The organism is Pseudoalteromonas sp. ABV4_021 (genome assembly GCF_056159365.1).
This window is the reverse complement of sequence record NZ_JBSWVB010000001.1, coordinates 142,672-200,342: the sequence shown is the minus strand read 5'-3', so window position 1 is coordinate 200,342 and position 57,671 is coordinate 142,672. Positions and strand designations below refer to the sequence as shown.

Sequence of the window (57,671 nt, the reverse complement as noted above, 5' to 3'; positions counted from 1 at the left end):
ACTGGCAAGGCGCATCATAACAGCCGTGACACACTACACAACGGCTTTCTAATACGGGTTTTACCGCACTCTGATAAAATTGCCCATCACTGCTGTGATGAGCAACTATTCGTTGTTTTACTTCAGGTTTGCCATATTTGTTATGCCAGTTATTGACCGCCAAAGCGGTACAGCCAGAAACTACAATTATGAAAAATAAAACAACGAACTTTTTCATTTACTCAACATCCTCGTCATCAAGTCCTAAATCGAATTCAGGGGCAAATTCCAACCATGGCGAAATAAACTGTTGCTCGTTTTCGCTGCAAACCATCACCGCTAATTGCGGGCCTTTTCTAAGGTGTAATTGCACTGATTCAATATTTATCACTGCACGCTGCCAATCGACTGTTACGTCGTTAAATACGTAATCTGTTAGAAATACCGTATGTGTTTCTTCATCGGTAATTTTTTGGCACATTTCAGCCATTACCATTTCGGTAAGTGCCACTGAAACAAAAAATGCAGGTTCTGCATCTTGCGTAATAGGCATATCAGGCGCCAAAAAAAACACTGGAATGTCTATATTTTCGGTCGCTAGCGTATCATCTGCCATATTGTTCTCGTATTAAATTTGGGTAATTGCCGATATGATAGCAAAATAGTTGAATTTTTTGGCGCTTTTAGCCATTGTGTTGACAATTTAGAGACATTTCTCAAGGAAATTTAATGACCAGTGTAATTGATAACTTCTTCTCAACTATTGGTATTTTGTTACTTATACTCGCGCTATTAGCGGTGTTTGTTATTGTGATATTTAATACACTCGTTAAGTATCGCAATTACGTGATTAACGCTTTTGCACAAATTGATGTGCAGCTACACCGACGTCATGACTTAATCCCAAATTTAGTCAACACCTGCCAAGCTTACTTAAAACATGAAAGCAGTACGCTAGAGCAAGTCACCAAAGCACGAAATGCCGCGTTAAGTTGTTTAGAACAGGCCAAAAAAGCCCCTAACAATGGCGCACTAATTAAGCAACTAGCTAACGCTGAAAACACCTTAACGCAGGCCCTTTCAGGTTTACAGATTACTATTGAGGATTATCCTGAATTAAAAGCCAACGAAACGGTAAAAGATTTACATGAAGAGCTGGTTTCAACAGAAAATAAAATAGCCTTTGCGCGCCAAGCTTATAACGATGAAGTTATGCTATATAACACCTACAAACAAAGCTTTCCAAACAACTTAGTCGCAGCTAAATTTGGCCACAAAAATGATGCCAGCGTGTTAGAGCTAGAAAAAACCAGCATACGACAAGCACCCTCTGTACAACTTTAATTAATGAAAAACTTTTTTCAGCAACAAGCTGCAAACCGGCGTGCCAGCGCTATGCTGGTGTGCTTGTTTTGTATTGCAGTTGGCCTAATTGTGTTGCTTGCACAATGGTTTTTTGGCCTTATTTTCGATGCCCGAATAGCCAGCAATCTAAACCTTATTTTGTATCAAGGTTGGGATGTGTTTCGTGCACAAAATCCATATCAATGGCATATTCCATCAGCTCTCATTACTGCAATACTTATTTTTACTACGGGCATTTATAAATACCGCCAACTGCGTACGGGTGGCAGCAAAATTGCTGAGCAATTAGGTGCAACACGTATACAGCCCAACACCTTTCATCCGTTAGAAAAGCAATTACTCAATGTAGTTGAAGAAATGGCAATTGCGGCACGTACCACTGTACCTCGCGTTTACCTACAATTGCATCATAGCCAAGTAAACGCATTTGCGGCGGGTCATAACAGCCATAATGCGGTAATTACGGTAACCAGGGGTGCACTTGAAAAACTAACCCGTGACGAACTGCAAGCGGTTGTCGCCCATGAATTTAGTCATATTGTTAATGGTGATATAAAACTGAATAACCGATTAGTTGCAGCTACCTTTGCTATTAGTTTTATCGGTTTAGCAGGTGAGTGGATACTCGAACGTGCCGCCGCTGCAGGGCGTGGTAACGCTAAAGGCTCTGGTGGCTTGGAGTTGGTAATTGCACTTATGCTTATTTGTTACGGCTATATTGGCACATTAATGGCCGATTTTATTAAAGCTGCAATTTGCCGTCGCCGCGAATATCTGGCTGATGCCAGCGCCTGCCAGTTTAATCGTAATCCAGCAGCGCTCGCAGATGCGCTGAAAGTAGCCGCAGGACTTCGAAAGCCCCATCGCAATGCTCACTTTCATCAATACAGCCATTTATTTTTTAATCAAATAAGAACCCCTTGGGTAAGTTCATTTTCGACTCATCCGCCAATTGTTAAACGAATTGCTAAGCTAGACCCAAGTTGGCAACCGCCAAGTGCTGGTTTTCGTGAAAGGCCGAGTGTTGCGAACTACCAAGCAATGCAATTAAGCGCAACACGCGAGCTTTTAACTGAAAACAGCACGCCTATAATCAATCAAACCATCACTGCCGATACCAGTCATTTATCAGCCAAACTATCGCATTTAGTACACGACCCTTACGCGTGTTTTACACTTATTCCTCTTTTATTAATTAGTGACGAGTTTGAGTTACGAAGTTTACAACTAAATTGCTTATATGCATCACACTACGTTGATGCATATACCCTTGATTGCGCCGAAAGCGAACTTGCTAAACTATCTGAAAACGAACGCTTTCAACTTATCGAGTTAGCATCGCCAAGTATTACCAGCCTAGGGGAAAAACAAAAACACGACTTCACTGAGTTGTGCTGGCAAATTGTTAAGCAAAAAAATCCAGCGCCTAAAACGAATACCAAGCAACGCAATCAATATTTAATTACTTGGTTGTATTTAGAAATTATCTTAATGCAAGTCACTAAAGCGAAACGTCCCCTTCCCGTTACCACTCGTAATAGCAAAAAACTGATTCTCGCATGGCGGTACTTTGTGAGTTTAATTGCAGCGATTGGTCACGAATCTGAACATGAGCAACATCAAGCGTTTAAAGCAACATGTCAGCAGTTTAATATGAAAGGGTTAGAGGTAATTGAGTTTAATCTGTTTAATATTGAGCACGCACATCAGTTTTTTGCTGTACTCACTCGTTTACCACTGAAAAATCGCAATGCGTTTTTGCAAGCTATCGAGTTTACAGCTAAGTGGGATAATCAATTGACCGAGGCGGAGCAAACCATGCTTTACAGCTTTGCGCTGTTACTTGATTTACCCAGCCCTGTAGAGCGTTAAATTACCAAGGCAACACTTCGCCATTCGAGTGCCAAAAAGTGCCTGTGTTATTTAAATTTAGCTCATCAATGCGCGTAATTAAACGACTAGCAGCAAGCTCTGGGGAAATATCGCCAGCAAACCCTACCATTGCGGTTTGTACAAAACCTGGGTGTAAAATTGCTAGGCTAATATCACGCGATGCAAGTTCAATCGCCATACTTTTACTCGCGGCATTAAGCGCGGCTTTTGACATGCGATAACCAATATATGCGCCTGAGCCATTATCTTCAATTGACCCCATACGGCTTGTGATCATTGCCACTTTGCTGCCAGCACGCAAGTTTGATTGCAGTGCATGTGTCACGCGGACTGGCGCAACCGCATTAATATTAATTTGCTGCTCTAGGTTCGAAAAATCCATATTGCTTAGGCTTTCATTATGAAACACCCCCGCATTATTTATTAGAATATCAATTGCTTGATCACCAAGTTGCGTTTTAAGTTTGGCAATATCATCTGCATTTGCAACATCAATTCCCTCAATAACGTTTGCGCCACTTGCATTAAGTTTTTCACTTGCGGTGCGTACTACAGCAGTCACATTAAAACCTTGTGCAATATATTGCTCAACAAACGCAAGCCCAATACCACGGTTTGCGCCCGTAATAACCACGTGTTGTGTCATAATTTTTCCCAATAAAAAAGATACCAATAGACATTGGTATCTTTTAGATAAAATACAAGCCCTTGATAAACAGGTTGCTACATTTCAATCACAGATAAAAATCCGCCTTGTGGGTCGTTGATCACACTAAAACGACCAACATTGGGCACGTCGGTTGCAGGTACGCATACGGTACCACCCAGCTCCTCTACTTTTGCTAAGGTTTCATCACAATTGGTTACTTGGAAGTAAGTCATCCAGTGTGCTGGCATATCGCCCCACTCTTCATTCATTTCCAACATGCCGGCAATTTCTTCATCACCTAACGTAAAAATGGTGTATGGCATGCCATCCATATCTTCAACTTTGTATTGCCAGCCAAACACAGATGAATAAAACTGTCGACTTGCCTCTGCGTCTTTTGATGCAAGCTCGTTCCAACATACACTGCGCGCTTCGTTTTTGATTTGTGAACCGCAATGCTGATTACCTTGCCATATCGCAAACATTGCTCCGTTCGGTTCAAAGAACATCGCCATGCGCCCTGCATCCATAACATCATGGGGACCAGCAATTACACGTGCACCTGCTTGCTTAGCTTTCTCAACGGTTTCATCAACATTATCTACCGCAATATAATTGAGCCAATGACTTGGGACTTTCTGCTCTAAACGCTCTGCTTCCATTTGGTACATGGCACCAATATCTTTGCCGTTAAGTTGCAGCATGGTGTAATACAAATCATCACCTATCGGCTGATCATCATGTTGCCAGTCAAATAGTTGAGTATAAAATGCCTTCGCTGACGTCCAATCGCGAGAGCATAATTCCGTCCAGCAAAATGTGCCTGCTTGGTGCTTTGTGTAACTTGCCATGTCTTTTTCCTTATTGTTTGTGAGCACTGTATTAAAGTTAACCAATATATTCTAAAAAGCAATAAAAAAGCGAGGCTATTACTAACCTCGCTTTTACTCTAACCATTTAATTTTGTAGTTAAATTTTAAACCACTTTATTGCATTATCGAGCTCATCAGCTTGATGTGAAACCTGATTTGAGGCTTCAGAGTTAGCCAGTGAGCTATTTGCTAGTTCATCTGCATAGTCGCTGATTTGTACAATATTTTGGTTTATTTCTTGTGCCACAGTAGATTGCTGCTCAACCGCCACCGCAATGGTTGACGTCATCTCTGAGACTTCCTGAATATCGGCAATAATTTCGGCGAACGCTTTACCCGCTTTATCCGTTTGCTCAGCCGTTTCTAAACCTTGCGATTTACACAATTCAATACTGTCTACAATGTTCGCAGTGCTTGATTGCAAGTCGGTAATGATCTGCGTAATTTCTTGCGTTGATTCTTGGGTTTTCACCGCAAGAGAGCGAACTTCATCAGCAACAACCGCGAAACCTCGACCTTGCTCACCCGCACGCGCAGCTTCAATCGCTGCATTTAACGCAAGTAGGTTAGTTTGCTCAGCGATACCGCGAATAACTTCCATCACAGCATTAATTGCATTGCTCTTTTCACGCAGTAAATTAACCTGCTCAGCAGATTCAACCAACTGATTACTCAATAAAGTCATTTGATCAACGGTTGTTTCGATTTGCTTCTGTCCAATCGTCGCATTTTGTGAAACTGTATCCACGCGGTTTGAGGTCGTTTCAGCATTTATGGCAATATCATGCGCAACAGCACCCATTTCAGTCACTGCACTTGCTACTGTTTCAACTTCCGATTTTTGTTGAACCAGTTGTTGACCACTCGATTCCACAACTTGCGCAACACGAGTCGATTCAGTATTTACAATTTCAACCGAGTGATGAATGGTTTGTAGTACGGATAAAAACTTCGCCATCAATTCATTCACACTATCGGCCAACATCGCCAATTCATCATTACCGTGTTTGCGAACCTTAATCGACAAGTCACCCGAATGCGCAATGCGGTCAATATCGTTAATAACACTATCAATTGACGTTGTAACAGAGCGTGTGATGGTAAATAAAAAGCCAACTAATGCGAATGCCAAAATTAAACTCAATGCAATTTGCTGCACTTTAGCATCAGCGTAGATATCTTCTTGAATAGCTTCTAACTCAACCCCTAGCGCTTCAAGTGATATTTTTAGCTTATCTTCGGTTTCTGCAACTTGACTCTTTAGGCCTGTTGTTTGGTTAAAGCCAATTGCAAGATAACGCTCAGACGCTTTTAAAAAGGCATTTTGATACTGCTTTAATAAGCTGATTAAGTTTCTATCATTGCTGATAAGTAGCAACTTTTCTAACTCAGCAACCGTACTGTTAATACGCGCAATGTATTTTTTGTCGCCTCGCATTATGAAGTCTTTTTCACTACGGCGAAGTTGCAGCACTAACACGCTGATGTCTAGGCGATTCGTCGCTTTTGCTTGTTCTTCTAATTTATGAACGGCGCCGCGCAGTTCTTTGCGCAGACCCGCATTTTGGTTGTAACCATACTCAATATACAGTTCATCTAAATTTACAAAATCACGTTCTAGCGACGACAACATTTCTTTTGTATCAGCAAGCGCACGTGGAGTTACATCAAATTCAGATAGTTTTTGTTGTAATTTAGTTAAGGCAGAATCAGCCTCACCAACTTGATTTACTAATTCTTGACGGAAACCTGACGCGGGCTTCTCCAAGAACTTAACTTCAATACGCAATGTATCTGCGACAGCGCGCTCAGCAGCAATTAAATCTTCTGTAGCATCCACTAATACTTGCTTCTTCCCTGCAATATAAACATTTAATAACGTGAGAGCAGCCATTGAAACTACCGCGATTCCAGAAAGGATTTGCAACTTAGTTTTAATTTTTATGGCTTGAAACATTTTTACCTCTAAACTTCAGTGACGGTGGGGGAAATTGTATAAGGCTTGATTAAACAATTTATTGTTCTAACGCATATATGTTGTCGACTAAAAACAGCATAGCTTTAGAATATTTGTAACATTTATTTAATCGAGGCCATTTAATACCCAAATTAGACACAACACAACCCGTTTTTAAAAAACTTATTTCTGAATCAAACACCTATGTTGCAAATGCAACAAACATCAATAATTTTAACTAATGCTAAATTGTTATTTTACGAGCTTCATCACAATGAGCGTTATTAACCTCATCTCAACGCTCTTTTGTTATGCTAAATGAATGTTATGCTAGAGCCTGTTGATTTTTGCTGTGCTATGCGCACATGTGCTTTTTTAAGGCGTTACGAAAGATCACCTCATGACTTAATTTACAGCTCCCCCTGGGCTACCAAATAGAAATATGGAATTACACGATGAAATATAAATTTGCTTTAGCTGCACTCATTAGCAGCTTATTACCTGCTTCAGCACTTGCAGCGAGCAGCGCAAAAAATCTCGGCCCAGCGGTAGTTAAACCTGCACCACAAGTTAGCATTGCTAGCCACGACGCTTTTTTCGATAAATTACGCGCTCATTGCGGTAAGGCATACCAAGGGAAAGTAACGGTTGATAACCAAGACAACGGTTCTTTCAGCGGTAAAAAATTAGTAATGCATGTGCGTAAATGCAGTGACACTGAACTACAAATTCCATTTCATGTTGGTGACGATGCATCACGCACATGGATTATTACCAAAACTGGTTCAGGTTTAAGTTTGAAGCACGACCACCGCATGAGTAACGGTGAGTACGATGTATCAACCATGTATGGCGGCCATACAGTTGATGGTGGCTGGCCACACGCACAATCTTTCCCTGCCGATCAATACTCAAAAGAGTTATTTGTAAAACAAGGAATTCCACAATCAAATGGAAATACATGGCAAATTTTCATTTACCCAGAGACATATACCTATCGCTTAGTACGTGAAGGGCGCGAGTTTAGAGTAGACTTTGATTTAACTAACCCCATTACACCACCTGCTGCACCATGGGGCTATCAAGATTAACAGCTATATCCACTCTGTTGATTATGTAATCGGAAATAACGCGGGATGATGAAAAGCTAACAAAATAGAATTCCCGCATGTAGTTAATCTACATCGAAAATTTTAACGTTGTTAGCATATTCTTTATTTCACTTGCATGATTAGTTACAGGTTAACTCAGCAACTAATGGGCCTGGATTTGCTCTAGGCTCTGTTGGGAATTTTTCAAACGGTTGAATTCCCGACACAAACTTAAGATTAAATTTATCGCTTTTACACAGCGCTGCGCTGTGGCGCAACATAAATACAGATTGTTTAGCAAACTCTTGATAACTGCCTTCTCGAATAGACAGCTTGTATTTGTTATCAGCCAACTGTGTTTGGCGATAATGCACTTTATGGTCAAAATCATACAGCGCTTGCACTTTTCCTTGGCCTTTTGCATGTAATGCCAATGATGCAAACAATACAGCTAATCCAACTAAAACCCTTGTCATACCGTCTCCTTTAATCGTATTCCTGAACTCAAAAACACATTACGTTTTAATTTACGCACTACTGATCATGCTGGTTCGCAATGAATCCCAAATTAATTGACACACAAAGGGCAATATCAAAAAGCATTAGATAAGCGTGCTTACACACATTTTATTAAAACTTATCAGTAAGTTATGAATATTTTTTAACTATGAGTTCAAGTTATCAACTTACGAATTCACTATACCAACTTCCAAATTATCAAACCACTCTAGAAACTCTTGAACTGCTTCTCCTTTGAAGATCCGCCCGTGTTGTGGCGCCATCATGACTATATCAAGTTCGCGTACACGTGCAATCCAGTTCTTTTTCGCGCTATTTGATGGCATCCAGCGTTGGTGAAAGTAACGCATTTTATCGGCGTGTTTGGCAAAGTCTTCAACAAACATGGGAGCATCTGGCTCTTCAAGCGCAGCGCCAATATCACCGCTCATCAGGATTTTGGCTTCAGCATCATAAACATGAAAATTACCCGAGGAATGTAAAAAATGGGCTGGAATAAAACGAAACGTCACACCATCTAAGCGCAACTCTTGCCCTTCATCGGGGATCGACTTGTATTCAATATTATCCATACCAAAGTGGCGAATAAACCCTTCCCACAGCCAAGGCGCGTATAGCTTGGCATTTGGAATAGTTTTATCCCATAAACCGAGTGATGAAATGATATCTGGGTCTTGATGTGATGCAAATAAGGTAGTCACTTTTTCGAGTTCAGTATGACTTAATATGCCAGCTAACATTGCAGAAAATAACTCTATGCCACCGGGGTCTAACAACATGGTTTGCTGGTTAGTCACAATCATATATTGGTTGGTATCAATTATTTTTTCTGATTTTCCCTGATCCCGGCCAAACACAATCCATTTATGATGTTTACCTTGGTACAAATCGGTCGATTTCATTTAAATACCCTTTCTAACTCATCGAGTGTGCTGAGGTTAGTTTCTATAGCGCCTTTAATACGCATTGCAGCGGAGCTGATATAGTCTGAAACAGATTCCAAACTGGCACAAAACTCACCCGCTTGTGATGCTTCTACGCGGGACGTCACCGCGATGTATTCGGCTGCGCGCATTTGTTGTTCTATCTCTTCAAATTGCCACTGTAAGTTTTGCAATTCATGTTTAAGCGCTGTCATGGCATCTTTCACTTGGCCTGCCGCCTTGTGATGTAATGCGCGACTTTTCGGATGATCAAACAATGAAAGGCTATTAGCGAGATGCTGCTCAAATTGACTAGCGCGCAAATGCTGTAACGCGAGCCGAAACAACTGACTGGCGTGTAAGTTAATATGTTCTGTTGTTTGAATGGTGCGCCCGGAAAACTCGTTGATAAAATTGGTGATCGATTTGAAGCCTAAAGCAGCCTCTCCCGCCCTAATTGCGACAACTCTGGCGTTTTTGGAGGTAAGCGATAAGCTTTTTGCTTCAGTCAAAATCACTTCTAGCTGTGCCACAATTGTCGCCACAGTTACAAAGCACTTTATTTCCGGATGTTTTTTGATTCTATCCATAGAGATATTTAACGCTCAAGTAAGTACTTTCAAATATAGGAAATAAAAAAGAATTTTGCTGAGAAAAATGTAAATTTAGATTTATTACAGGCATAAAAAAGGCTCACAGGGATGTGAGCCGAAAGTGCATCATCAACAACTAATGCTTCAGGGAAATATCTAAACAAGAAATCTCTTTCTTGTTTTCAATAGACACAGCCGTTTTGAGGAAGTTCAAAAAAATTTAAATTAATTTTATAAAATGATCTGTGTTACTCAGTAACAAAGCTAAATATCAATACTGAAAAGATGATAATCACACCGTATACATACTGATATGGCTTTAACTTTTCGTTTAGAAAAACGCTTCCTACAATCATTGCAGTCACAATGCCAATCGCACGTTTTACCGCCTCAACAATACTCGCATCTAAATATCTGAGCGCACTAAATTGCAGTAATACTGCAGCTGCAAAACCACATAAGCCAATCGCCCAATGGGTTTTACTTCCCTTTGGCGGCAGCGCTCTTTTTCGCCTAACAATAAGCGAACAAAAAAGCACTACGATCATAATCAAGTTAACCCACAATGCATGAAAACTCACCGATGTATGTGGTAATACAAATTGATCGATGCAAATACAGGCCGCCCAAGAAAATGCTGCGAGTAACATAAATCCAGCGCCCGGCTCTGTAATCGCAAAACCTTCACCAAGCAACCGATATGTGGCGTATGCGCAAATACCAATAATCGTATAAGCCTGCCAGGTAAGAATATTTGAAAAAAAGACTGCATTAAGTAGCGCTGCAATCAAAGGGGTCAGCGCGAGCATGGGCAGCAAAATAGAAAAACGGCCACGCCCAAGCGCCGAAATAAAGGACACCGCACCAAGCGCTGCCAACAGACCACTTAGACTGGCAAACACATAATAAACGATTACTTGAGGCAACTCCGAGTAACCAGTGGCCAGCCAAAAAGCCAAGTAAACAGGTAACGTGAACAAGCTAAAAACAAAACTCACCAGTAAAGGACTATTATTTTCAACCAGACGTTTTCGACAAAAATCAAATAGTACCCACGCCAAACTTGCCAACAACAAAAGCAACCAAGACAAAGTAATCTCCTTGTAGATGGATCTTTTTTAGCAACAATACGTATAAGCATATTATGTTGTTCAAAATAAGCTACTTATGAATCTACCTGTATTTCCATTGCCAATATTTTTGCTGCCCGACGGCGTAACCCGACTACGTATTTTTGAGCCTCGTTATCTCAAAATGGTGTCGATTGCCTGCCAACAAAATGGCTTTGTGTTGTGTTTGTACGATCATCAAGCTGAGCTTAACGTGCCTAAACTCGGCGCCTGGGTCGATATTATTAACTTCTACCAAGAAGGCGAATTGCTGCATATTGATATCAAAGCGAAAAGCCTTGTGACCATCCAAAATGTAACCATGGATCAAGACAACTTGCGTTTCGCTGATTGCAGCGAAGTACCTCACTGGCCGCAGCAAAGCGAACAACAACACCATTCAGTGCTCGCTGCTAAGCTACATCATGTGTTTGAAGAATTTCCTGAGCAGGGGTCTTTATATCCTGAACCAAAGTTTGACGATATTAACTGGGTTTGTGCGCGGTTTTTAGAAATTTTGCCGCTGTCTTTCGAGAAAAAACAACTTTTTACTAACGCAGATAGTTTTACTCAAGCCGATGATTTTTTAAAAACTATTATTTTAGGTCAAGAAAACTGATCGCTTTTGTGTTCACTGCGTATTGTCTACTATGATTTTATTGTCAGAGCGCTATGATGATATCAACAACAACCAATAATCACCGATCTTCGATGAAGCAAAACGCAACTTTAGATGGGCAGGAAATTGACAGCAAAACGCTATCTAGCTGGCTAAATGACATAGCCGAGAAGCGTGACAAACAAGCATTTGCGCGCCTATTTAAATGGTTTTCACCAAAAATTTTAGGGTTTGGCAGAAAGCAATTTAACAACCCAGCCATGGCTTCAGAGTTACTGCAAGAAACTATGACTAACGTTTGGCGTAAAGCTCACCTGTACAACCAAGAGAAAGGTGCTGCGACAACGTGGGTATACACAGTTATGCGTAATATTAGTTTTGATATGTTGCGCAAAGTTCAAGCTAATCACGAAGACACACTAAGCGATGATATTTGGCCATTAGCAGAAGCGCAAAATTCAGATGAGCACGTGTTTGCCGACCACTTAATGGATAAGCAAATTTCACAGTATTTAAATCGTCTTCCTGATAACCAGAGACAAATCATTCAAGGCGTATATTTTCAAGATTTATCGCAAGAGCAATTAGCAAAGAATCTAAGCATTCCGTTAGGGACCGTTAAATCGCGACTGCGTTTAGCCCTAACAAAATTGAGACAGCACATAGGAGCAGACAATGATTAAGCACCACCCACAACTTTCACTGCTCAAAACCTATTGTGCCGGTGAATTACCAGCCTCAATTTCTGTTGTTATCGCCGCACATATTGAATTGTGCCCTCATTGCCAACAGCAAGTTGAAGCAATCACTGCTGAGGCAGCAAAAGGCGCATTTACGTACACTAGTAACGACACTAACAACAGTGATTATCTGTCAGATATCGATTTAGATGCTTTAATCAACGATATTACGCTTGATGACAGTTTTGATGACGTCGTTGCAGCGCAACCGATTGAGTTATCACTGAAAGAAAATAGCTATTACTTGCCTCAAGTGTTGAAAAATTTAGAACTAAGCAGCTGGGCTAACTTAGGTAAATTATCGCGTTCGCGCATTGGGTTAGAAGACGCCAATTTGCACACCAGCTTGTTGCACATCGACCGTGGCGGCTCAGTGCCTGAACATACTCACAATGGCTTTGAGATTACACTATTATTAGATGGTAGCTTTAAAGACGATATGGGTGAGTATCATAAAGGCGACTTTATTTGGTTAGACGGAAAACATACACATAATCCAATTACAGAACACGGTTGCCTGTGCTTAACTGTTTCAAGTGATTCGCTGCACTTTACGCAAGGTTTAAGCAAGTTACTTAATCCAATCGGTAAATTTATTTACTAGGAGGGACCATGGTTACAGATAAGGATAAAATTATACTTGGCATTAGCGCCTGCTTAACGGGTGACCAAGTACGCTTTGACAAAAGCCATAAAAAATCTGATTTTTGCGTTAACCAGCTAGGAAAGTTTGTCGAGTATCAAAAATTTTGTCCTGAGGTCGCGGTTGGTTTACCTGTTCCGCGCCCTACTATTAGGCAAATTAAGCGCGACGATATGATCCATGTTTCACGTCCCGATGGCAGCATGGACGTTACGCTAAAAATGAACGAATACGCTGAAAGATCCGCGAGTAAAATGTCTCATTTAAGTGGTTTTGTGTTTATGAAAGGCAGCCCAAGTTGCGGTATGGAACGTGTCAAAGTTTACTATGAGCACGGCAAAGGTTGTGAACACGATGGCGTTGGTTTATTTGCTAAGCAAGTAATGGCACTTAACCCAAATCTACCCTGTGAAGAAAATGGCCGCCTTAACGACCCGCACCTACGCGAAAATTTTGTACTGCGCGTGTTTACCTACAAAAAATGGCAAAACCTTGTCGCATCGGGGCTTACGATACACAAGTTGACGACGTTTCATGGTCAACAAAAGTATTTAGTTATGAGCCATAATGTAGCAGCGTATAAAGCTCTCGGCAGATTGCTTGGTGAAGAAAACGATTTACCAGTGGAACAATTAGCCGATAAATACATTACGATGTTAATGCAGGCTCTTAAAAAGCCCGCATCCCGAAAAAATCACACGAATACCTTGCAACACCTTCAAGGTTATTTTAAAAAGCATCTAACTAAGCAGAATAAACAAGAACTTAGTGAAAATATTATCGCTTATCACGATGGTTTAGTGCCGTTAATGGTGCCACTCACTTTGATCAACCATCATTTGCAAACTTACCCAAATGATTATTTGGCAAATCAAGCTTATTTAGACCCTTACCCAAAGGATTTAAGGCTCAGATACGGATTATAAATGAGTACTCTTTACTGGATTAGACGGGATTTTCGTTTAGACGATAATCCCGCTTTATTTTATGCGCTACAACAAAATTGCCAGCATGCAGTTTTTATTACTGCCTATGAAACTTGGCAAAGCCACAATCATTCAGGCATTCAAATTGACTTTATTGAGCGTCATTTAAATTGGTTTAGCGACCAGCTTACCAAGCTCGGAATTAAAGTGAGCTTTATTGAATGCGATACGTTTGAGCAACAAATTGCGCAACTATCAGAGTTTTGCCAAGAAAATGACATTACTTCGGTAGTAGCTAATAGCGAACCGGAATTACGCGAAAAAATACGTGACAACAAAGTTGCGCAGCAACTGGAGCTAACGCTATACGATGCTGACACCATTTTGCCTTATGGCGCAGTGCTTAATAAACAAAATGAAATGTTCAAAGTTTTTACGCCATACAAAAAAGCATGGGTAAAAACGCTGCAGAAGCATGGCTTTAACCAAAATTATCTTGCAGCAATTAAACAAAGTGAAGAAAGCCCTAATCAAGCCAGTAACATTACATTTAATTATGCTAAGCAAGATTCAAGTAAATGGCCTTTGGCACACGAGTTTATGCAACACGTTTTACCTCGCTTTTTAAATGATAAAGTTATCGACTACGCGCGCGATCGGGATTTCCCAGCGATTAAAGGTACAAGTGGTATTTCACCTTACTTAACCATTGGCGCAATTAGCCCTAAAAGGGTTTTATACGATCTATTATCTTATTGTCCGCACGTCCTTGAAGATGTAAAAGCGCCTATTTTTACTTGGCTAAACGAGCTAATTTGGCGTGAGTTTTATCGCAACTTGCTGCTGTCATTTCCAAATCTAAACAAATTGCACGACTTTCAAGGCAAATTTAAAGGCTTCGACTGGCCGAATGATCACGCTAAATTTACCGCTTGGTGCGAAGCAAAAACCGGATTTCCGATCGTTGATGCCGCTATGCGCCAACTTAAGCAAACTGGTTGGATGCATAACCGCCTGCGTATGATTGTAGCAAGCTTTTTAACCAAGCATTTATTGATTGATTGGCGCTTAGGTGAAGCGTTTTTTATGCAACACCTTATTGACGGCGACCTTGCCGCCAACAGTGGTGGCTGGCAATGGGCTGCAGGCACCGGCTGCGATGCACAACCCTATTTCAGAATTTTTAACCCAATAACGCAAAGTGAAAAGTTTGATCCTGATGGCAGCTTTATTCGTAAGTATTTACCAGAACTAGAGAATGTACCTCTTAAGTATATTCATCAACCACAAACCTATTTAAATTCGGTTGGCAATCACAGCTACTGGCCACAACTGGTAGATTTAAAAGAAGCCCGCTTGCAGGCACTTGATTATTATCAGAAAGAGTTAAATAACGATGAGTAACACACAGTATATTGATGACTTTTTAACTATGTACAACAAGTTGGACCGCGCCAACTTGTCGCTACTGGCTAATATTTATCATCAAGATGTTGTGTTTATTGACCCACTGCACCGCATTGATGGCCTATCTGCACTTACCAAGTATTTTTCTAACCTATATGAAAACTTAGACGCTGGGCGTTTTGAAATGAAAAAGGTACTGCAACAAGATAATGCCGTTAGCCTCTACTGGACCATGTACTTCTCGCATAGCAAAATTAAAGCAGGCAAAGAAGTGTCATTTGACGGCAACAGTTACCTCGAGTACCAAGACGGTAAAGTCATTTTTCACCGAGATTATTTCAACGCTGCCGATATGCTTTATCAACATATCCCTGTGCTTGGCGGGTTAATAAATTTAGTTAAAAAGCGTGCCATCGCATGAATACGGTATTAATTACAGGTGCCTCATCAGGCATTGGTGAATCACTCGCTAAATACTACGCAGCTCAAGGCTTTACTGTGTACGCGTGCGGACGCAACCAAGAAAAACTCGATAAGCTTACAACTGAATTTAACAGCATCATACCACTGGTTTTTGACCTAAATGACAAGCAAGCAATATCTAGCGCGTTAGATAAAAGCATCACACTCGACCAAATCATATTAAACGCGGGTACCTGTGAATACATAGATAACGCAAAACAATTCGATGGTGATTTATTTGCCCGTGTGATCAACACCAACCTTATTTCTGTTGGTTATTGTTTAGAGGCGTGGCTACCCCAGTTAAATACGGGCGGGCAACTTGGTTTAATGAGTTCAAGTGCTGTTTATGTGCCGCTTACCCGCTCACAGGCCTACGGTGCGTCAAAAGCTGGCGTAAGCTATTTAGCGAAAACTCTAAGCATTGACTTGGCACGCCACAATATTGGAGTCAGTACAATTCACCCAGGCTTTGTTGCGACACCTTTAACCGATAAAAATGATTTCCCGATGCCAAGCCGCATTACCAGTGAACAAGCAGCGCAGGCAATCTATCGAGGTATGAAAAACAAACACTACGATATTCATTTCCCCAAACGCTTTACCTTAATACTTAAAACATTCGCACTGTTACCGTTTTTTATCTGGCGCAAACTTGCTATTAGGATGACAAAATAATGAAAAGAATAGCCATTATTGGCAGTGGTATCTCAGGCTTAACCTGCGCTTATTTATTATCGAAGAAGTACGATATCACCCTATTTGAAAAAAACGACTACATTGGCGGACACACAGCCACTGTTGATATTGAACATAATGGTGAAAAGCACGCAATTGATACGGGCTTTATTGTTTGTAATAACAAAACATACCCCAACTTCTTAAAGCTATTATCGCAAATTGGGGTTGCTTACAAAGATACCGAAATGAGCTTTAGCGTGCACAATGTGCAAAGCCAAATGGAATACAATGGCCACGGCCTCAATTCATTATTTGCGCAGCGTTCAAATATTTTTAAACCTCGCTTTTGGTTGCTAATCAAAGATATTCTACGTTTCAATAAACTCTGTAAGCAGCTACATCAAACCGATATAGATCCAGCGCTCACGCTCGGCGACTTTTTAGACCAACACGCCTTTAGCGATTTCTTTTGCCAGCATTATATTTTGCCTATGGGCGCGGCTATTTGGTCTACCAGCTTACAAGAAATGCGAGACTTCGAGTTGAAATTCTTTGTTCGCTTTTTTTATAACCACGGCTTATTAAATATCAGCGATAGACCGCAATGGCATGTTATAAAAGGCGGCTCGCGAGAATACATTAAGCCATTAACGCGCCGCTTCGCCGATAAAATTCGCCTCAACTGCGATATTAAGCAAGTTACGCGCAGCAATACCGGTATTTCTTTAGAATTTGCAGACGGTACAACTCAACTATTCGATGACGTGGTATTTGCCTGTCATTCCGATCAAGCATTAAAACTACTAGGCGATGCAAGCGAGCAAGAACAAGTAATACTCGGTAATATTCCTTACAGCAAGAATGAAGTGGTACTGCACACCGACATAAACATGCTGCCAAAACGCCAGCTTGCGTGGGCCAGCTGGAATTATCGTTTAGACAGTAATAACCCAAGACCCGCTGCAGTAACCTATAATATGAACATATTACAGGGACTTAAAACGGACACTACTTACTGTGTTACGCTCAATCAAACTGAACAAATTGATAAAAGCAAAATTTTACGCAGCTTTGTTTACCATCACCCAGTGTTTAATAAACAAAGTATGGCGGCACAGCAGCAACGAGACACAATCTGCGGCACTAATCACACACACTTTTGCGGTGCGTACTGGTATAACGGCTTTCATGAAGATGGTGTTCGCAGCGCGCTCGACGTGTGTAAACGCTTTGATTGCGAACTATAACTATGAATAGCGGCATATACTGTGGACAAGTAAGGCATAGACGCTTTTCACCTAAGCAACATTCCTTTAGTTATAGCATGTATATGCTGGCACTTGATTTAGACGAGCTAGACTTAGTCGCCCAAAATAGCCGTTTGTTTAGCCTTAAAAAATTCGCGCCAATTAGCTTTTTTCAAGACGATTATATTAAAGGTGAACCGGGCAACTTAAAGCAACGTATTGCCAGTAAAGTTACACAGTTAGGTGGTAACTGGGATGGCACAAAAGTAACCTTTATGGGGCAATGCCGAAATTTCGGTATCTATTTTAGCCCTGCAAATTTTTTCTTTTGTTACGACCAAGATAATGTTTGTACAACCATGTTAGTTGAAGTTTCGAATACGCCTTGGCTAGAGCGTCACTACTATGTAGTGGATATTTCTAAACAACAACGCATGGATAAAACATTTCATGTGTCGCCGTTTATGGATTTAGATATGCAATATGTATGGCGTGTAAAAGCGCCACAAGAAAAAGTACTTATTCATATCGAAAACCATAAATCAGAGAAAGTGTTTGACGCCACAGTAGCATTATCACGCTGCGAATTTTCGCGCAAAAATATGCTTAAAACATGGCTTAGTACACCAGCAATGACATTAAAAGTCGTCGCTGGCATTTACTGGCAAGCACTTAAGCTTTTTGCCAAACGCATCCCATTTATTGCGCACCCAAACGCGAGAGGATAATTATGGAGCAGCAAAGTACCAGCTCAACCAATCTAACGCAGGAAAACGAGTTATCGTGGTTTACATCACGCTGTCGCTCACTTGTTTTAAACGCACTGAATCAAATTGAAAATGCCGGCGTAGAAATTGAAGAAAACGGTCAGATTACGTTTCTAGGAAACCAAGACAGTGAACTACGAGGCAAGTTAATAGTGCTTGATCCAAGCCTATATATCGACTTTATTAAAGGCGGTAGCATTGCAGCAGCAGAAGGCTACCTCAACAAGAAGTGGACATCACCCAACTTAACCGAGTTAATTCGTGTTTTTGCCCGCAGCAGCAGTACGCTCGACCAAGTAGAAGCTAAAAAATCGCTGTTAACTAAAATTAAAAACTTTTTGTTTCACTGGGGCAATGCCAATACACAATCTGGCTCAAAGAAAAACATTCTCGCCCATTATGATTTAGGTAACGAGCTCTACACCCGCTTTTTAGATAGCACGATGATGTACTCAAGCGCCATCTATTCAAATGAAGCGACTGACTTACATTCAGCACAACTTAATAAATTAAAAACCATTTGTGACAAGCTTAAACTCTCTGAAAGTGACCATTTAATTGAAATCGGTACCGGCTGGGGCGGATTAGCTATTTTTGCTGCTAAGAATTATGGCTGTAAAGTTACTACAACCACAATTTCTGACGCGCAATACGAGTACGCCGTCGAAAAAGTAAAAGCCGAAGGGTTAGAAGATAAAATCACATTACTGAAAAAAGATTACCGCTTACTGGAAGGTAAATACGACAAGCTGGTTTCAATCGAAATGATTGAAGCAGTTGGTCATAAGTTTATGGCGGAGTTTTTTGCTAAATGCAACAGCCTACTGAAAGACTCAGGCCTAATGCTGATTCAAGCAATTACCATTTTAGATGCCCGTTACGAACACTACCGCAATAACGTTGATTTTATTCAGCGCTACATTTTTCCGGGCGGCTGTTTACCGTCTAATGCGGTAATGAATCAGCACATTGCCGAACAAACTAATATGATGATCGATAACGTGGAAGACATTGGCTTACATTATGCGCGAACACTTTACGATTGGCGCATGAAATTTGACAACGCCTGGTCAGAGTTAACTCAATTTGGTTTTGATGAGCAATTTAAGCGTCTGTGGCATTTCTACTTATGTTATTGCGAAGGCGCATTCATTGAGCGTGTGATCAGCACCCACCAGCTCGTTATGCGTAAGCCTCATTATCGCGATGATCATGACCAACAAATTTTGGCTTACTAACCTTGTTTTATTTCAGCTAGCTTGGTTTTGCTGTGCGCTACTCACAGCAAATGCCAGCTGGCTGACTCCATTAATCGTTGCCCTTCACTTTGCTTTATCGCCAACAAAACGAAGCGACGTAAAGCTATTACCCTTTGCCCTATTTGGTTGTGTGATTGATTACATACTCTTTCAACTAAATGTGATTAGTTTTGCCGCCGAGCACTTCCCACTTTGGCTGCTATGCCTCTGGATTATGTTTGTACTTTCAATTAATCATTCATTAAGTTGGTTAGGTAATTGTAAGCTATGGCTAGTTGCCATCATTGGCGCTTTTGGCGGTGCACTGAGTTACCTTGGTGCACTTAATTTTTCTGCCATCACCACACCTTTAAGCCAACTATCACTCTTTACTGTGTATGCAATTATTTGGGCACTGCTACTACCCGCATTGATCGTTTTTAAACAAAGGCTCGTAGAATCTAAACACAACTAACTGGATGTTAGCCATGTTTAAAACATTACTATTTGCGACCTTTTTATTCGCCCCAAGCCTGTTTGCGATACAAACAAACCAACTCACTAAATACGGTGAAGGTGAGATGAAAGTGCTATTTTGGCACTTATACAAAGCCGAGCTATTTGGCAGTAAAACGCGTTACTCATTTGACGACGCTAAACTCGCGCTGAAAATCACCTATTACCGAGATATAGACAAAGAGGACTTAATAGAAGCAACAGCTGACCAGTGGCAACACATTGGCGTAACTCATCAAAATATACCCAAGTGGCTAGATCAACTCGCTACTATTTGGCCTAACATTAAAGAGAATGACATGCTGATTGTGACGCGCAATGAAGACAACAGCGCAAGCTTTTTCAATCATCAAGGGCTTTTAGGCACAGTTAACGATCCAGACTTTGGCGATGCCTTCTTAAATATTTGGTTATCGGAAAAAACCACTCGCCCAAAGTTGCGGGCAAAACTTGTTGGAGATAAAAAATGAAATACTTGCTAATTGTGGCACTAACCATATTAATTTCAGCATGTTCAAGCCCAGATATTAACGATTACACAAGCACATCTCCCAAACTTAAATTAGAGCAATTCTTTAACGGTAAATTAACGGCTCACGGTGTAGTGCTTGATCGCTCGGGTGGATTAACACGACGCTTTAGTGTTGATCTACTAGGTACTTGGCAAGACGATAAAGGCAAACTCGAAGAATGGTTTGTCTATGATGACGGGGAAAAACAAACACGCACTTGGTATCTAGAAAACCTAGGCGACGGCAATTACAAAGGCACCGCCAATGATGTGGTAGGTACTGCGATGGGCACGGCTAAAGGCTCTGCACTTTATTGGCGTTATCAGCTAGTAATTGACTATCAAGGCAAACCGCTCGAAGTCACGCTAGACGATTGGATGTTTTTGATTAATGAAAAACGTCTAATCAACCGAACCGAAATTATTAAGTTTGGTATCAAAGTAGGTGAAGTCATTCTTACTATCGAAAAAGAGTAGTAAGTAGGTGTTAGATGCTTCAGCCCAAGCTAAAGCATCTACAAACTCACACATCAAAACAAGTTTAAGCAGCCTGCTCGCTGTGCTTCTGACTTAAATCGACCACTTTCAAGCTGGTTTGAATATCAGACCAATGCAACAACTCAATTCGGCCTGATTCGTCCTCAACCAACACAGTGCAATTTTCTATCCAATCACCGTCATTACAATACAAAATGCCATCAATCTTTTTGATATCAGGTTGATGAATATGACCGCAAATAATGCCATCAACACCTTGCTTTTTTGCTTCGTGCACAGCGGCTTTTTCAAATGCAGCGATTGCTTGTCGCGCTTTATGAATTCGGTTTTTAATCCACGACGCAAGCGACCAATAATGACTGCCGAATAAGTGCCGCACACGATTGTGCCAACGATTTAAAAACAGTAAAAAGTCATATGCGCTATCGCCAATAATACTGATCAGTTTGCTATAACGTGTTGCAGAATCAAAGTCATCGCCATGCACAAGCAAAAAACGCTTACCAGTTTTGGCTGTGTGAATAAAACTGCGATGCACTTCAACATTCATAAATGCTTCGCCAACATAAGCGCGAAAGGTTTCATCATGGTTGCCGGGAATATAAATAACGCGTGTGCCAGAGTTAGCTTTGTTGCGAATACACTCTAGCACTTGATAATGGCTTGATTGCCAGTAAAATTGTCGCTTCATCGACCATAAATCAATGATATCGCCAACTAAATAAAGCACATCGCATTCTGTATTGGTGAGAAAATCCAGTAAGAATTCAGCCTTACAGTCTTTGTAACCCAAATGCACATCTGAGATCCAAATACAGGAATAATATTGCTTAGCCATATTCGCGCTTCCTTATGTGTAATAAGTCTTACGCTAAAAACATCCGATGACAAATTAGCGGCACTTATAAGAAAGCTTTATGACAACAATTCAATTCGCCGAGGCTTTTCGTTTTTTTCTAAAAGGCATATTTTGAAACAACAGCATCATTCCTGAAATACAAAACAATACTGCAACAGCGGCAAAACTAATTAATAATGGATTATTAAAATTTTCACGCTCGTCATAATCCATTATGTGCAGCATCCAAAAGAAATCAAAAATACGCCAAATAGTGCTACGTACAGTAATTACCTGACCCGAATTAGCTTGTATATACAATGTAGTGTTAACATTATCCACAAAGTCTACACGCCAAATGTTGTTTCTGTAACCGACCTCTCTCGGTCCCTCTTTTAACAGTGATGCGGTCGCGTCTATGTTTTGGCTATCAGCCACGTAATGGGCTTTTGCCTGCCTGATAATTTGCTGTTTGTTAGGTGGCTCGAGTTTCTCTCCTGTTTTGCCATGCAAGTAAACTCGCTCTTTATGGCCGACTAATTCAATTACAGGCGTCTCTAAGAAGTGTATGAAATTGACATTTTTCAATCCTATTTTGTATTGCTTAAAATTATCAAAATCACTTGTATATACATCTTGCGAGAAAGGGTTTTCTAACTGCCGTTTGGCAAGGTGTTTTCCGTGTACATATTCCAGTGGAATCGCACTCATAACTAAACCACCCAATAACCATGCGAATACTTGTAACGCGAGTAAATAACCTAACCATTTGTGGCACTTACGCGCCCATTTAAACCACGATTTTTTCATTATTATTCTCTTTATTGGGTTTTACAGTATGGAATATGATCTTTGCGAAACTAGAGATAAAAGCCAATCTAATGTAAAGTTAGCGATTAAGCAATTACAGAGAAAACATCAATGTCAGATATTCAGTTTCTTAATGTCGACCTAGAAATCGAGTCAAAACAAGATATTGCCCAACTAGTTTCAGACTTGGGTAAGTCGGCTATGGTACTTCACTACGACAAAGATGAAACTCGTCAGTTAGCACGCATAGAAGCTAACGCTGACGTAACCTCTCCTGACAGCGCAATTAATCACTTATGTGAATTGATTGAGTCCTGCTCTCGCAACGCTTTAAAGCAATGGCTTAGCTGTACAAAACGCACGTTCGATATTGGCTTTCAAAGCGGTAAAAATCCAAAGTGTTTTAACCAAGCACTACATGCCGATACCTTGCTTAGAATTTCAGCCATAGGCGCGGGCATTGAAATCACACTTTATCCGGTTGAGTAACTCGTTCACAAACACCACCCGCGAGATTGATCACAGTGAATTACAACCTACTCACTGTGATTAAAACCACTAAAAGTAATCACTTTCACTTACCTTTATTGAATATTATCCAATCGAAATACCGCAACGTGCCGCAACTAATTTCAAGCACAACAATCAATTAACGCATCGGCTCTCAAAAAAAATTATAAATAACACGTCATACATTCCTTTTTGGAATAACAAAGCACTTTCTATTATTTTTTTCTTTGCCATGACATCGTTATATTTCACCATCAGAGAAGCTTAAAAAGGTGTGTTGTTACTAGATGTATAACAAGCACCGTTAAGAAACGTATAAACCATTTGGTGGTCGAGGAAAAAATTCCATGTTGTTAAGTCAACTTTCTGCGCAAGCGAGTCCGCTTACGCCAGAGCAAGTACAGAAGTTACAAGCGCTTACTGCTGAACTGAACCCAATTCAACAAGCTTGGGTGAGTGGTTACTTAGCAGCAAATGCCAATACAGCAGCATTATCAGGTCAGGTTGCGGGCGCAGCACCACAAGCTGGTGAAGCTGCGGCATTAACCATTCTTTATGGTTCACAAACAGGTAATGCCAAAGGCGTTGCTAACCAGCTAAAAGCGGCTGCAGAGGCGAAAGGCCTAGCAGTGAAACTGGTGAACATGGCTGACTATAAACCTGCCCAACTTAAAAAAGAAAAGTTTATTGCTGTTGCTGTTTCTACTTATGGTGAGGGTGAGCCGCCAGAAGACGCTGAAAACCTACATGCGTTCTTAGCATCGAAAAAAGCACCTAAGCTAGATGGTGTTAAAGTTGCCGTTATCGGCCTAGGCGATTCAAGCTATGAATTCTTCTGCCAGACAGCGATTGATTTTGAAGAGCGCTTTAAAGCACTCGGCGCAGAAACTGTAGTTGCGCGTGCTGATTTAGATGTTGATTATGAAGACCAAGCTACTGCTTGGATCGGTGGTGCGGTTGATGCATTCGAGCCTGAGCTAAAAGCACAATCGCAAGGTTCAGCACAGGTTATTCCAATGGCTGGCTTTGGTGCAGCACCAGCGCAAAGCCAATACACTAAGCAAAACCCATTTGCGGCTGAGCTAAGTGTGGTACAAAAAATTACTGGTCGAGACTCAACAAAAGACGTACGTCACATTGAGATCTCACTAGAAGGCTCTGACATCACGTATCTTCCAGGTGATTCATTAGGTGTTTACTTCTTAAATGACGAAGCACTGGTTGATGAAACGCTAGCACTATTAAATATTGATGGCGCGACTGAAATCACGTTAGGTGAAGAAACATTATCAATTCGCACAGCGTTAATTGAAAAACTAGAGCTAACTCAGTCTTACCCTGGTTTTGTTGAAAAGTACGCACAAGCGACAAACAACGCTGAGCTATTAAAGCTCGTTGAAGATAAAGCATTAATGCGTGAGTACATCGAAGCACGTCAAATCTTCGATATTATCAAGCAAAACCCAAGCGATATTAGCGCACAAGATTTAGTTAACAGCCTACGTAAGCTTCAAGCACGTTTATATTCAATTGCCTCAAGCCAAGCTGAAGTGGAAGAAGAAGTACACTTAACAGTAGGCCTAGTAGAATTTGAAGCCTTTAGTGAAAAACACTTTGGCGGTTGTTCAGGTTATTTAGCAAACCGCGCTGAAGAAGGTGTACAAGTTAAAGTATTTAGCGAGCATAACGATAACTTCCGTTTACCAAGCGACGATAACACACCAGTTATTATGGTCGGCCCAGGTACAGGTATCGCACCATTCCGTGCATTCTTACAAGAACGTGATGCACGTGAAGCACAAGGTGAAAACTGGTTATTCTTCGGTAACCCACACTTTACCCAAGATTTCTTATACCAAGTAGAGATCCAAGGTTATGTGAAGTCTGGCCTACTAAACAAAGTAGACCTTGCATTTAGCCGCGACCAAGCAGAAAAAGTATATGTACAAGACCGTATTCGCGAAAAGGGTGAAGAAGTATTTGCATGGTTAGAAAAAGGTGCACATTTCTATATTTGTGGTGATGCAAACCGCATGGCGAAAGACGTTCACCAAGCACTTATCGACATTATTAAAGCCCATGGTGGCAAAGATGACGAGCAAGCTGAAAGCTACTTAAAAGAGCTGCGCAGCAACAACCGTTATCAAAAAGACGTGTACTAGTAGCAAGTGCTAGTACACCACACTGACCGTCACAGTAGAATTTTAGGATAAGCCATGAGCACAGATTACAAACCTAACAGCAAGCTAGATCCAAATGCCAAGTTTGCTGATAACGAAAGACTAAAAACACAAAGTAACTTTTTACGCGGTACCATTGAAGCGGATTTAAAAGACCAGCTTACCGGTGGTTTTACAGCGGATAACTTCCAGTTGATCCGTTTCCACGGTATGTACCAACAAGACGACCGTGACATTCGTCCTGAGCGTACTAAGCAAAAGCTAGAGCCAATGCACAACGTGATGCTTCGCGCGCGTATGCCGGGCGGTATTATTACCCCTAAGCAGTGGCTTGCGATTGATGAGTTTGCTGGCGATAAAACCATATACGGCAGTATTCGTTTAACAACGCGTCAAACATTCCAGTTCCACGGTGTGTTAAAGCCGGGCATTAAAGAAATGCACCAAATGCTAAATAGCGTTGGTATTGACTCAATTGCAACTGCCGGTGACGTTAACCGTAACGTACTATGTACGACTAACCCAGTTGAGTCTGAACTGCACCAAGAAGCTTACGAGTGGGCTGCAAAAATCTCTGAGCACTTACTACCACACACCAAAGCGTATGCTGAAATTTGGTTAAACGGTGAGAAGACTGAAACAACAGAAGAGCCAATTTTAGGGTCAACTTACTTACCACGTAAGTTCAAAACCACGGTTACGATTCCACCAAACAACGAAGTAGACGTACACGCTAACGACCTTAACTTTGTGGCGATTGCAGAAGACGGCAAACTAGTTGGTTTTAACGTACTAGTTGGTGGCGGTCTTGCGATGACCCACGGTGATGTAAACACATACCCGCGTAAGGCTGATGACTTTGGTTTTATTCCACTTGAGCATACGTTGAAAATTGCTGAGCACGTAGTGTCTGTGCAACGTGACTGGGGTAACCGTGTTAACCGTAAGAATGCAAAAACTAAGTACACGTTAGATACATTTGGTAGTGACGCATTTAAAGCAGAAGTTGAAAACCGCGCTGGCGTTAAATTTGAAGACAGCCGTCCATATGAGTTTAAATATCGTGGCGACCGTATCGGCTGGGTAGAGGGCATTGACGGTAAGCACCACCTAACGCTATTTATCCAAAGTGGTCGTATTCTAGATTACCCGGGTAAGCCACTTAAAACGGGTTGTCGTAAGATTGCTGAAATTCACCAAGGTGATTTCCGCATGACAGCAAACCAAAACTTAATTGTTGCCGGTGTGCCAGCTGATCAAAAAGACATTATTGAGCAGATTGCCCGTGAGCACGGTTTAATTGACGATTCGCACTCTGAACAGCAAAAGAATTCGATGGCGTGTGTGGCATTACCGACGTGTCCGCTTGCGATGGCTGAAGCAGAGCGTTACTTGCCAGAACTTATCGAGAAAACAGAAGCAATTTTAGCGAAGCACGAAATTCCGAACGACGACATCATTATGCGTGTTGTTGGTTGTCCGAATGGCTGTGGTCGTGCGATGTTGGCTGAGATTGGTTTTGTAGGTAAAGGTCCAGGTAAATACAACGTTTACCTAGGTGGTAACCGTGAAGGTACACGCGTACCTAAGCTTTACCTAGAAAACGTAGGTGAAGACGTTTACCTACCAGCATTAGATAAATTAATTGGCCAGTGGGCCAAGGAGCGTAACGAAGGCGAGTGTTTTGGCGACTTCGCTATCCGCAAGGAAATCGTTGCCGAAGTGAAAGTTTCTAAAACAGACTTCCACGCTTAATATTTTAAGGGCGGTTAGCCGCCCTCATTTGGAATTTATGCATGAGTGAATTTAAGCAAATATTAACGCTAGATAAAGACGTTCAAAATGCCATGCTTGCCGATGCAAATGGCATGCTAGCAGAGCTTTCGGCTGAAGAACGTGTTTTATGGGCGTTAGAAAATTTACCAAGCACACACTTTTTATCGTCTAGCTTTGGCATTCAAGCGGCAGTGATGCTGCACCTAGTAACATCGCATAAAGCCGATATTCCAGTGGTTTTAACAGATACGGGTTATCTTTTTCCAGAGACTTACCAGTTTATTGATGAGCTTACTGAGCGATTGAAACTCAATCTGAAAGTGTACAAATCAGAGCTAAGCCCTGCGTGGCAAGAGGCTAAGTTTGGTAAATTGTGGGAACAAGGCGAACAAGGTATTAAACAATACAATACCTTAAATAAAGTTGAACCAATGACACGTGCATTAAAAGAACTTGATGCAGGTACTTGGTTTAGCGGTTTGCGTCGCCAACAATCATCGACTCGAGCAGATAAGCAAGTGCTTGAAATCAGCCGCGGCACGGTGAAGGTTTATCCAATTATTGATTGGCATAGCCGTGATGTGTATCAGTACTTAACCAAGCACGATTTACCTTACCACCCGTTATGGGAGCAAGGCTATGTATCAATGGGTGATGTGCATACCACGCGCAAGCTTGAGCCAGGTATGACCGAAGAAGAAACGCGTTTCTTTGGTTTAAATCGTGAGTGTGGCCTTCACACAGATGGCGGCGGTATTTAAGGTCGTTTTGCTAAAAAACGATGTGATACCTTAGGTAAATTATTTTTTGCCAACCATGTTAGGGTGAGCTTATCTAGCTCACCACTAACATACATTTGCGTAATTACAGTATCAAAGGCATCGCGAACTTGTTCATCTCTAAAAATAATCTGCGAACCGGCATTTGTGATAACGTCTAATGGTGTAAACTTATCTATTAGCCCAAGCGGTTTAATAAAATGATAGAACTTCAGCCAATCAGCCACTAATACATCAATCTTATTTGCCACCAGCATCTTATTCACAGCGAGCTGATCGCCACTTTCAAAATAACGTGTATTTATGTCATTGATTAGTATTTGGAAGTCATGACCAAAGTTTAAACTTGCACCTGAAAAACTTGCTAACCTTGCACCTTTTAAATCAAGCACATGTTCAGCCTTAGCCCATCGATTGTCTTTACTTAAAATTGCACGATTGTAAAAGAACAAGCGATACTGAGACGGGTAACCTTCTCCAGTAAATGCACCTGTCCAATTTACTGCAATATCAACCCTTTGCTTTTCGTAGTAGCGTTTTATCGCATCGTTTGAAACATTGATGTAAGTCGGGCTGAACCCTGCTCTATTAAGCCCTGCAGACAAAAGCTGCTCGTATAAGCCAACATGGCGTTGATAGGAGCTTGCTTTGAAGTATGGAGTAAAGTTGCCAGCAGCGACTTTAATATCGCGGGCATACACATGAGCGTTAAAGCACAACAATAATAACCAAAAAAGTCTAATCACAAGTGCCACTAATAATGAGTGATAAATCATAGTATGGCTGATTATTTAATAATCTGCTGAGCTAACCTGTTAACTATTCTTTTTTCTTTGTTCAGCGGTAACCCAAATAAAAGTAAGGTACATTTTGGTTGGCAAGGATAAGATTAATCCAAGGGCATAACACCCTCCGCCAATCATCATGCCGGAGATACCCATGCTTTGCTCAATATGCGCGACATTTATCAAATAATACCCAAGCCCTATTAAGCATAATCCAAGCACAATAACTACTTTAAGCAGCGTAATTAACGATTTTTCACTCATTTGCATATACCTCTGACTAAGGTATATGCCAGCGCTAGATAAAATACCAGCGCTAAAACGCGGTAACTAGATGTAGATCAACTATCGTCGCTCAACCACCGCTGCGGTCATTCTTGAAATACAGGTAAGCTCACCGGCTTGGTTGGTAATTTTAACTTCCCACACAGAGGTACGCTTACCTAAGTGAACAGCTTTTGCTGTGGCATACACCATACCTTTGCGCGCTGCTTTAATATGATTCGCATTGATTTCTTGGCCTACGCAGTAATACTTATCGGTATCTACAACAAAGTTTGCCGCGTAGCTTGCTACAGTTTCAGCTAGCACAACATTCGCGCCTCCGTGCAGCATACCAATAGGGTTGTGGTGATCAGGTGTAACTGGCATGCTAGCAACAAGATAATCGTCACCAACTTCACATATTTCAATCCCTAACGTTTTCATTAAGCTGCCTTTGCCATGCAAACCTTCATCTAGCTTATCGCATAACGCTTTATCTATTTCTTTATACCAAATCATTTATTGTTCCCTCGTATACAAAGCTAGGTGATTTTACAATCTCTAACAATTTCAAACAGGTCTGAACTTATCAATAGGTAGTTATTTCATTATCCTACTGTCAAAAAGGAATTAACATGAAAAAACTACTGCCTTTAGCCTTTTTATTTGCCTGCAATAGTGGCTTAGCAAGCGACACGATTCAACATCAAATCGATTTTGGTGTTTCTGACCTTTATGACTTTGACGATAATTTTATTGGGCTTGCTTACACCTACGCCTTTGAAGATCTGGCATCGGCAAGTGGTCCTCACAATATTAAAACCTATCTAAATAGAATCAACACTCTCTCGACGCGAGCACTCGTACTGGATGATTTTTATGATATTGACGTCGAATACACACATTATTTCGACAATGCGTTGGTTGTTCGCTCTAACGTAGAGTATGCAAAAGATAACGATTTTAATAACGAATATTTAATGCTTAACGGCGAACTCGGTAACAATATCACCACTAATTTGCAGCTAGGTATTGGCGTAACTTACTTATATCGTAACGAATCCGATGTTTTTGGTGTGCAAGATTCAAGTAATAACTGGCGATTAACCCCATATGTGCGCTATACCAAAATTGAACAAGGGCAAGGCTGGGATTTTGTATTTAAACAAATATCGGGGAAAGAAGATTATTATCAAGGACGTGCAGATTATTATATCAATGAGAACTGGTTTATTGGTATTCAAGCGCTAGCGCAAACCAATGAACTCGATAATAACAATTTTGAAGTGCAAACTCAGTATTGGTTTAATGAACACTTTTCATTTAACTTTGGTTTAGGTGCGGGGTTTGGAGATGATAGTTCAGGTTTAGACTCAGTGACCTTGCTGGTAACTTCACGCTTTTAATTTAGAGTGCGCTTAACTTTATCAACGCGCACTCTAAAAGAGTTAATTTAGTAAAACTAATTGTTAGAGAAGCGATCATATTGCTTAGGTAACTCGTGCTGCTTTTCCTCGGCGCTAATATAAACAGTGCTTTCAACTACTTTCCAAGAGCCCGTTGCGGTGTCGATTTCCCAATCGGTATGCGTTTCTAATTCGGTAATCGGAGTGTAAGTAACATCCATCGTGGCATTACAGCCTGCTAAGGTGAGTGCAGATAAACCAAGTGCTATTGAGATTAATTTTTTCATATTTCCCCCTTGTTGTTGCGATAAAGCATAAAACAATTTGTCACTGTCACTTTCACTAATTGATAAACGGCTAATCTAAATGTTGAGCGGTTGTGAATATAAACAAGGCGATCTCAGGTCTATGTATTTACGTAGTATAAAGTTTAACAAGGCAACGATATGAACTACCTAATTTGCTTTAGCTTATTCTTATTAAGCTTTACCAATTCTGCACAAGAGCGTAAGCCACAAACCAATCACTTAGATTCAATCGTGCTTGGTTCGGGCTGCTTTTGGGGCGCAGAGAAACGCTATGAAGCACTTGATGGTGTTATTGATGCCGTGAGTGGTTATGCGGATGGCAGCGGCTTTAAAGCAACCTACCGTAATATCATTAAAAAAAGTAACAAGTACAACCCTAATAACTATGCCGAAGTCGTTAAAGTCACTTTTAATCGTAATGAAATTAGTCTAGAGCAAATTTTACAGCATTTTTATGAGCACCATGATCCGACACAGGTGAACCGCCAAGGTAACGATGTAGGCACACAATATCGTTCAACTATTTTATATAATTCAGATCAGCAAAAAGCGACAGCAATTGGCGTTACAAAACAGTTTCAAACTCTGCTAACCAACGCAGGTTTTGGCAAAATAGCCACCAGCATTAAGCCGCTAGAAACCTTCTATGCTGCAGAAGAATATCATCAAGATTATCTTGCCAAGAACCCTAATGGCTACTGCCCCGATTTACGCACTGGGGTGACATTTAACCAACAAAAAATTGCCAAAAGCGACAATAGCGCTTTACTAGAGGGTAAACAGATTTTAGTAATTGATGCGCCTTTCTGTCCGTATTGTGAAAAATTCAAAATTGAGACAGCAACAGGTTATGCAGGCTCCATTCCGCTTACATTCAGAACAGCCGACCAACTTCATGACCTTGAAATTAAAACGCCTACATGGGCAACCCCCACCATTATTTTGTTAGAGCAAGGCAAAGAAGTATTTGCACGCCAAGGTTATGTGTCTCGCGATGAATTTTACAAAATAGTAGGGGCATTTAAACTGGGAAAAGGTGAAGCGTTTAATGTGGCGTTTAATAAAGGCACCGATAACCGCTATTGCAAACAATATGAGATTTTTAAAAACACGCCGGATGGCGTATTTATCGATAAGCTAAGTGGCGCTAAGTTGTTTGATACGCGTGACCGCTTTAACTCTAACAGTGGCTGGCTTTCATTCACCAAACCGGTTAAAGATGCAGTATATGAAAAACCAGACCATAGCTTTGGCATGGTGCGTACTGAAATTCGTGCCGTTGAGTCAGACATTCATTTAGGCCATGTGTTTGATGATGGCCCAAATGGTCAGCTGCGTTACTGCATCAATGCAACCGTTTTAGAATTTGTACCTCGTAGTTAACTTACTGTGTTAGCTAATACCGACTACATTATCGCCGCAGCTATATGAAATTATTTGGCTAAGCTCTTGATAACTTAAGCCACTTTGCTGTTGTAATTCATTAAAGAAAGCTTGAATTGCAACTAGCGACTTTTTAGTTTGTAAACCGCCATCAATAATTTTATGGCTGCGCAAATAGCTCTCACAATCTCGCGATAACAAAAAAGTATCTTTGCCTAATACACGAAGCGCATAAGGCCCAGTGTTACCACCTAAGCGTGCGCCATGCATTTTAAGGTACTGCCAAAGTCCAATAATGTCGTCACTTGGCCAATCAGCGATAAACTGACTAAAACTACCATGCTGACTTGCAACATCATGGATCATATAGGCATTGGCCTGCACCGTTTGTACTTTTTTATAGTTACGCACAATGCGTTCATCGCTAGCGGCTTTTTCCTGTTGTTCCGGCGACATCATTAGTAATGCCTCAACATCAAAACGCCAAAATACCTCTTCAAAGCCAGGCCACTTTTTCTCAATAACCGACCAATAAAATCCACTTTGAAAAATCTTTTTGGTAAATTCAGATAACCAAGCTGAATCTGGCAACTCTGCTATGCGCTTATTACTCAGTGGTTTTGACAGCAACGCCTTTAATTGACGCTCACCGCCCTTTCGCTCGACTGCGCGAAGATAGATATCGTTAAACTTTTCCATAAATTACTGGCTTTAGAAAATTTGAACTAGCTTAACCCCAGTGCAAATTTAGATGCAAGACCAGTGCTAAAGAAAAGAGCAAAGCTTGCACCAAAAAATGGCATTTCCTATCGTTTTCCGTTTCTCAGGTTCAATCAAAGAATAATTCACCAATAAATTCAATATATTAAAAACAAAAGAAAATTGGCATATTAGATGAATAGCGTGATTGAATTATTTTACAGAAGACCTTACATGCACATTAAAATTGATGATTTATCCAGCCCTGCTGTGATTGCTCTGCTACAAGAACATTTAGATGATATGTACGCAACATCACCCGCTGAGAGTGTTCATGCACTTGACCTTAACGAACTTAAAAAAAGTAATATCACTTTTTTCAGCGCATGGCGTGATGATACCTTGCTTGGCTGTATTGCAATAAAACAGCTTTGCCCAAACCACGCTGAAATAAAGTCAATGCGCACCGCAAAGCACGCCCGTGGAAGCGGCGTCGCGTCACGCTTACTACAACACACAATTGAGCTAGCTATTGATAAAGCCTATTTGTCACTAAGCCTAGAAACCGGTACGCAAGAATACTTTTATGCGGCACGCAATTTGTATCTAAAGTTTGGATTTAATATCTGTGGTCCTTTCGCTGATTACCAAGAAGATCCACACAGCACTTTTATGACATTACAGCTAAACACTGTTGCCTAGTTGTAACAGCTCAGTTTGAGAAATTTTGCTATTGGTATGCACGTTACTAATTAGCACAATACTAATATCAGGTAAGGCGGGTAAGTGCGTATTTTTCAGTTCTGTTAACTCGCCGATACTTAAGCGCGCCATAGCACCAATTGCCATGCCTTGTTTTATCAACCCTTGCATCGCAGCAACACTGCCACTCATGGCAATCAACTTAAATTGCGTTCCCTGCTTGTGCAGGCCTTCAATTGCTGCGTGATGAAAACGGCAATCTTGCTGAAATGTAACTAGGGGTAAAGGCGTTTGTTCTAATATTTTACAATCACCATTACTTACCCATACACCAATATCTTTAGCAATAATAATACCCTCTTCACTATCAAATGAGCGTGTTACTATGCCTAGATCGAGTTCACCATTGTCGAGCTGCTGACGAATAATATTGCTTGGTAAACAACGTATTTGCAGATCTAAACTTGGCCACAACTGATGCATTTTTTGTACTACGCTTGGCAAAATAGCATCTGCGTAATCGTCAGGGCAACCTAACCGAATGCGTAACTTATTGCGGTCCGTTTTAACGGCATTTAATGTACTGTCGTAATGTGCAATAAGCTGTTTTGCATAACCAACAAGTTGATGCCCATCTTTTGACAAAATGAGATTGCGACCATTTTTTTCAAACAGCACTTTACCTAAATCCTGCTCGAGTTTTTTCATCTGCATACTCACTGCTGACTGAGTACGATTAACCTGTTTAGCAGCGCGCGTTATGCTTCCAGTGTCGACAAATGCAAGTAAACTTTTAAGCGCATCAATTTCCATAACACATCAATTTAACTGATAAATAGTATAAGAATTATGCGCTATTCGATGCATAAATAACAGGATAAATTATTGGCAAATAAACTAACTACCTAATTGAGAGTAACACTAGATGGATTTATATATCGCCAATAAAAACTATTCGAGCTGGTCATTAAGAGTCTGGCTTGTAATGAAAAAATTTAATTTAAGCTTCACTGAACACAACTTACAATTAGAGACACCAAGTTTTAGCGATACCCTTGTCACAATTGCTCCAATCGCTAAAGTGCCTGTGTTAGTTGATGGTAGTACAACGACATGGGATTCGCTTGCAATCTGCGAATACATCAATGAAGCTTATTTATTTAATAAAGGTTGGCCAAGTGATCCGCAGCAACGTGCAAAAGCTCGCGCATTAGCGGCAGAAATGCATGCTGGTTTTAACTCATTACGCAATCAACTGCCTATGAATATACGCGCAAAGCGCAAGGTGGAACTGACAGCGCAAAGCCAAAATGACATTGCGCGCATTGAGCAGATTTTTAGTGAACAACACACACTGTTTCAACATCAAGGTGGTTGGCTATTTGGTGATTGGGGAATTGTTGATGCCATGTTTGCGCCTATCGCGCTGCGTTTTAAAACCTATGGCATTTCATTAAATGCTCCTGCAACGGCTTATATGCACAAGGTATTGAGCTGTTCTGTACTTGCCGAGTGGATAGATCTGGCTTTGCAGGAAACTGAGATTGTTCAAATGGATGAAGCGGGCGAAGAAATGTAACTTAGCTTAATAGAAAAGGGGCTTTCGCCCCTTTAATATGTGTATTACTGCTTTAGTAAATCAATGAAGAACGCATATTCTAATGCAGTATCGTTTATGCGCTTAAAGCGACCTGATGCACCACCGTGACCTGCTTCCATATCCGTTTTGAATAGTAGTAGGTTATCGTTCGTCTTATATTCACGCAACTTAGCAACCCACTTCATAGGTTCAAAGTACTGTACTTGCGAGTCATGTAAGCCAGTAGTTACTAACAAGTTTGGATACGCTTGACGCTTAACCTGGTCGTAAGGTGAGTAACTTAACATGTAGTCATAGTACGCTTTTTCATTCGGGTTCCCCCACTCATCATACTCGTTTGTAGTCAGTGGAATTGATTCATCAAGCATAGTGGTAACTACATCGACAAATGGTACATGCGAAGCAACACCGCGATATAACTCTGGCGCTTGGTTAATCACCGCACCCATTAATAAACCACCGGCACTGCCGCCAACCGCAAATACTTTATCTTTTGCACCATAACCTTGCTCTACAAGCGCTTTAGTTACGTCAACAAAGTCGTTAAAGGTATTTTTCTTAGTGAGTTTTTTACCATCTTCATACCAAGGGCGACCGAGCATTTGAGAGCCTCGAATATGGGCAATGGCGTAAACAAAACCACGGTCAAGCAGGCTTAAACGTGACGTTGAGAAAGTCGGGTCGAAGGTTGCACCATACGAGCCATAACCATATTGGTAAAGCGGGTTAGTACCGTCTTTTTTAAACTTATCTTTATGATAAACCAGCGATACAGGTACTTTTTTACCATCGCGTGCCGTTACCATAATGCGCTCAGATACATAGTTATCAGAGTTAAAGTCACCTAATACTTTCTGTTCTTTTAGTACAGTTTTTTTACCGTCTTCTAACGTATATTCAATTACACTAGAAGGCGTTGTCATACTGGTGTAGTACAAACGAACAGAAGCATTATCAAGCTCATTATTACCGTACATACCTGAAGCAAACGCAGTATCTTTAAAGTCCAGGTTAAACTCTTTGCCTGAATCAAGCTTACGCACAGTTACATTCGTTAAACCATTTTCACGCTCTTGATAAACTAAGTGATTATCAAATAACGTAATGTCTTCAAGTTTTACGTTATCACGCGCAGGGATAACTTCTTGCCAATGCGCCTTATCACCTACTTTACTTGCATCCACCTTCATTAAACGGAAGTTAACCGCATCTAGGTTAGTAGTAATGTAAAAATCGTTATTTAACTTAGCAATACTGTATTCGTGTTTGTCTTCACGCGGAATAAAACGTGTTGGTTTCGCCTTAGCGTCGTTCGCATCGATAATTGATACGCCACGTGCTTCAGTACTTGAATGGTGAATGTAAACTAAACTGCTGTCTTTACTCTTACTAATATAAGTGTAGTAAGCTTTGTTTTTCTCTTCATAGACTAGCTCATCATTACTTTGGTCCGTTCCCAGCACATGGCGGTAAACCTGATAACCAAGCAAGGTTTGCGGATCTTTTTTGATGTAGTACAAGAAGGTATTGTCGTTACCCCAAACAATATTGCCTGAAGTACCTTCAATTTTATCTTTTAAATATTCGCCTGTAGTTAGGTCTTTAATGCGAATAGTGTAAATACGGCGACTTAATGTATCTTCGCCGTACGCCAGTAAATTATCGTTTTCACTTACAGTTAGTGTGCTAACACTAAAATAATCGTGTGCTTTTGCTAATTCGTTAACATCTAACAGTACTTGTTTATCGGTTCCTGCTAAATCTTTTGCACGCGTGTACACGCTGTATTCGTTATCACCACTTACTTCACTACCGTAGAAGTAATCACCCTGTTTTACCGGTACAGACTGATCATCTTTAACAATGCGCCCTTTGATCTCGTCAAATAATTGCGCTTGCAGTGCTTCAGTATGTTTTAATTTTTGTTCGGTATAACTATTTTCAGCTTCTAAATGCGCTAGAATTTCAGGATCTTTGCGTTCATCGTCACGCATCCAATAATAGTTATCAACGCGTGTGTTCCCGTGGTGCGTCATTTCAAATGGCACCTTTTTTGCGATAGGCGCTACTAAACTTTTTTCTTGTGAAGAAATTGCATTATCTGCATTAGAACATGCAGCTAACACTGATGCAGATACTAAGCCCAGTGCAAGTGATTTAACTATTCTCATTATTTTTCCTTTTTTAGCAACTACCTCATGCTATACCAGCAAAATCTAGATAACTATACTTTAAAGTAACCAAATGTTAACGCTAATTGAGAACGCTCTCTTTAAACCAACTCCAAATACCAAGAGAGAAGTTTGGAAAAAGGTCAATACCAAGTGCCGACTTAATAAGGTACAGGATCAGCAACCCCAATAATGAGCAAAAAACTAAAAAGCAACTCATAAACAACGACTGAAAAAACAGCCCTTTCCTTTTTTCAGCTCTTGAAAGCTCCCTTCTGTTCCTTCCAGCAACAAATACGTAATAATAACGATAAGAAAAAAATGAAATAGTACTGCGAAAGTCTATTTTATGTTTTCCCCAGCTACGGGCGCCCAAAGCTATTCTTAAGTTTGCTAATTGCTCTTCAGTAAAACTATTTTGGACTTTTTCGGGCATTCGGTTAAGTAAGCTTTGTAAAGTCGGATCTTTTCTAAGAGATGACCTAGCCTGCATGTTTTCTTGTTCTAATCCCTTATTCGTTTGATGCATAATGCTCTATCCTAAATTATTAATCCATTCACTCATTACGACATGCGTTTTTATTTTTACGATATCAGGCTCTGCATCTAAGTATTCTCTGATCTCATGAAGTCGTTGCATCGAATCTGTTTGCACGTAAACCAATAAATCCATGTCGCCAGTAATACCATGGCACGTTAAAACTTCCGGGATCACCTGAAACACCTTAACAATGTTTGAACAACGCGTGCACTGATGCTGAATTTCAAAGTAAGCAGATACACCTACTTTTTGCGATTCACTTAGCAACACTTGATAGCCGCGAATTTGCCCCTGACGTTCTAGTTTTTTAATCCGCTCTGTAACAGCTGAACGCGAGAGATTTACAGCATCAGCTATCGCCGATACGCTTTGCCTCGCGTTTATTTTTAACTGGCCAATAATCGCCTGATCAAATTTATCCATTTGCATACTTAATCACCTAAACCTTCAAAGTGTTTTAATTTTGCTTAAATACCGTCATTTTACCTGCATATCACACACTCTGCCTAGTAACTCAAACAGTTTGAGATAGTAAATATTTCTATACTAGCGCTATTAAAAACCATAAACAAAGTAACATGAAATCAGTTAATACAGGCATTGGACGCTGGCAAGGCGCCGGCATGATGGCAACAACCTTACTCGGTACCGGAGTATTTATACTACCGCAGCTAACCGTCGAAATGTCGGGAAGTAATGCACTATACGCTTGGCTCCTACTGACAGTTGGATTAATCCCTATTACTTATGTGTTTGGAAAGCTATCGTCACTTTTTCCACATTCGGGCGGCCCTGCTCACTTTGTTGAAAAAGCCTTTGGCAAAACTGCAGGCAGAGTCATTGGCTTAATGTTTTTGTTAGTCGTGCCAATTGGTGCACCCGCAGCCATTATTATGACCTTCCAGTTTGTGCAAGGAATGATAAATATTAGCGGTGTACAATTGTTACTCGCCGAACTCACTGCGCTTTTATGCCTGTTTTACATAAACCGAAAAGGCATTCATGTTTCTGCAAAACTACAGTTTCTGCTTACCCTGTTAATCACCTTTATTGTCATGCTGTTATTTACTTTCAGCAATGAACAAGTCGTAATGCAATCGAAAACAACGCTGAGTTTGGATAGCGATAAAATACTAAGTGCCGCGGGTCTCGCTTTTTGGAGTTTTCTTGGTGTTGAAGCTATGTCACACCTTGCCAATGAGTTTGAAAAGCCAAAGCAAGATGTTATTCCAGCGATGATTATTGGCAGTGTCATTGTTGGCGTGATTTATTTATTATCTACAGTATTAGTTTTGGCCCACCCGAATGATCAAAAGCTGGCGATTATCGGGGTATTTAACCACTATTTCAGCGGCGGAAACTATATTATAGGAATACTTGGTACAGCAGGCGGCCTTGCTACCATCAACGTCTACACAACAAGCTTAGCTAAACTAGTAGCAAGCTTCGCTGAACAAAAAGTATTGCCCAAACCATTAGCATACACAAACCAATATAGTGTACCGCAAAGAGCGTTGACTTGTGTGCTGAGCATAATGGCAACAGTACTCGTTATAACCTATTTCAGCGGCCAAGATCTGGAAGACTTAATAAATTGGGTAAATGGTGTGTTTGTTATTATCTATATTGCAACCATGTGCTCTGCATGGGTATTACTCGCAGCAAAACACCGTATTACGATTTCGTTAGGGTTTATTGCCTGCATGACTCTTGCATTTGGCATTGGCGCGCACATGGCTTATGCACTGTTATTAGCTACGGTGTTAATACCTGCGGTAAAATGGCAAAACCGCGGCAGTGTGCAACTCGCTAATAACTGCTAATGCTATAGCATAGCTAGATTACTGTTTTTAGTGGTGCCATCCTTTTTCCAAAAGACTAACGCTGGCACCTGAACTTCCCATACTTCATTAGCATTCCACACATACGGTGGTTGATAACGCTGTGTAAACACCACCTCTTCTAGCCCCGAGTTCTCACGAGTAGATTCAAAATAAATATTAGTGCTGCGTACCACCAACACTTCGGTTTGGCTAAGTGATTGTATGTGGTTACGTGTAATTTGTTTTACGTAAGGCTCTTCTGGGTTTTTAGGAAATAGAGAAGAAACGATGCCTTTTTCAATTTGCTCAGTTTCATGCGAGATAAAATAAACACCACTACCAAGTGGAAATCGTCCGACCATACGTAAAAATAAGGCACAAAAATTAGCGTTATACTCCCCTTGCTTCATGCCATCTTTTAGAATGTCATATGCGCTATACATAACGCGATAATCATATTCCTCTTTTGTAGAAAGCATAAATGAAGCGTACACCATAGGAATACGCATTAAGTCACGCAGCTCAGGTTCTTGATTGTCAAAATCAATCAACTGGGTCATAAAATCTAACTTGGCATTTTCGATTTCAAAGAACTCATCACGTTCTTCTTTTTTATCAAAACGCCTTTGCGGTAAACCAACACCCTGATGTAAGTAGAGATAAGAATTTCGTTTAATGCCAGCCAATAACTTATTACGCTGCTCTGCATCTAACAGCCTGAACCGATTACCTTGATAAATTGCTTCAGCATGAGGTGCATAGGAGCCAATATGACGAAGCAAAGTAGCCTTAACGATGGGTTTAAGCACTTCTTCACGATAAGCCATTTTCTGCTCTTTGGTGAACGGCTTGTAATCATGACGCTGCATTAAGCTGACTTTATCGTATCCGATAATATCGCTCAGCGCTTGCTTTAAATAAGGTGAAGAAAATTGGTTAAATAGGCGTGCTTCTTCAAAAAGCGCAACGGTTAATGCCGTAATATAAATTGGTTTGTTTTTTTCGTTTCGCGTACAACGAACCGTTTCATTGGGTAGCGGCGTTGAAAGTACCATGGTCCCCAAAAACTGGCTGAATATTTTAGGCCCATCGAGCAAATCGAGAATATTGTCGATTAGCTTTTCCAGTGAAATGTAACGCTCGCCACGAGCCTTCAAACGCTCGGCTGCTATTTGTTTGATGCGCAGCTCTGCTTCATCGATCTTTTGATGCAGTTTTTCCAAATAACGCTGAGCCGACCGTTGCCCTTTAATAAGCGGATACTTACCTTTTTCTTTGCGGTAGTTTTCGACAATATCGATATGTTCTTGGTAAGCGACGATCTTTTTATTTAACTGCGTCAGTTCGGCTTCGTATTCGTAGTGTTTTTCAAAAAACAGAGACGCCTCTTCCAACATCTTACGATAATCGTATTGGAATTCTGATATTTTCTTCGAGATAGCGCTAGCCATATTTGGGATAGCGGATAACCGATCTGTTTGATACTGAATAAAGCGCTTCATATTCTTATTATTTATGTTTACACACGGTGTTAAGCTAATTTATTTTTGCTTTTTGTGTAGAAAGACACACTTCTTATCGACACAAAAAGGCATTAGTGTAACTAAGTTAATAAAATTAATCAGTTTAACGTGTGGCTAAACAACTTCACATATATGTTAATACTACTATATTACGTGAAAATGCAGTAATTAAAACGTCATTTTTACCATAAGCTAGAACAGCAAAATACGTACAGAAATATGTTTACTCTGCTGACTGAACTTAGATTCAGAGTTCAGGATTCAGCAATATCCTGAACTCTGGTTGCTTAATCCTAAAATCTTTTATGTCTAAAACGCAAAAAGCCCGCTCAATGAGCGGGCTTTTTACTTAATTAGGAGCTTGGCGATGTTCTACTTTCACATGGGCGAACCCACACTATCATCGACGCTGTTTCGTTTCACTTCTGAGTTCGGCATGGGGTCAGGTGGTTCCAAAACGCTATAGTCACCAAGCAAATTCTGTGTGCAAATGTTCAATGGCGTAGCCATTTTATTTGCGCAAGGTGCGTATCTGTTAACACTTTTTGTTAAGAGACACACTTTGCTTAAATTCGGAAAACTGTTTCTTTTATCTCAATTCGTAAAGTTTCTACTTTAGTACTTTGCTCTTTTCGAGCTATTCAACTTCTGCGGGTCTAAACCACTTTGGCGTTGTATGGTTAAGCCTCACGGGTAATTAGTACAGGTTAGCTTAATGGCTCACACCACTTCCACATCCTGCCTATCAACGTTGTAGTCTTCAACGGCCCTTCAGTTAACTCAAGTTAAAGTGAGAACTCATCTCGAGGCTCGCTTCCCGCTTAGATGCTTTCAGCGGTTATCGATTCCGAACGTAGCTACCGGGCAATGCAATTGGCATCACAACCCGAACACCAGCGGTTCGTCCACTCCGGTCCTCTCGTACTAGGAGCAGCCCCTCTCAATTCTCAAACGCCCACGGCAGATAGGGACCGAACTGTCTCACGACGTTCTAAACCCAGCTCGCGTACCACTTTAAATGGCGAACAGCCATACCCTTGGGACCGACTTCAGCCCCAGGATGTGATGAGCCGACATCGAGGTGCCAAACACCGCCGTCGATATGAACTCTTGGGCGGTATCAGCCTGTTATCCCCGGAGTACCTTTTATCCGTTGAGCGATGGCCCTTCCATTCAGAACCACCGGATCACTATGACCTACTTTCGTACCTGCTCGACGTGTCTGTCTCGCAGTTAAGCTTGCTTCTACCATTACACTAACCGTACGATGTCCGACCGTACTTAGCAAACCTTCGTGCTCCTCCGTTACTCTTTGGGAGGAGACCGCCCCAGTCAAACTACCCACCAGGCACTGTCCACAACCCCGATTCAGGGGCCTATGTTAGAACATCAACACTACAAGGGTGGTATTTCAAGGACGGCTCCACACAATCTAGCGACTGTGTTTCAAAGCCTCCCACCTATCCTACACATGTAGGGTCAATGTTCAGTGCCAAGCTGTAGTAAAGGTTCACGGGGTCTTTCCGTCTAGCCGCGGGTACACAGCATCTTCACTGCGATTTCAATTTCACTGAGTCTCGGGTGGAGACAGCGTGGCCATGGTTACACCATTCGTGCAGGTCGGAACTTACCCGACAAGGAATTTCGCTACCTTAGGACCGTTATAGTTACGGCCGCCGTTTACCGGGGCTTCGATCAAGAGCTTCGCCGAAGCTAACCCCATCAATTAACCTTCCGGCACCGGGCAGGTGTCACACCCTATACGTCATCTTTCGATTTTGCAGAGTGCTGTGTTTTTAATAAACAGTCCCAGCCACCTAGTCACTGCGACTCTCGTCCGCTTAGAGAGCAAGTCTCATCACAGATAAGAGCGTACCTTCTCCCGAAGTTACGGTACAATTTTGCCTAGTTCCTTCACCCGAGTTCTCTCAAGCGCCTTAGTATTCTCTACCTGACCACCTGTGTCGGTTTGGGGTACGATTCGAAATAATCTGAAGCTTAGAGGCTTTTCCTGGAAGTATGGCATCAACAACTTCACATCCGTAGATGCTCGTCTCGTATCTCAGCCTTAAAGAAACCCGGATTTACCTAAGTTTCAAGCCTACATACTTTCACATGGACAACCAACGCCATGCTTGTTTAGCCTGCTCCGTCCCCCCATCGCAATTATTCCAAGTACGGGAATATTAACCCGTTTCCCATCGACTACGCCTTTCGGCCTCGCCTTAGGGGTCGACTCACCCTACCCTGATTAGCATGGGATAGGAACCCTTGGTCTTCCGGCGAGCGGGTTTTTCACCCGCTTTATCGTTACTCATGTCAGCATTCGCACTTCTGATACCTCCAGCATGCCTCCCGGCACACCTTCAACAGCTTACAGAACGCTCCCCTACCCCGCGAATAAATTCGCAGCCGCAGCTTCGGTGGTATGTTTAGCCCCGTTACATCTTCCGCGCAGACCGACTCGACCAGTGAGCTATTACGCTTTCTTTAAAGGATGGCTGCTTCTAAGCCAACCTCCTGGCTGTCTGGGCCTTTCCACATCGTTTCCCACTTAACATACACTTTGGGACCTTAGCTGGCGGTCTGGGTTGTTTCCCTCTCCACGACGGACGTTAGCACCCGCCGTGTGTCTCCCGGATATTACTTATTGGTATTCGGAGTTTGCAAAGGGTTGGTAAGTCGGGATGACCCCCTAGCCTTAACAGTGCTCTACCCCCAATAGTATTCGTCCGAGGCTCTACCTAAATAGATTTCGGGGAGAACCAGCTATCTCCCGGTTTGATTAGCCTTTCACTCCTAGCCACAGGTCATCCGCTAGCTTTTCAACGATAGTCGGTTCGGTCCTCCAGTCAGTGTTACCTGACCTTCAACCTGCCCATGGCTAGATCACCGGGTTTCGGGTCTATACCCAGCAACTAAACGCGCAGTTAACGCTCGCTTTCACTACGGCTCCCCTAAATGGTTAACCTCGCTACTGAATATAAGTCGCTGACCCATTATACAAAAGGTACGCAGTCACAGAACGAATCTGCTCCTACTGCTTGTACGTATACGGTTTCAGGTTCTATTTCACTCCCCTCACAGGGGTTCTTTTCGCCTTTCCCTCACGGTACTGGTTCACTATCGGTCAGTTGGGAGTATTTAGCCTTGGAGGATGGTCCCCCCATATTCAGTCAAAGTTTCACGTGCTCCGACCTACTCGATTTCACTGTAAATAAGTTTTCGTGTACGGGACTATCACCCTGTATCGTCAAACTTTCCAGAATGTTCCACTAACTACATTACAGCTTAAGGGCTAATCCGATTTCGCTCGCCGCTACTTTCGGAATCTCGGTTGATTTCTTTTCCTCGGGGTACTTAGATGTTTCAGTTCTCCCGGTTCGCCTCACTTACCTATGTATTCAGTAAGTGATACCACTAAGTGGTGGGTTTCCCCATTCGGAAATCCTAGTCTCAAGCGCTTTTTACTAGCTTGACTAGGCTTATCGCAAGTTAATACGTCCTTCATCGCCTCCAACTGCCAAGGCATCCACCGTATACGCTTAGTCACTTAACCATACAACCCAAAATGGTTTGTATCGTCAAAGACAGTTTTTAACTCCGACAGAAGTTAAATATTGAATACTAAAGTAGATACCAACATATTCTTTATTAAAGAGTATGCGGCATATTTTCTTTACTTTATTTTGAGAACTCTAAATTAAATAATGCACTTACTAAGTAAGTACTTAATTTAAAGTTTGTCAGCTTTCCAAATTTTTAAAGAGCAAATTAACTAAGCGTTTGCTTAGCTAACAATCATCTGTGTGGACACTTCGAACAAAAAGTTCTAAATCGTATAAGGAGGTGATCCAGCCCCAGGTTCCCCTAGGGCTACCTTGTTACGACTTCACCCCAGTCATGAATCACTCCGTGGTAAGCGCCCTCCCTAAGGTTAAGCTACCTACTTCTGGAGCAACCCACTCCCATGGTGTGACGGGCGGTGTGTACAAGGCCCGGGAACGTATTCACCGCGACATTCTGATTCGCGATTACTAGCGATTCCGACTTCATGGAGTCGAGTTGCAGACTCCAATCCGGACTACGACGCACTTTAAGTGATTCGCTTACTCTCGCGAGTTCGCAGCACTCTGTATGCGCCATTGTAGCACGTGTGTAGCCCTACACGTAAGGGCCATGATGACTTGACGTCGTCCCCACCTTCCTCCGGTTTATCACCGGCAGTCTCCTTAGAGTTCCCGACCGAATCGCTGGCAACTAAGGATAGGGGTTGCGCTCGTTGCGGGACTTAACCCAACATCTCACAACACGAGCTGACGACAGCCATGCAGCACCTGTCTCAGAGTTCCCGAAGGCACCAAACTATCTCTAGTAAGTTCTCTGGATGTCAAGTGTAGGTAAGGTTCTTCGCGTTGCATCGAATTAAACCACATGCTCCACCGCTTGTGCGGGCCCCCGTCAATTCATTTGAGTTTTAACCTTGCGGCCGTACTCCCCAGGCGGTCTACTTAATGCGTTAGCTTTGGAAGACAGTTCCGAAAAACCGAACTCCTAGTAGACATCGTTTACGGCGTGGACTACCGGGGTATCTAATCCCGTTTGCTCCCCACGCTTTCGTACATGAGCGTCAGTGTTGACCCAGGTGGCTGCCTTCGCCATCGGTATTCCTTCAGATCTCTACGCATTTCACCGCTACACCTGAAATTCTACCACCCTCTATCACACTCTAGTTTGCCAGTTCGAAATGCAGTTCCCAGGTTGAGCCCGGGGCTTTCACATCTCGCTTAACAAACCGCCTGCGTACGCTTTACGCCCAGTAATTCCGATTAACGCTCGCACCCTCCGTATTACCGCGGCTGCTGGCACGGAGTTAGCCGGTGCTTCTTCTGTTGCTAACGTCACAGCTAGCAGGTATTAACTACTAACCTTTCCTCACAACTGAAAGTGCTTTACAACCCGAAGGCCTTCTTCACACACGCGGCATGGCTGCATCAGGCTTGCGCCCATTGTGCAATATTCCCCACTGCTGCCTCCCGTAGGAGTCTGGACCGTGTCTCAGTTCCAGTGTGGCTGATCATCCTCTCAAACCAGCTAGGGATCGTCGCCTTGGTGAGCCATTACCTCACCAACTAGCTAATCCCACTTGGGCCAATCTAAAGGCGAGAGCCGAAGCCCCCTTTGGTCCGTAGACATTATGCGGTATTAGCCATCGTTTCCAATGGTTGTCCCCCACCTAAAGGCATGTTCCCAAGCATTACTCACCCGTCCGCCGCTCGTCATCTTCTAGCAAGCTAGAAATGTTACCGCTCGACTTGCATGTGTTAGGCCTGCCGCCAGCGTTCAATCTGAGCCATGATCAAACTCTTCAATTAAAAGTGTTTTTGGACTTACGTCCGACTCAATGAATTCTGATTTTGATTTCTTTCGAAATCGAATTGACTGTGCGTTATTATTTTCACTTTTAAAAAAGTAAAATCAAAACAGCTCAAGGCCGAATCTTTTAATAACTTATGGTCACTCAGTTCAATTAAGTCTAAATTTTGTTACGCTAAAAGCGTATGTTAGAACTTAATCTGTACGAGTGCCCACACAGATGATTGCTTCTATTTGTTAAAGAACTACGTTCTCAGCTCAGGGCTGTTTAAAGAACGCTGCAAGTGCTTTACTTGCCGCGACGCTTCGTCGCTGTTAGGGTTGCGTATATTACGCTTTCCTAATTTTTTGTCAACACTTAATTTTGATTATTTTCTTTTTATTTTGAAAACCTTCAAAACTCAGTTTTACTTAACTCAACCAACTCGTGATTCGCTGCTATGCTGCGTCGTTCCCCGTGTTGGTGGAGGCGCATTATAGACAGATCCGGATTTGGATCAACCCCTATTTCAAACTTTTTTTAGCTTTTTGGATCGTTTGGGTGAAATACGTACAAAACAGCTCATTTTTGTACGTTTTCTTATCAAAGATGCCCTTTAAAGCGGGTTTAATTATGAATTTTGGGCCTCTGTATTAAATGATTGCTGCGTTACCTCACCCCAATATTCATCATTAATCTTTGTTTCAGTGTAGTTTGCATTGAAGCTTGTGATTGCGTTTCGCCAAAATTGCGTTGCCTTACCTGCACCCGCAATCTGTTTAATCTGCCATGCACCACCATAATGTTGCCAAATCCAACTCGCGAATTTACTTCCTAACCCTTGCTCTCTTAAACTTGGAACTATATAAAACTCACACACCTCAAATTGTTTACTAGCAATTTGTTTGATTGCTGCAAAGCCAATTGGCTTACCTTCTAAATAACAGAGCAAACCAAAAACATTATCAACCAGCTCTGTGTCGAGATCGAACAGCCCCATGTGGTTAGGTAATTTACCTGTGATTTTTGAAAACTCAGCTTCATACCCTTGCAACAAGTTTAAATACACACGCATGTTGGTTTGTTCTACTACAACTACTTCCACTGTTATAACTCATTTGACCAATAATTTTTCAATCATCACACAAAACCGCTTTTAAAAAAATATAAATAGGGCTTTACCTCAATCTAACTTGAGCTTTTATAGTCATCCTGCTTTCTCAATTTAAGGAATGATTTTATGCACTCATTTACACGCTACCTTTGTACTTTAAACAAATATTCAGTCTTGGTATCAACTTCAGCATTAAAATAAGGAGCCACAATGTTTTTGGAACACGTTAATTTAGTTGTTACTGATCTAAATAAGTCACTGACTTTTTATCAAGCAGCTTTTCCACACTGGCGAATTCGCGCAAAAGGAAGTGGAGAATGGTACGGCAAGCCACGACAATGGATGCACTTTGGCGACGATTTTAATTATATTGCATTAAGTGACCATGGTGAGGGAGAGATAAGAAGACTCTCTGGTCATCAAACAGGACTTGCGCACTTTGCCTATGTTGTGAGTAATTTGGATGCGCTCATAATGCGTATGTGTGACGCAGGCTTTTTTGTCGATAAAGGTAGTGAGCACCCTTTTCGTAAAAATGCCTATTTTATTGACCCCGATGGATTTGAAGTGGAGTTTGTCGAGTATTTAAGTGATCTGCCTGCTGAGCGAAATAGCGATTAGCATATACTTTGCCTTCTAATGTGTTATTCGCTAGTTACAGTTAACTCGACTAAGGTCTCAATTAATTTATTAATATCGATGGGTTTTGCAAGATGGGCGTTAAACCCTTCACTTAAATACCTTGTAACATCACTTTCAAGTACGTTCGCTGTTAACGCTACTATTGGAATGGTGCTATTTAGCTGCCGAATATATTTGCAAGCTTGTTCACCATCCATCTCTGGCATTTGAATATCCATAAAAATGATGGCTGGGTTTTCTTGTTGAAATAAGTCAATTGCTTGCTTTCCATTTTCAGCGATTAATAGTGTTGCTTTCGCTGGCGCCATAATTGCCTTAAACACAGTTTGATTTACTTTATTATCTTCAGCCAACAAAATGGTTGTGCCATTGAGCGACGGCATCGTTAACTGTGCATCGTCACTTGGTTTTAATACTTCACGACTTTCGTGTATCAATGGAATTGTGAGCTTAAACTGAGATCCTTTGTTTAGCTCACTCGTCACTTCAATTTTACCTTTCATTAAGTGCACGAGTTGTGCAACGATTGCAAGCCCTAAACCTGTGCCCCCAAATCGACGTGTTGTCGATGTATCTGCTTGTTCAAACCGTTCAAAAAGACGTGTTACTTGGGTATCACTCATACCAATACCTGAATCTGCTACTTCGACTTTAATACCTCGCTTATACTTTACAACCCTGACGTCAATTTGACCTGAGTCTGTAAATTTTATCGCGTTACTAATTAAGTTGAGTAAGATCTGCTTAATGCGCGTCGGGTCACCTTTCCAAACACCTACTACTGACGACGTAGAATGCAGCTTAACTTCCAATTGTTTTTCATCTGCAATACTCTTTTGCTCGGTTACCGTGTCTTGAACCAATTTCTCTAAATCAAATTCGGTAGATTCAATTTCGAGTTTTCCTGCTTCCAGCTTAGATATATCGAGAATATCATTAATTATAGTTAGTAGTGTTTTACCCGAAGAGAGCGCACTGTCAGTTAGCTCTTGCTCTTTTTTCGCTTGTTTGGATTTTCTTAGTAATTGCAATGTGGATAAAACAACATTTAACGGGGTACGAATTTCATGACTCATATTTGCAATAAATTCGTTCTTTACTTGGTCTGCTTTTTTGAGTTGTTCAATTACTGTGGCTAATTGTGCTGTTTTGTCTTTTACCTTACGCTTTAGCTGATCGTTAAAACCCGCAATAATTAAAGTAAACATCACACCGATTGCCGCAATAATAAAACCCACAATGAGTGTAAGCCAACTTAACCAATCCTTTTTGGTATTTTCAAAACTATCAGTACTCTCAAAATGAACTAGCCAATCGCGGCCAAACCACGCTAACTGATAAGATTTAGCGAAGTGTAAGCTATGGCTCGTATTATGTTCTTGTTCTAGACCTGCAACATACGGCGAACTAGGCGATTGCTTATCTGAAATTGCAAAGTGATAATAATCTGAAGAAGCATCTTCAAGCATTAGCTTTTCAAGCGATTTATCAACTTCAATAACCACTTCGGCAATACCTAATAGCTTGTCGTCACTATTTCTAAAGACCGGAAAGTAAATTACATTACCTGTTAATTTATCTGATTGTTGCTGTAAGCGAACTGGCGGTGTTGCTTTAATTGCCCGTGATTTTATCGCTTCAAATACGGTATCACCTGCAATTGGGTGACTCGCTAAATCGAGACCAATAGCCAAACTATTAGTAGAGTATGGCGCTGTTAGACTGATCGGAAATATTTGTGAAAACTGCCTGCTTTCATCGATGATTCTAAGTTTTGACCCTTCCAGCCCTCGTTCAGACTGCTTTTCATACCAAGCTTGCGACTCTTCACGCTCTAAACAGTCTAACCAAGCAATTGCACGGTAAGGAATACCGCCATTATTAAGAGACGATGCAATTAACTGAAATTCATCAATATTGGGATCAATACCATTACGAAACAAAGTTGCCAAAGCAAACAGGTTAGTTTCGATTTGTCGTTTGAGTATTTGTAATTCATAAACTTTCTTTTCAGTAATATCTGCGAAAGTTAGGTTTAAATTTTTACGATACACTTCTTTTGAATAAGAAAATGTAAAGCACACTGATATCAGCAATAAGGTACCTGTAACCAATACAACTTTAACGTTACTCACTGGCCTAAAAAGCTTAGATGGAAGTAACATGCCAAATAATGGGAAGAAAAACAGCACACCAACACTGTCACCAACCCACCAAGTGAACCAAACAAAATCGACGATACTAAATGGAATAATACCCTGTAAGTATAAAGAGCTCGTACCAATTGTTGCAGAAACCATACAAGCAAACGGGCTGACTAAAACTAGCGCTTTTAACAAAGGTTTTGCCGCATTTAAGCTAAGTGGAAAATCACACAACTTTTTTAGGAGCAAACAGCTAATGGCGGCCTGCAACAAAGCGCCCGCGGCACGAACACTGTTCCACATTAAATCGGAAGCAGAAATGGAAAAAATATCGTTTCCTGAACTATAAATATTCGCCAGCAAAGCGCCGACAAAAAGTGGTATATACGCCTTACTGCCATAGCGTAATGTAACAATTGCGGCGTACCCTGCAGCTGGCCATACTGCGCTCGCAAAACCAGGCTCTATACGAAAAAAAGTACCGAATACACCAAAAGAATAATAACCAAGCACGATAAGTACAAAAACAACCAGATCGTTGCGAAGTAATCTTGTTAGAGTAAGCGGCATTCAGTAAGCCTTCTTTTGTATAATGAACTGTTTAAACATAGCACAAAAGTTAGCTCATAATACGATTAATCAGATACTTAAATATGGCAAGTGCTGGCTAAAGAATCTAGAAAAATTATAGCTGGTATAAAATCGCATTGCGCTTTCTAAAACAACAGAGCAATACTTAACTCTTGTGGTAGCGAAGCGTTAATCGTGCAACAAGCGCAATATGGACTAATAAGTAACGTTGAATATTAATGAATAGCGAATGACGAAGTTCCCTTCATTCAACAGCACTACAAAGTAACATGCTTTAAAGCCAAGTACGCTATTTCTGAGCGACTGCTCAAGACAAGTTATCGCCAAGCGGTCGGCGATATAAAATGATGTGAAACGAGAACGTTAAATTAAACAAAATATAGATATTTTTGACATAAAAAAACCCGAGCCTAAACTCGGGTTTTTCAATGCTTATGCATTAACTATCAAGAATTAGTCTTCGATAGTTGCTACAACACCAGCACCTACTGTACGGCCACCTTCACGGATCGCGAAACGTAGACCTTCGTCCATCGCGATTGGAACGATTAGCTCAACAGTCATCTTGATGTTGTCGCCTGGCATTACCATTTCTACGCCATCTGGTAATTGGATATCACCAGTTACGTCAGTTGTACGGAAGTAGAACTGTGGACGGTAGCCTTTGAAGAATGGCGTGTGACGACCACCTTCATCTTTAGATAGTACGTATACTTCTGAAGTGAACTTCGTGTGTGGCTTGATTGAACCAGGCTTACATAGAACCTGACCACGCTCAACTTCATCACGCTTAGTACCACGTAGAAGTGCACCAATGTTCTCACCCGCACGACCTTCGTCTAGAAGCTTACGGAACATTTCAACACCCGTACAAGTAGTAGTTGTAGTTTCTTTAATACCTACGATTTCTACTTCGTCGTTCACGTTGATGATACCAGCTTCAACACGGCCTGTTACTACTGTACCACGACCCTGGATTGAGAATACGTCTTCGATAGGCATGATGAATGGCTTATCGATGTCACGCTCTGGCTCTGGGATGTAAGAGTCTAGTGCTTCTGCAAGCTCAACAATCTTGTCTTCCCACTCTTTCTCGCCTTCTAGTGCTTTAAGAGCTGAACCTTGGATTAGTGGTAGGTCGTCACCTGGGAAATCGTACTCAGAAAGAAGTTCACGAACTTCCATCTCTACTAGCTCTAGTAGTTCTTCGTCGTCAACCATGTCACATTTGTTCATGAATACGATGATGTAAGGTACACCAACCTGACGTGAAAGAAGGATGTGCTCACGTGTCTGTGGCATTGGGCCATCAGTCGCTGCTACTACTAGGATTGCGCCGTCCATCTGTGCAGCACCTGTGATCATGTTTTTAACATAATCCGCGTGTCCTGGACAGTCTACGTGTGCGTAGTGACGAGTTGGTGTATCGTACTCAACGTGTGAAGTTGAGATTGTGATACCACGCTCACGCTCTTCTGGAGCGTTATCGATTGCTGCGAAGTCTTTCGCTTCACCACCGTATACTTTTGCAAGTACGTTAGTGATTGCTGCTGTTAGAGTTGTTTTACCGTGGTCAACGTGGCCGATTGTACCTACGTTTACGTGCGGTTTCGAACGTTCAAACTTTTCTTTTGCCATTTTCTTAAATTCCTATAAAGAAATTAAAGTCCGATCCCACATGAATCGGACCGAACTAAAATTACTTAACAGCGCGAGCTGCAATAATTGCGTCTGCAACATTTGAAGATGCTTCTGCGTACTTGAGGAATTCCATCGAGTACGAAGCGCGCCCTTGTGTTGCAGAACGAAGGTCTGTTGCATAACCGAACATCTCAGCAAGTGGCACTTGTGCGTTCACCTGCTTAAGACCACCTGGCGCTTCGTCCATGCCTTCGATCATACCGCGACGACGGTTTAGGTCGCCTACTACATCACCCATGTTTTCTTCAGGGGTGATAACTTCAACCTTCATAACCGGTTCTAATAAGGCTGGGTTCGCTTCAAGCGCACCTTTCTTGAATGCCATAGAACCTGCGATCTTAAACGCCATTTCATTCGAGTCTACATCATGGAATGAACCATCATATAGCGTCGCTTTAACGCCTAATACAGGGAAGCCAGCTAATACACCATTTTGCATTTGCTCAGCAACACCTTTTTCTACCGCAGGAATGTACTCTTTTGGAACAGCGCCACCAACGATTTCGTTAACGAATTCGAAGTTTTCAGCATCCTCTTCCGTAAAGTCCATTGGCTCAAGTTTCAGCCAAACGTGACCATACTGTCCGCGACCACCAGACTGACGTACAAACTTACCTTCAACTTCAACAGTTGAGCGGATAGCTTCACGATACGCAACCTGAGGCTTACCAACGTTACATTCAACGCTGAATTCACGTTTCATACGATCAACGATAATGTCTAAGTGAAGTTCGCCCATTCCTGAAATGATGGTCTGGCCTGATTCTTCATCTGTTTCGACACGGAAAGATGGATCTTCTGCCGCTAGTTTACCTAGCGCGATACCCATTTTTTCTTGGTCAGCTTTGGTACGCGGTTCAACCGCCACTGAAATTACTGGCTCAGGGAATTCCATACGCTCAAGTGTGATGTGTGAATCAAGTGAACACAGAGTGTCACCTGTTGTTACATCTTTCAGACCAATTGCTGCCGCGATGTCGCCAGCGCGAACTTCTTTAATCTCTTGACGGTCATTTGAGTGCATTTGCACAATACGACCAAAACGCTCACGCTTACTTTTAACTGGGTTGTAAACTGTATCACCAGTGGCTACAACACCTGAGTAAACGCGGAAGAAAGTTAGCGTTCCAACAAATGGGTCGGTTGCAATTTTAAATGCAAGCGCCGCAAATGGTGCATTGTCATCAGCAGGACGTTCTTCTTCTGTCTCGCCATCGTCTAAAACACCTTGGATTTGCTTAACTTCAGTTGGTGACGGCATGAATTCAATCACAGCATCAAGTACCGCTTGTACACCTTTGTTCTTAAATGCAGAACCACAGGCCATTGGAACGATTTCGTTCGCAAGCGTACGTTGACGAATTGCTGCTTTGATTTCTTCTTCCGTTAATTCACCATCTTCTAGGTACTTTTCCATTAACTCTTCGTTTGCTTCAGCAGCAGACTCAACTAAATGAGCACGCCATTCTTCAGCAAGGTCTTGAAGGTCCGCAGGAATATCTTCGTAAGTGAAGCTCATGCCCTGATCTTCTTCAGACCAGTTAATCGCTTTCATCTTGATAAGATCAACGACTCCTTTGAAGTCGTCTTCAGCACCGATAGCAAGTTGGATTGGTACAGGTACAGCGCCTAAACGGCTCTTAACCTGCTCAACTACCATCAAGAAGTCAGCACCTACGCGGTCCATCTTATTAACAAAGATCATGCGTGGTACTTCATATTTATTTGCTTGTCGCCACACCGTTTCCGTTTGTGGCTGGACACCAGATGAAGCACAAAGTACTACAACCGCACCATCGAGTACGCGTAAAGAACGCTCTACTTCAATAGTGAAGTCTACGTGTCCTGGCGTATCAATAATATTAATACGGTGGTCTTCGAACTGAGCGTCCATACCTTTCCAGAAACACGTGGTTGCAGCAGAAGTGATCGTGATACCACGCTCTTGCTCCTGCTCCATCCAGTCCATAGTTGCGGCACCGTCGTGAACTTCACCGATCTTATGACTAAGACCGGTGTAGAAAAGAACACGTTCTGTAGTGGTGGTTTTACCCGCATCTACGTGGGCACAAATACCGATATTGCGATAACGCTCAATTGGAGTTGTACGTGCCATAATATCCTCTTAAAACTTAAGAGCTTACTACCAACGGTAGTGAGCGAATGCCTTGTTCGCTTCAGCCATACGGTGAACGTCTTCACGTTTCTTAACCGCAGTGCCTTTGTTTTCAGCAGCATCAATCATTTCTTGTGCAAGACGTAAGCCCATTGATTTTTCACCACGCTTACGAGCTGCTTCAACTAACCAACGCATACCTAATGCGTTGCGACGAACTGGGCGTACTTCTACTGGTACTTGGTATGTTGAACCACCAACACGGCGAGATTTAACCTCTACCTGTGGACGAACATTTTCAAGTGCCGATTCGAAGATTTCTAGGTGCGACTTGCCTGATTTCTCAGCAGCCACGTCTAGCGCACCATATACGATTTTTTCAGCAGTTGACTTCTTACCGTCTAACATTACTACGTTAACGAATTTAGCAAGAAGCTCTGATCCGAACTTCGGATCTGGAAGAATTTTACGTTGACCTATTACGCGTCTTCTAGGCATTTTAATCTCTCCGATTTCTTCAGGTCCGCTTTACTTCAGCGAATCCCCAAAACAATATTAATTACAAATTTAAGTGCTTGGCCTTACTAACGGAGAACCATTAGCCCTTAGGGCGCTTAGCACCGTACTTAGAACGACCTTGACGACGGTCGTTAACGCCTGCACAGTCAAGTGCACCGCGAACAGTGTGGAAACGTACACCTGGTAAGTCTTTAACACGACCACCACGGATAAGAATTACACTGTGCTCTTGAAGGTTGTGACCTTCACCACCGATGTATGAAGTTACTTCGAAACCGTTCGTTAAACGAACACGCGCTACTTTACGTAGAGCCGAGTTTGGTTTCTTAGGTGTTGTTGTATATACACGAGTACATACGCCACGCTTTTGAGGACAAGCCTTAAGCGCAGCTGAGTTATTTGATTTAACCTTGCTGCGACGTGGCTTACGCACTAGCTGGTTGATAGTTGCCATTAAATAGCTCCTAATAAATTAAACTACTGAAAAAAATCCGCCCTTTTACTTCACTGAGCAAAAGGGTGGCGGAATTTTAATGAGCAAAGTTTAACCTGTCAACATAAACTGCACATATAGCCCGAAATTTAGGCTATATGTGCGAGTTGCGATTAAGGTTATTCTTGCTCGCCTTCGATGCCAGCATTAAGTGCATCGGTTAGTGCTTGTGATGCTTCATCTACACTAACTGTTTGCTCTTCAACACTTTCACCTTGTTTGCGACGATTGATACGGTCTTGGTGGTAGGCAAAACCAGTACCCGCCGGAATCAAGCGACCTACAATTACGTTTTCTTTAAGACCACGTAATTCATCGCTCTTACCATTTACTGCTGCATCAGTAAGAACACGAGTTGTCTCTTGGAATGATGCTGCAGAAATGAATGATTCTGTCGCAAGTGATGCTTTAGTAATACCCATTAGCTGAATTTCAAATTTAGCTGGGATCTTACCTTGCTCTTCAAGATCACGGTTTGCGATATTAACGCGCGCCACTTCAACTTGTTCACCTGCTAGGAATTCTGTATCACCACCGTCTAGGATGATGCACTTACGGATCATCTGACGAATGATAGTTTCGATGTGCTTATCGTTAATTTTTACACCTTGTAAACGGTATACTTCTTGTACTTCGTTTACGATGTAGTTAGCAACATCTGTTACACCACGTAGGCGAAGGATATCGTGTGGCGACTCTGGACCGTCGGCGATAACTTCACCTTTCGATACTGATTCACCTTCGAACACGTTAAGCTGACGCCATTTAGGAATCATCTCTTCGTATGCATCACCTTGCTCTGGTGTAATAACTAAGCGTTTCTTACCTTTAGTTTCTTTACCGAAACTAACTGTACCTGTGATTTCTGCAAGAATTGCTGGATCTTTCGGCTTACGCGCTTCAAATAAGTCAGCAACTCGTGGTAGACCACCGGTGATATCGCGTGTCTTCGAACCTTCTTGCGGGATACGTGCTAATACTGCACCAGCCGCAACCGTTGAACCATCAGTCACTTCAATTGTAGTGAATGAAGGAATACGAATTTCTTGAAGACCGCGCTCATCGTTTTCGATGATTAACTTAGGCTCTTTCGCGTTAACTTTCGCAAGGTCTTTAACAACCATACGCGTAAGACCAGTTAGTTCGTCTGTTTGCGATTCTACGTTTGAGTCATCAATGTCGCTGAACTGAACTTTTGATTCGTGTTCAACAATGATTGGGTGACTATGCGGATCCCATGTCGCAACGATATCGTTACCAGCAACGTCAGCACCATCTTGTACTGAAAGAACCGCACCGTAAGGTACTTTATAACGCTCTTTCTCACGACCGTGCTCGTCGATAACTGTGATTTCAGTTGAACGAGATGTAATTACAATCTTACCATCTGAGTTAAGAACGTATTTCGCATTGTGTAACTTCAAGCTACCGTTGTTCTTAACTTGTACGCTGTTCTCTGCAGACGCTCGAGATGCCGCACCACCGATGTGGAAGGTACGCATCGTAAGCTGTGTACCCGGCTCACCGATTGATTGAGCTGCGATAACACCTACTGATTCACCTGGATTAATTAGGTGACCGCGTGCAAGGTCACGACCGTAACAGTTAGCACATACACCAAAGTCGTTATCACATGTGATAACTGAACGTACGCGTACTTCGTCCACTGAGTTCTCTTCTAAAAGGTCACAC

General features: G+C 41.7%; 54 protein-coding genes and 3 rRNA genes (2 of these 57 only partly in view). 26 read left to right on the top strand and 31 right to left on the bottom strand.

Going from position 1 to position 57,671, the window contains the following annotated elements; translation table 11 throughout:
• Positions 1–217, bottom strand: partial view of a fatty acid cis/trans isomerase gene (locus tag ACXAFE_RS00945; protein ID WP_475147234.1) — the 5' end (the start) only. Its footprint begins 2,114 nt before the window's first position; only the first 217 of its 2,331 coding nucleotides appear in the window; it begins with the start codon at positions 215–217; the stop codon falls past the left edge of the window.
• Complete coding sequence (locus ACXAFE_RS00940) at positions 218–595, bottom strand: C-type lectin-like domain-containing protein (RefSeq protein WP_475147228.1); 378 nt, start codon at positions 593–595, stop codon at positions 218–220. It abuts the gene before it with no gap.
• Positions 596–708: 113 nt separating this feature from the next.
• Here ACXAFE_RS00940 and ACXAFE_RS00935 point away from each other — a divergent pair, with 113 nt between their 5' ends.
• Together ACXAFE_RS00935 and ACXAFE_RS00930 are read left to right on the top strand one after the other, a co-directional pair.
• Complete coding sequence (locus ACXAFE_RS00935) at positions 709–1,323, top strand: LemA family protein (RefSeq protein WP_475147226.1); 615 nt, start codon at positions 709–711, stop codon at positions 1,321–1,323.
• 3 nt (positions 1,324–1,326) lie between these two features.
• A complete protein-coding gene (locus ACXAFE_RS00930; protein WP_475147221.1) occupies positions 1,327–3,216 on the top strand; it encodes a M48 family metallopeptidase in 1,890 nt (629 codons plus the stop codon).
• A 1-nt stretch (position 3,217) separates the two neighbouring features.
• On the opposite strand, the gene ACXAFE_RS00925 is transcribed toward ACXAFE_RS00930, so the two are convergent.
• From ACXAFE_RS00925 to ACXAFE_RS00915, 3 genes are all read right to left on the bottom strand, one after another.
• Positions 3,218–3,883 (bottom strand): SDR family oxidoreductase, encoded by a 666-nt coding sequence (locus tag ACXAFE_RS00925; protein ID WP_475147219.1) that lies wholly within the window; start codon positions 3,881–3,883, stop codon positions 3,218–3,220.
• A 77-nt stretch (positions 3,884–3,960) separates the two neighbouring features.
• Positions 3,961–4,737 carry a VOC family protein gene (locus ACXAFE_RS00920; protein ID WP_475147216.1) on the bottom strand — a complete coding sequence of 259 codons (777 nt, stop codon included), beginning with the start codon at positions 4,735–4,737 and terminating at the stop codon, positions 3,961–3,963.
• A 118-nt stretch (positions 4,738–4,855) separates the two neighbouring features.
• Positions 4,856–6,652, bottom strand: coding sequence for a methyl-accepting chemotaxis protein (locus ACXAFE_RS00915; RefSeq protein WP_475147214.1), 1,797 nt, complete (start codon positions 6,650–6,652; stop codon positions 4,856–4,858).
• A gap of 518 nt (positions 6,653–7,170) precedes the next feature.
• On the opposite strand from ACXAFE_RS00915, the gene ACXAFE_RS00910 reads away from it, so the two are divergent.
• The gene (locus tag ACXAFE_RS00910) at positions 7,171–7,806 is read left to right on the top strand and encodes a hypothetical protein (protein ID WP_475147211.1); all 636 of its coding nucleotides are present in this window, start codon (positions 7,171–7,173) and stop codon (positions 7,804–7,806) included.
• 140 nt (positions 7,807–7,946) lie between these two features.
• Here the strand turns inward: ACXAFE_RS00910 and ACXAFE_RS00905 are convergent, their stop codons facing one another.
• From ACXAFE_RS00905 to ACXAFE_RS00890, 4 genes are all read right to left on the bottom strand, one after another.
• On the bottom strand, positions 7,947–8,282 hold the full coding sequence (locus ACXAFE_RS00905) for a hypothetical protein (protein ID WP_475147208.1): 336 nt from the start codon (positions 8,280–8,282) through the stop codon (positions 7,947–7,949).
• A gap of 210 nt (positions 8,283–8,492) precedes the next feature.
• Positions 8,493–9,227 (bottom strand): oxygen-binding di-iron domain-containing protein, encoded by a 735-nt coding sequence (locus ACXAFE_RS00900; protein ID WP_475147203.1) that lies wholly within the window; start codon positions 9,225–9,227, stop codon positions 8,493–8,495.
• Entirely contained in the window at positions 9,224–9,781 is a 558-nt protein-coding gene (locus ACXAFE_RS00895) for a chemotaxis protein (protein WP_475147198.1), read from the bottom strand. Before ACXAFE_RS00895 ends, ACXAFE_RS00900 begins: the two co-directional genes overlap by 4 nt.
• 308 nt (positions 9,782–10,089) lie before the next feature.
• The gene (locus ACXAFE_RS00890; RefSeq protein WP_475147194.1) at positions 10,090–10,932 is read right to left on the bottom strand and encodes an EamA family transporter; all 843 of its coding nucleotides are present in this window, start codon (positions 10,930–10,932) and stop codon (positions 10,090–10,092) included.
• Between the two features lie 76 nt (positions 10,933–11,008).
• Here ACXAFE_RS00890 and ACXAFE_RS00885 point away from each other — a divergent pair, with 76 nt between their 5' ends.
• The 13 genes from ACXAFE_RS00885 (at position 11,009) to ACXAFE_RS00825 (ending at position 21,184) form a co-directional block, all read left to right on the top strand.
• The gene (locus tag ACXAFE_RS00885) at positions 11,009–11,569 is read left to right on the top strand and encodes an LON peptidase substrate-binding domain-containing protein (protein ID WP_475147190.1); all 561 of its coding nucleotides are present in this window, start codon (positions 11,009–11,011) and stop codon (positions 11,567–11,569) included.
• Positions 11,570–11,661: 92 nt separating this feature from the next.
• Complete coding sequence (locus ACXAFE_RS00880) at positions 11,662–12,252, top strand: sigma-70 family RNA polymerase sigma factor (protein WP_475147184.1); 591 nt, start codon at positions 11,662–11,664, stop codon at positions 12,250–12,252.
• A complete protein-coding gene (locus ACXAFE_RS00875; protein WP_475147177.1) occupies positions 12,245–12,913 on the top strand; it encodes a ChrR family anti-sigma-E factor in 669 nt (222 codons plus the stop codon). The genes ACXAFE_RS00880 and ACXAFE_RS00875 overlap by 8 nt, the downstream gene beginning before the upstream one ends.
• Positions 12,914–12,921: 8 nt before the next feature.
• Positions 12,922–13,878 (top strand): YbgA family protein, encoded by a 957-nt coding sequence (locus ACXAFE_RS00870; RefSeq protein ID WP_054980488.1) that lies wholly within the window; start codon positions 12,922–12,924, stop codon positions 13,876–13,878.
• Positions 13,879–15,282 carry a deoxyribodipyrimidine photo-lyase gene (gene phrB, locus ACXAFE_RS00865; protein WP_475147170.1) on the top strand — a complete coding sequence of 468 codons (1,404 nt, stop codon included), beginning with the start codon at positions 13,879–13,881 and terminating at the stop codon, positions 15,280–15,282.
• Positions 15,275–15,706 (top strand): nuclear transport factor 2 family protein, encoded by a 432-nt coding sequence (locus tag ACXAFE_RS00860; RefSeq protein WP_475147166.1) that lies wholly within the window; start codon positions 15,275–15,277, stop codon positions 15,704–15,706. The genes phrB and ACXAFE_RS00860 overlap by 8 nt, the downstream gene beginning before the upstream one ends.
• On the top strand, positions 15,703–16,425 hold the full coding sequence (locus ACXAFE_RS00855; RefSeq protein WP_475147158.1) for an SDR family NAD(P)-dependent oxidoreductase: 723 nt from the start codon (positions 15,703–15,705) through the stop codon (positions 16,423–16,425). Before ACXAFE_RS00860 ends, ACXAFE_RS00855 begins: the two co-directional genes overlap by 4 nt.
• Complete coding sequence (locus ACXAFE_RS00850; protein WP_475147149.1) at positions 16,425–17,675, top strand: NAD(P)/FAD-dependent oxidoreductase; 1,251 nt, start codon at positions 16,425–16,427, stop codon at positions 17,673–17,675. Before ACXAFE_RS00855 ends, ACXAFE_RS00850 begins: the two co-directional genes overlap by 1 nt.
• A 2-nt stretch (positions 17,676–17,677) precedes the next feature.
• Entirely contained in the window at positions 17,678–18,403 is a 726-nt protein-coding gene (locus tag ACXAFE_RS00845; RefSeq protein WP_475147142.1) for a DUF1365 domain-containing protein, read from the top strand.
• Between the two features lie 2 nt (positions 18,404–18,405).
• Positions 18,406–19,680: a class I SAM-dependent methyltransferase gene (locus ACXAFE_RS00840; RefSeq protein ID WP_475147139.1), complete on the top strand. Its 1,275-nt coding sequence runs from the start codon at positions 18,406–18,408 to the stop codon at positions 19,678–19,680.
• Positions 19,655–20,155, top strand: coding sequence for a DUF2878 domain-containing protein (locus ACXAFE_RS00835; protein WP_475147134.1), 501 nt, complete (start codon positions 19,655–19,657; stop codon positions 20,153–20,155). Before ACXAFE_RS00840 ends, ACXAFE_RS00835 begins: the two co-directional genes overlap by 26 nt.
• A 13-nt stretch (positions 20,156–20,168) precedes the next feature.
• Positions 20,169–20,666, top strand: coding sequence for a chalcone isomerase family protein (locus tag ACXAFE_RS00830; protein WP_237131550.1), 498 nt, complete (start codon positions 20,169–20,171; stop codon positions 20,664–20,666).
• On the top strand, positions 20,663–21,184 hold the full coding sequence (locus ACXAFE_RS00825; RefSeq protein WP_475147128.1) for a DUF3833 domain-containing protein: 522 nt from the start codon (positions 20,663–20,665) through the stop codon (positions 21,182–21,184). The genes ACXAFE_RS00830 and ACXAFE_RS00825 overlap by 4 nt, the downstream gene beginning before the upstream one ends.
• Positions 21,185–21,248: 64 nt before the next feature.
• On the opposite strand, the gene ACXAFE_RS00820 is transcribed toward ACXAFE_RS00825, so the two are convergent.
• Both ACXAFE_RS00820 and ACXAFE_RS00815 read right to left on the bottom strand, forming a co-directional pair.
• Entirely contained in the window at positions 21,249–22,043 is a 795-nt protein-coding gene (locus ACXAFE_RS00820) for a UDP-2,3-diacylglucosamine diphosphatase (protein ID WP_475147125.1), read from the bottom strand.
• A 90-nt stretch (positions 22,044–22,133) separates the two neighbouring features.
• Entirely contained in the window at positions 22,134–22,853 is a 720-nt protein-coding gene (locus ACXAFE_RS00815) for a hypothetical protein (RefSeq protein WP_475147123.1), read from the bottom strand.
• 111 nt (positions 22,854–22,964) lie between these two features.
• On the opposite strand from ACXAFE_RS00815, the gene ACXAFE_RS00810 reads away from it, so the two are divergent.
• The 4 genes from ACXAFE_RS00810 to ACXAFE_RS00795 all read left to right on the top strand — a co-directional run bounded on the left by ACXAFE_RS00810 (position 22,965) and on the right by ACXAFE_RS00795 (position 28,080).
• The gene (locus ACXAFE_RS00810) at positions 22,965–23,342 is read left to right on the top strand and encodes a hypothetical protein (RefSeq protein WP_475147118.1); all 378 of its coding nucleotides are present in this window, start codon (positions 22,965–22,967) and stop codon (positions 23,340–23,342) included.
• A gap of 368 nt (positions 23,343–23,710) precedes the next feature.
• Positions 23,711–25,525 carry an assimilatory sulfite reductase (NADPH) flavoprotein subunit gene (locus ACXAFE_RS00805; RefSeq protein WP_475147114.1) on the top strand — a complete coding sequence of 605 codons (1,815 nt, stop codon included), beginning with the start codon at positions 23,711–23,713 and terminating at the stop codon, positions 25,523–25,525.
• A gap of 54 nt (positions 25,526–25,579) precedes the next feature.
• Positions 25,580–27,298, top strand: coding sequence for an assimilatory sulfite reductase (NADPH) hemoprotein subunit (gene cysI, locus ACXAFE_RS00800; protein ID WP_475147109.1), 1,719 nt, complete (start codon positions 25,580–25,582; stop codon positions 27,296–27,298).
• A 41-nt stretch (positions 27,299–27,339) separates the two neighbouring features.
• Positions 27,340–28,080, top strand: coding sequence for a phosphoadenylyl-sulfate reductase (locus ACXAFE_RS00795; RefSeq protein ID WP_010562228.1), 741 nt, complete (start codon positions 27,340–27,342; stop codon positions 28,078–28,080).
• On the opposite strand, the gene ACXAFE_RS00790 is transcribed toward ACXAFE_RS00795, so the two are convergent.
• The 3 genes from ACXAFE_RS00790 to ACXAFE_RS00780 all read right to left on the bottom strand — a co-directional run bounded on the left by ACXAFE_RS00790 (position 28,077) and on the right by ACXAFE_RS00780 (position 29,666).
• Positions 28,077–28,844, bottom strand: coding sequence for a substrate-binding periplasmic protein (locus ACXAFE_RS00790; protein ID WP_475147105.1), 768 nt, complete (start codon positions 28,842–28,844; stop codon positions 28,077–28,079). The two genes, ACXAFE_RS00795 and ACXAFE_RS00790, sit on opposite strands and share 4 nt — an antisense overlap.
• A gap of 69 nt (positions 28,845–28,913) precedes the next feature.
• Positions 28,914–29,147, bottom strand: coding sequence for a hypothetical protein (locus tag ACXAFE_RS00785; protein WP_100914472.1), 234 nt, complete (start codon positions 29,145–29,147; stop codon positions 28,914–28,916).
• Between the two features lie 81 nt (positions 29,148–29,228).
• Complete coding sequence (locus ACXAFE_RS00780) at positions 29,229–29,666, bottom strand: PaaI family thioesterase (RefSeq protein WP_010562231.1); 438 nt, start codon at positions 29,664–29,666, stop codon at positions 29,229–29,231.
• A 116-nt stretch (positions 29,667–29,782) separates the two neighbouring features.
• Here ACXAFE_RS00780 and ACXAFE_RS00775 point away from each other — a divergent pair, with 116 nt between their 5' ends.
• Positions 29,783–30,553: a hypothetical protein gene (locus ACXAFE_RS00775; protein ID WP_475147101.1), complete on the top strand. Its 771-nt coding sequence runs from the start codon at positions 29,783–29,785 to the stop codon at positions 30,551–30,553.
• A gap of 56 nt (positions 30,554–30,609) precedes the next feature.
• Here ACXAFE_RS00775 and ACXAFE_RS00770 read toward each other — a convergent pair whose 3' ends face one another.
• Positions 30,610–30,840: a hypothetical protein gene (locus tag ACXAFE_RS00770; RefSeq protein WP_054980505.1), complete on the bottom strand. Its 231-nt coding sequence runs from the start codon at positions 30,838–30,840 to the stop codon at positions 30,610–30,612.
• 159 nt (positions 30,841–30,999) lie between these two features.
• On the opposite strand from ACXAFE_RS00770, the gene msrA reads away from it, so the two are divergent.
• Positions 31,000–32,244: a peptide-methionine (S)-S-oxide reductase MsrA gene (gene msrA / locus ACXAFE_RS00765; protein ID WP_475147093.1), complete on the top strand. Its 1,245-nt coding sequence runs from the start codon at positions 31,000–31,002 to the stop codon at positions 32,242–32,244.
• Positions 32,245–32,253: 9 nt separating this feature from the next.
• Here msrA and ACXAFE_RS00760 read toward each other — a convergent pair whose 3' ends face one another.
• Entirely contained in the window at positions 32,254–32,943 is a 690-nt protein-coding gene (locus ACXAFE_RS00760; RefSeq protein WP_475147087.1) for a DNA-3-methyladenine glycosylase I, read from the bottom strand.
• A 234-nt stretch (positions 32,944–33,177) separates the two neighbouring features.
• On the opposite strand from ACXAFE_RS00760, the gene ACXAFE_RS00755 reads away from it, so the two are divergent.
• Positions 33,178–33,645, top strand: a complete 468-nt coding sequence (locus tag ACXAFE_RS00755) for a GNAT family N-acetyltransferase (protein ID WP_138634525.1) — start codon at positions 33,178–33,180, stop codon at positions 33,643–33,645.
• Here ACXAFE_RS00755 and ACXAFE_RS00750 read toward each other — a convergent pair.
• Positions 33,628–34,458: a LysR family transcriptional regulator gene (locus ACXAFE_RS00750; RefSeq protein WP_475147084.1), complete on the bottom strand. Its 831-nt coding sequence runs from the start codon at positions 34,456–34,458 to the stop codon at positions 33,628–33,630. The two genes, ACXAFE_RS00755 and ACXAFE_RS00750, sit on opposite strands and share 18 nt — an antisense overlap.
• A 112-nt stretch (positions 34,459–34,570) precedes the next feature.
• On the opposite strand from ACXAFE_RS00750, the gene ACXAFE_RS00745 reads away from it, so the two are divergent.
• On the top strand, positions 34,571–35,224 hold the full coding sequence (locus ACXAFE_RS00745; RefSeq protein WP_475147081.1) for a glutathione S-transferase family protein: 654 nt from the start codon (positions 34,571–34,573) through the stop codon (positions 35,222–35,224).
• A 44-nt stretch (positions 35,225–35,268) separates the two neighbouring features.
• Here the strand turns inward: ACXAFE_RS00745 and ACXAFE_RS00740 are convergent, their stop codons facing one another.
• The 3 genes from ACXAFE_RS00740 to ACXAFE_RS00730 all read right to left on the bottom strand — a co-directional run bounded on the left by ACXAFE_RS00740 (position 35,269) and on the right by ACXAFE_RS00730 (position 38,380).
• The gene (locus ACXAFE_RS00740; protein ID WP_475147078.1) at positions 35,269–37,416 is read right to left on the bottom strand and encodes a S9 family peptidase; all 2,148 of its coding nucleotides are present in this window, start codon (positions 37,414–37,416) and stop codon (positions 35,269–35,271) included.
• 82 nt (positions 37,417–37,498) lie between these two features.
• The gene (locus ACXAFE_RS00735; protein ID WP_475147075.1) at positions 37,499–37,945 is read right to left on the bottom strand and encodes a 3-phosphoshikimate 1-carboxyvinyltransferase; all 447 of its coding nucleotides are present in this window, start codon (positions 37,943–37,945) and stop codon (positions 37,499–37,501) included.
• A 6-nt stretch (positions 37,946–37,951) separates the two neighbouring features.
• On the bottom strand, positions 37,952–38,380 hold the full coding sequence (locus ACXAFE_RS00730) for an Lrp/AsnC family transcriptional regulator (protein ID WP_010562240.1): 429 nt from the start codon (positions 38,378–38,380) through the stop codon (positions 37,952–37,954).
• A 155-nt stretch (positions 38,381–38,535) separates the two neighbouring features.
• On the opposite strand from ACXAFE_RS00730, the gene yjeH reads away from it, so the two are divergent.
• Positions 38,536–39,780, top strand: coding sequence for an L-methionine/branched-chain amino acid transporter (yjeH, locus tag ACXAFE_RS00725; protein WP_475147069.1), 1,245 nt, complete (start codon positions 38,536–38,538; stop codon positions 39,778–39,780).
• Positions 39,781–39,782: 2 nt separating this feature from the next.
• Here yjeH and ACXAFE_RS00720 read toward each other — a convergent pair whose 3' ends face one another.
• From ACXAFE_RS00720 to ACXAFE_RS00700, 5 genes are all read right to left on the bottom strand, one after another.
• A complete protein-coding gene (locus tag ACXAFE_RS00720) occupies positions 39,783–41,282 on the bottom strand; it encodes a hypothetical protein (protein WP_475147066.1) in 1,500 nt (499 codons plus the stop codon).
• A 380-nt stretch (positions 41,283–41,662) separates the two neighbouring features.
• Positions 41,663–41,777, bottom strand: a 5S ribosomal RNA gene (gene rrf, locus ACXAFE_RS00715).
• Between the two features lie 202 nt (positions 41,778–41,979).
• Positions 41,980–44,862, bottom strand: a 23S ribosomal RNA gene (locus ACXAFE_RS00710).
• 283 nt (positions 44,863–45,145) lie between these two features.
• Positions 45,146–46,678 (bottom strand): 16S ribosomal RNA (locus ACXAFE_RS00705).
• Together the 16S, 23S and 5S rRNA genes form the textbook arrangement of a ribosomal RNA operon.
• A 612-nt stretch (positions 46,679–47,290) precedes the next feature.
• Positions 47,291–47,764: a GNAT family N-acetyltransferase gene (locus tag ACXAFE_RS00700; RefSeq protein WP_475147064.1), complete on the bottom strand. Its 474-nt coding sequence runs from the start codon at positions 47,762–47,764 to the stop codon at positions 47,291–47,293.
• Positions 47,765–47,983: 219 nt separating this feature from the next.
• Here ACXAFE_RS00700 and ACXAFE_RS00695 point away from each other — a divergent pair, with 219 nt between their 5' ends.
• Positions 47,984–48,394, top strand: coding sequence for a VOC family protein (locus tag ACXAFE_RS00695; RefSeq protein ID WP_475147062.1), 411 nt, complete (start codon positions 47,984–47,986; stop codon positions 48,392–48,394).
• A 23-nt stretch (positions 48,395–48,417) separates the two neighbouring features.
• Here ACXAFE_RS00695 and ACXAFE_RS00690 read toward each other — a convergent pair whose 3' ends face one another.
• From ACXAFE_RS00690 to rpoC, 6 genes are all read right to left on the bottom strand, one after another.
• Complete coding sequence (locus ACXAFE_RS00690) at positions 48,418–51,129, bottom strand: ATP-binding protein (RefSeq protein WP_475147058.1); 2,712 nt, start codon at positions 51,127–51,129, stop codon at positions 48,418–48,420.
• 474 nt (positions 51,130–51,603) lie between these two features.
• Complete coding sequence (gene tuf, locus ACXAFE_RS00685) at positions 51,604–52,788, bottom strand: elongation factor Tu (protein ID WP_138634216.1); 1,185 nt, start codon at positions 52,786–52,788, stop codon at positions 51,604–51,606.
• Between the two features lie 61 nt (positions 52,789–52,849).
• Positions 52,850–54,967: an elongation factor G gene (gene fusA, locus ACXAFE_RS00680; protein ID WP_237131302.1), complete on the bottom strand. Its 2,118-nt coding sequence runs from the start codon at positions 54,965–54,967 to the stop codon at positions 52,850–52,852.
• 27 nt (positions 54,968–54,994) lie between these two features.
• On the bottom strand, positions 54,995–55,465 hold the full coding sequence (gene rpsG, locus ACXAFE_RS00675) for a 30S ribosomal protein S7 (RefSeq protein WP_010562301.1): 471 nt from the start codon (positions 55,463–55,465) through the stop codon (positions 54,995–54,997).
• Positions 55,466–55,565: 100 nt separating this feature from the next.
• The gene (gene rpsL / locus ACXAFE_RS00670; protein WP_010562300.1) at positions 55,566–55,940 is read right to left on the bottom strand and encodes a 30S ribosomal protein S12; all 375 of its coding nucleotides are present in this window, start codon (positions 55,938–55,940) and stop codon (positions 55,566–55,568) included.
• A gap of 158 nt (positions 55,941–56,098) precedes the next feature.
• Positions 56,099–57,671, bottom strand: partial view of a DNA-directed RNA polymerase subunit beta' gene (gene rpoC, locus ACXAFE_RS00665; RefSeq protein ID WP_237131303.1) — the final stretch only. Its footprint extends 2,603 nt past the window's final position; only the last 1,573 of its 4,176 coding nucleotides appear in the window; its start codon lies off the right edge, out of view — the gene reads right to left on this strand; it ends in the stop codon at positions 56,099–56,101.

Excerpts from the sequence above, each read along its gene's own strand:
- ACXAFE_RS00885 (WP_475147190.1), top strand. The coding sequence starts at position 11,009 with ATGAATCTACCTGTATTTCCATTGCCAATATTTTTGCTGCCCGACGGC.
- ACXAFE_RS00740 (WP_475147078.1), bottom strand. The coding sequence starts at position 37,416 with ATGAGAATAGTTAAATCACTTGCACTGGGCTTAGTATCTGCATCAGTG.
- ACXAFE_RS00930 (WP_475147221.1), top strand. The coding sequence starts at position 1,327 with ATGAAAAACTTTTTTCAGCAACAAGCTGCAAACCGGCGTGCCAGCGCT.
- ACXAFE_RS00785 (WP_100914472.1), bottom strand. The coding sequence starts at position 29,147 with ATGAGTGAAAAATCGTTAATTACGCTGCTTAAAGTAGTTATTGTGCTT.
- phrB (WP_475147170.1), top strand. The coding sequence starts at position 13,879 with ATGAGTACTCTTTACTGGATTAGACGGGATTTTCGTTTAGACGATAAT.
- ACXAFE_RS00900 (WP_475147203.1), bottom strand. The coding sequence starts at position 9,227 with ATGAAATCGACCGATTTGTACCAAGGTAAACATCATAAATGGATTGTG.
- ACXAFE_RS00870 (WP_054980488.1), top strand. The coding sequence starts at position 12,922 with ATGGTTACAGATAAGGATAAAATTATACTTGGCATTAGCGCCTGCTTA.
- ACXAFE_RS00875 (WP_475147177.1), top strand. The coding sequence starts at position 12,245 with ATGATTAAGCACCACCCACAACTTTCACTGCTCAAAACCTATTGTGCC.
- ACXAFE_RS00840 (WP_475147139.1), top strand. The coding sequence starts at position 18,406 with ATGGAGCAGCAAAGTACCAGCTCAACCAATCTAACGCAGGAAAACGAG.
- ACXAFE_RS00940 (WP_475147228.1), bottom strand. The coding sequence starts at position 595 with ATGGCAGATGATACGCTAGCGACCGAAAATATAGACATTCCAGTGTTT.
- ACXAFE_RS00780 (WP_010562231.1), bottom strand. The coding sequence starts at position 29,666 with ATGATTTGGTATAAAGAAATAGATAAAGCGTTATGCGATAAGCTAGAT.
- ACXAFE_RS00910 (WP_475147211.1), top strand. The coding sequence starts at position 7,171 with ATGAAATATAAATTTGCTTTAGCTGCACTCATTAGCAGCTTATTACCT.
- ACXAFE_RS00735 (WP_475147075.1), bottom strand. The coding sequence starts at position 37,945 with ATGCATCAAACGAATAAGGGATTAGAACAAGAAAACATGCAGGCTAGG.
- ACXAFE_RS00755 (WP_138634525.1), top strand. The coding sequence starts at position 33,178 with ATGCACATTAAAATTGATGATTTATCCAGCCCTGCTGTGATTGCTCTG.
- ACXAFE_RS00915 (WP_475147214.1), bottom strand. The coding sequence starts at position 6,652 with ATGGCTGCTCTCACGTTATTAAATGTTTATATTGCAGGGAAGAAGCAA.
- ACXAFE_RS00720 (WP_475147066.1), bottom strand. The coding sequence starts at position 41,282 with ATGAAGCGCTTTATTCAGTATCAAACAGATCGGTTATCCGCTATCCCA.
- tuf (WP_138634216.1), bottom strand. The coding sequence starts at position 52,788 with ATGGCAAAAGAAAAGTTTGAACGTTCGAAACCGCACGTAAACGTAGGT.
- ACXAFE_RS00850 (WP_475147149.1), top strand. The coding sequence starts at position 16,425 with ATGAAAAGAATAGCCATTATTGGCAGTGGTATCTCAGGCTTAACCTGC.
- ACXAFE_RS00820 (WP_475147125.1), bottom strand. The coding sequence starts at position 22,043 with ATGGCTAAGCAATATTATTCCTGTATTTGGATCTCAGATGTGCATTTG.
- ACXAFE_RS00880 (WP_475147184.1), top strand. The coding sequence starts at position 11,662 with ATGAAGCAAAACGCAACTTTAGATGGGCAGGAAATTGACAGCAAAACG.
- rpsG (WP_010562301.1), bottom strand. The coding sequence starts at position 55,465 with ATGCCTAGAAGACGCGTAATAGGTCAACGTAAAATTCTTCCAGATCCG.
- cysI (WP_475147109.1), top strand. The coding sequence starts at position 25,580 with ATGAGCACAGATTACAAACCTAACAGCAAGCTAGATCCAAATGCCAAG.
- ACXAFE_RS00750 (WP_475147084.1), bottom strand. The coding sequence starts at position 34,458 with ATGGAAATTGATGCGCTTAAAAGTTTACTTGCATTTGTCGACACTGGA.
- fusA (WP_237131302.1), bottom strand. The coding sequence starts at position 54,967 with ATGGCACGTACAACTCCAATTGAGCGTTATCGCAATATCGGTATTTGT.
- ACXAFE_RS00905 (WP_475147208.1), bottom strand. The coding sequence starts at position 8,282 with ATGACAAGGGTTTTAGTTGGATTAGCTGTATTGTTTGCATCATTGGCA.
- ACXAFE_RS00920 (WP_475147216.1), bottom strand. The coding sequence starts at position 4,737 with ATGGCAAGTTACACAAAGCACCAAGCAGGCACATTTTGCTGGACGGAA.
- ACXAFE_RS00795 (WP_010562228.1), top strand. The coding sequence starts at position 27,340 with ATGAGTGAATTTAAGCAAATATTAACGCTAGATAAAGACGTTCAAAAT.
- ACXAFE_RS00830 (WP_237131550.1), top strand. The coding sequence starts at position 20,169 with ATGTTTAAAACATTACTATTTGCGACCTTTTTATTCGCCCCAAGCCTG.
- ACXAFE_RS00805 (WP_475147114.1), top strand. The coding sequence starts at position 23,711 with ATGTTGTTAAGTCAACTTTCTGCGCAAGCGAGTCCGCTTACGCCAGAG.
- ACXAFE_RS00925 (WP_475147219.1), bottom strand. The coding sequence starts at position 3,883 with ATGACACAACACGTGGTTATTACGGGCGCAAACCGTGGTATTGGGCTT.
- ACXAFE_RS00775 (WP_475147101.1), top strand. The coding sequence starts at position 29,783 with ATGAAAAAACTACTGCCTTTAGCCTTTTTATTTGCCTGCAATAGTGGC.
- ACXAFE_RS00835 (WP_475147134.1), top strand. The coding sequence starts at position 19,655 with ATGACCAACAAATTTTGGCTTACTAACCTTGTTTTATTTCAGCTAGCT.
- rpsL (WP_010562300.1), bottom strand. The coding sequence starts at position 55,940 with ATGGCAACTATCAACCAGCTAGTGCGTAAGCCACGTCGCAGCAAGGTT.
- ACXAFE_RS00855 (WP_475147158.1), top strand. The coding sequence starts at position 15,703 with ATGAATACGGTATTAATTACAGGTGCCTCATCAGGCATTGGTGAATCA.
- ACXAFE_RS00770 (WP_054980505.1), bottom strand. The coding sequence starts at position 30,840 with ATGAAAAAATTAATCTCAATAGCACTTGGTTTATCTGCACTCACCTTA.
- ACXAFE_RS00690 (WP_475147058.1), bottom strand. The coding sequence starts at position 51,129 with ATGCCGCTTACTCTAACAAGATTACTTCGCAACGATCTGGTTGTTTTT.
- ACXAFE_RS00860 (WP_475147166.1), top strand. The coding sequence starts at position 15,275 with ATGAGTAACACACAGTATATTGATGACTTTTTAACTATGTACAACAAG.
- ACXAFE_RS00745 (WP_475147081.1), top strand. The coding sequence starts at position 34,571 with ATGGATTTATATATCGCCAATAAAAACTATTCGAGCTGGTCATTAAGA.
- ACXAFE_RS00730 (WP_010562240.1), bottom strand. The coding sequence starts at position 38,380 with ATGGATAAATTTGATCAGGCGATTATTGGCCAGTTAAAAATAAACGCG.
- ACXAFE_RS00845 (WP_475147142.1), top strand. The coding sequence starts at position 17,678 with ATGAATAGCGGCATATACTGTGGACAAGTAAGGCATAGACGCTTTTCA.
- ACXAFE_RS00760 (WP_475147087.1), bottom strand. The coding sequence starts at position 32,943 with ATGGAAAAGTTTAACGATATCTATCTTCGCGCAGTCGAGCGAAAGGGC.
- ACXAFE_RS00935 (WP_475147226.1), top strand. The coding sequence starts at position 709 with ATGACCAGTGTAATTGATAACTTCTTCTCAACTATTGGTATTTTGTTA.
- yjeH (WP_475147069.1), top strand. The coding sequence starts at position 38,536 with ATGAAATCAGTTAATACAGGCATTGGACGCTGGCAAGGCGCCGGCATG.
- ACXAFE_RS00825 (WP_475147128.1), top strand. The coding sequence starts at position 20,663 with ATGAAATACTTGCTAATTGTGGCACTAACCATATTAATTTCAGCATGT.
- msrA (WP_475147093.1), top strand. The coding sequence starts at position 31,000 with ATGAACTACCTAATTTGCTTTAGCTTATTCTTATTAAGCTTTACCAAT.
- ACXAFE_RS00695 (WP_475147062.1), top strand. The coding sequence starts at position 47,984 with ATGTTTTTGGAACACGTTAATTTAGTTGTTACTGATCTAAATAAGTCA.
- ACXAFE_RS00815 (WP_475147123.1), bottom strand. The coding sequence starts at position 22,853 with ATGAAAAAATCGTGGTTTAAATGGGCGCGTAAGTGCCACAAATGGTTA.
- ACXAFE_RS00810 (WP_475147118.1), top strand. The coding sequence starts at position 22,965 with ATGTCAGATATTCAGTTTCTTAATGTCGACCTAGAAATCGAGTCAAAA.